The organism is Mesorhizobium sp. M1338 (assembly GCF_040318045.1).
In the GTDB taxonomy this organism is placed as follows: domain Bacteria; phylum Pseudomonadota; class Alphaproteobacteria; order Rhizobiales; family Rhizobiaceae; genus Mesorhizobium.
On the sequence record NZ_JAMYLL010000002.1, the window covers coordinates 225,947 to 283,617 of the forward strand.

Annotated in this window: 46 protein-coding genes and 1 pseudogene (2 of these 47 running past the window's edge); 29 read left to right on the forward strand and 18 right to left on the reverse strand. The window is 62.4% G+C overall.

Going from position 1 to position 57,671, the window contains the following annotated elements; all coding sequences use genetic code 11:
• On the forward strand, positions 1-416 hold the final stretch of the coding sequence (gene apnL, locus NKH19_RS03045) for a D-apionate lactonase (RefSeq protein WP_352981750.1). It extends 1,423 nt beyond the left edge of the window; only the last 416 of its 1,839 coding nucleotides appear in the window; its start codon lies beyond the left edge, outside the window; its stop codon occupies positions 414-416.
• Between the two features lie 2 nt (positions 417-418).
• Here apnL and NKH19_RS03050 read toward each other — a convergent pair whose 3' ends face one another.
• The gene (locus NKH19_RS03050; protein ID WP_352981751.1) at positions 419-1,132 is read right to left on the reverse strand and encodes a transcriptional regulator NanR; all 714 of its coding nucleotides are present in this window, start codon (positions 1,130-1,132) and stop codon (positions 419-421) included.
• A gap of 184 nt (positions 1,133-1,316) precedes the next feature.
• Between NKH19_RS03050 and oiaX the strand changes: the two genes are divergently transcribed.
• The 4 genes from oiaX (at position 1,317) to dhaL (ending at position 5,709) form a co-directional block, all read left to right on the forward strand.
• Positions 1,317-2,567, forward strand: coding sequence for a 3-oxo-isoapionate-4-phosphate decarboxylase OiaX (oiaX, locus tag NKH19_RS03055; protein WP_352981875.1), 1,251 nt, complete (start codon positions 1,317-1,319; stop codon positions 2,565-2,567).
• A 4-nt stretch (positions 2,568-2,571) separates the two neighbouring features.
• Positions 2,572-3,906, forward strand: a complete 1,335-nt coding sequence (locus NKH19_RS03060) for a four-carbon acid sugar kinase family protein (RefSeq protein WP_352981752.1) — start codon at positions 2,572-2,574, stop codon at positions 3,904-3,906.
• 121 nt (positions 3,907-4,027) lie between these two features.
• The gene (locus tag NKH19_RS03065; protein ID WP_352981753.1) at positions 4,028-5,041 is read left to right on the forward strand and encodes a dihydroxyacetone kinase subunit DhaK; all 1,014 of its coding nucleotides are present in this window, start codon (positions 4,028-4,030) and stop codon (positions 5,039-5,041) included.
• A 26-nt stretch (positions 5,042-5,067) separates the two neighbouring features.
• Positions 5,068-5,709: a dihydroxyacetone kinase subunit DhaL gene (gene dhaL, locus NKH19_RS03070; RefSeq protein WP_352981754.1), complete on the forward strand. Its 642-nt coding sequence runs from the start codon at positions 5,068-5,070 to the stop codon at positions 5,707-5,709.
• Positions 5,710-5,729: 20 nt separating this feature from the next.
• On the opposite strand, the gene derI is transcribed toward dhaL, so the two are convergent.
• The 13 genes from derI to NKH19_RS03135 form a co-directional block, all read right to left on the reverse strand.
• Positions 5,730-6,167 carry a D-erythrulose-4-phosphate isomerase gene (derI, locus tag NKH19_RS03075; protein WP_352981755.1) on the reverse strand — a complete coding sequence of 146 codons (438 nt, stop codon included), beginning with the start codon at positions 6,165-6,167 and terminating at the stop codon, positions 5,730-5,732.
• A 25-nt stretch (positions 6,168-6,192) separates the two neighbouring features.
• Positions 6,193-6,960, reverse strand: a complete 768-nt coding sequence (locus NKH19_RS03080; RefSeq protein WP_352981756.1) for a triose-phosphate isomerase — start codon at positions 6,958-6,960, stop codon at positions 6,193-6,195.
• Between the two features lie 63 nt (positions 6,961-7,023).
• Positions 7,024-7,962 carry a sugar phosphate isomerase/epimerase family protein gene (locus NKH19_RS03085; protein WP_352981757.1) on the reverse strand — a complete coding sequence of 313 codons (939 nt, stop codon included), beginning with the start codon at positions 7,960-7,962 and terminating at the stop codon, positions 7,024-7,026.
• Positions 7,962-9,479, reverse strand: a complete 1,518-nt coding sequence (locus NKH19_RS03090) for a glycerol-3-phosphate dehydrogenase (protein ID WP_352981758.1) — start codon at positions 9,477-9,479, stop codon at positions 7,962-7,964. The genes NKH19_RS03085 and NKH19_RS03090 overlap by 1 nt, the downstream gene beginning before the upstream one ends.
• Entirely contained in the window at positions 9,476-11,035 is a 1,560-nt protein-coding gene (locus tag NKH19_RS03095) for an FGGY-family carbohydrate kinase (RefSeq protein ID WP_352981759.1), read from the reverse strand. The genes NKH19_RS03090 and NKH19_RS03095 overlap by 4 nt, the downstream gene beginning before the upstream one ends.
• 93 nt (positions 11,036-11,128) lie before the next feature.
• Complete coding sequence (locus NKH19_RS03100; RefSeq protein WP_352981760.1) at positions 11,129-12,070, reverse strand: D-ribose ABC transporter substrate-binding protein; 942 nt, start codon at positions 12,068-12,070, stop codon at positions 11,129-11,131.
• Positions 12,071-12,108: 38 nt separating this feature from the next.
• Entirely contained in the window at positions 12,109-13,242 is a 1,134-nt protein-coding gene (locus tag NKH19_RS03105) for an ABC transporter permease (protein ID WP_352981761.1), read from the reverse strand.
• 26 nt (positions 13,243-13,268) lie between these two features.
• Positions 13,269-14,810, reverse strand: a complete 1,542-nt coding sequence (locus tag NKH19_RS03110; RefSeq protein WP_352981762.1) for a sugar ABC transporter ATP-binding protein — start codon at positions 14,808-14,810, stop codon at positions 13,269-13,271.
• Entirely contained in the window at positions 14,807-15,463 is a 657-nt protein-coding gene (locus NKH19_RS03115; protein WP_352981763.1) for a DUF2291 family protein, read from the reverse strand. The genes NKH19_RS03110 and NKH19_RS03115 overlap by 4 nt, the downstream gene beginning before the upstream one ends.
• A 33-nt stretch (positions 15,464-15,496) precedes the next feature.
• On the reverse strand, positions 15,497-16,507 hold the full coding sequence (locus NKH19_RS03120) for a sugar-binding transcriptional regulator (protein WP_352981764.1): 1,011 nt from the start codon (positions 16,505-16,507) through the stop codon (positions 15,497-15,499).
• Positions 16,508-16,936: 429 nt separating this feature from the next.
• Positions 16,937-18,649 carry a glycerol-3-phosphate dehydrogenase/oxidase gene (locus NKH19_RS03125; protein ID WP_502910871.1) on the reverse strand — a complete coding sequence of 571 codons (1,713 nt, stop codon included), beginning with the start codon at positions 18,647-18,649 and terminating at the stop codon, positions 16,937-16,939.
• A complete protein-coding gene (locus tag NKH19_RS03130) occupies positions 18,646-19,422 on the reverse strand; it encodes a DeoR/GlpR family DNA-binding transcription regulator (protein WP_352981765.1) in 777 nt (258 codons plus the stop codon). The genes NKH19_RS03125 and NKH19_RS03130 overlap by 4 nt, the downstream gene beginning before the upstream one ends.
• The gene (locus NKH19_RS03135; protein WP_352981766.1) at positions 19,419-20,954 is read right to left on the reverse strand and encodes an FGGY-family carbohydrate kinase; all 1,536 of its coding nucleotides are present in this window, start codon (positions 20,952-20,954) and stop codon (positions 19,419-19,421) included. Before NKH19_RS03135 ends, NKH19_RS03130 begins: the two co-directional genes overlap by 4 nt.
• Before the next feature lie 359 nt (positions 20,955-21,313).
• Here NKH19_RS03135 and NKH19_RS03140 point away from each other — a divergent pair.
• A pseudogene (locus NKH19_RS03140) lies at positions 21,314-21,508 on the forward strand (alpha-hydroxy-acid oxidizing protein); the annotation flags it as partial.
• Positions 21,509-21,569: 61 nt separating this feature from the next.
• Here NKH19_RS03140 and tssH read toward each other — a convergent pair.
• Positions 21,570-24,350, reverse strand: coding sequence for a type VI secretion system ATPase TssH (gene tssH / locus NKH19_RS03145; RefSeq protein WP_352981767.1), 2,781 nt, complete (start codon positions 24,348-24,350; stop codon positions 21,570-21,572).
• Between the two features lie 337 nt (positions 24,351-24,687).
• Here tssH and tssA point away from each other — a divergent pair, with 337 nt between their 5' ends.
• The 18 genes from tssA (at position 24,688) to NKH19_RS03235 (ending at position 45,432) form a co-directional block, all read left to right on the forward strand.
• Entirely contained in the window at positions 24,688-25,854 is a 1,167-nt protein-coding gene (gene tssA, locus NKH19_RS03150; RefSeq protein WP_352981768.1) for a type VI secretion system protein TssA, read from the forward strand.
• A 6-nt stretch (positions 25,855-25,860) separates the two neighbouring features.
• Entirely contained in the window at positions 25,861-26,400 is a 540-nt protein-coding gene (gene tssB / locus NKH19_RS03155; protein WP_352981769.1) for a type VI secretion system contractile sheath small subunit, read from the forward strand.
• Positions 26,401-26,403: 3 nt separating this feature from the next.
• Positions 26,404-27,909, forward strand: a complete 1,506-nt coding sequence (tssC, locus tag NKH19_RS03160) for a type VI secretion system contractile sheath large subunit (RefSeq protein ID WP_352981770.1) — start codon at positions 26,404-26,406, stop codon at positions 27,907-27,909.
• 45 nt (positions 27,910-27,954) lie between these two features.
• A complete protein-coding gene (locus NKH19_RS03165; protein ID WP_352866777.1) occupies positions 27,955-28,416 on the forward strand; it encodes an Hcp family type VI secretion system effector in 462 nt (153 codons plus the stop codon).
• Complete coding sequence (gene tssE, locus NKH19_RS03170) at positions 28,403-29,158, forward strand: type VI secretion system baseplate subunit TssE (RefSeq protein WP_352981877.1); 756 nt, start codon at positions 28,403-28,405, stop codon at positions 29,156-29,158. The genes NKH19_RS03165 and tssE overlap by 14 nt, the downstream gene beginning before the upstream one ends.
• Before the next feature lies 1 nt (position 29,159).
• Entirely contained in the window at positions 29,160-31,034 is a 1,875-nt protein-coding gene (gene tssF / locus NKH19_RS03175; RefSeq protein WP_352981771.1) for a type VI secretion system baseplate subunit TssF, read from the forward strand.
• Positions 30,998-32,065, forward strand: coding sequence for a type VI secretion system baseplate subunit TssG (tssG, locus tag NKH19_RS03180; RefSeq protein WP_352981772.1), 1,068 nt, complete (start codon positions 30,998-31,000; stop codon positions 32,063-32,065). Before tssF ends, tssG begins: the two co-directional genes overlap by 37 nt.
• Positions 32,062-33,534 (forward strand): type VI secretion system-associated FHA domain protein TagH, encoded by a 1,473-nt coding sequence (gene tagH, locus NKH19_RS03185; RefSeq protein WP_352981773.1) that lies wholly within the window; start codon positions 32,062-32,064, stop codon positions 33,532-33,534. The genes tssG and tagH (NKH19_RS03185) overlap by 4 nt, the downstream gene beginning before the upstream one ends.
• A gap of 3 nt (positions 33,535-33,537) precedes the next feature.
• Positions 33,538-33,990 carry a type VI secretion system lipoprotein TssJ gene (tssJ, locus tag NKH19_RS03190; RefSeq protein WP_352866768.1) on the forward strand — a complete coding sequence of 151 codons (453 nt, stop codon included), beginning with the start codon at positions 33,538-33,540 and terminating at the stop codon, positions 33,988-33,990.
• Positions 33,991-34,029: 39 nt separating this feature from the next.
• Positions 34,030-35,364 carry a type VI secretion system baseplate subunit TssK gene (gene tssK, locus NKH19_RS03195; RefSeq protein WP_352981774.1) on the forward strand — a complete coding sequence of 445 codons (1,335 nt, stop codon included), beginning with the start codon at positions 34,030-34,032 and terminating at the stop codon, positions 35,362-35,364.
• A 4-nt stretch (positions 35,365-35,368) separates the two neighbouring features.
• A complete protein-coding gene (gene icmH / locus NKH19_RS03200; protein ID WP_352866766.1) occupies positions 35,369-36,691 on the forward strand; it encodes a type IVB secretion system protein IcmH/DotU in 1,323 nt (440 codons plus the stop codon).
• A 1-nt stretch (position 36,692) separates the two neighbouring features.
• Positions 36,693-40,229: a type VI secretion system membrane subunit TssM gene (gene tssM, locus NKH19_RS03205; protein ID WP_352981775.1), complete on the forward strand. Its 3,537-nt coding sequence runs from the start codon at positions 36,693-36,695 to the stop codon at positions 40,227-40,229.
• Positions 40,211-40,753: a type VI secretion system-associated protein TagF gene (tagF, locus tag NKH19_RS03210; protein ID WP_352981776.1), complete on the forward strand. Its 543-nt coding sequence runs from the start codon at positions 40,211-40,213 to the stop codon at positions 40,751-40,753. Before tssM (NKH19_RS03205) ends, tagF begins: the two co-directional genes overlap by 19 nt.
• Positions 40,754-40,870: 117 nt before the next feature.
• On the forward strand, positions 40,871-41,929 hold the full coding sequence (locus NKH19_RS03215; RefSeq protein ID WP_352981777.1) for a DUF2169 family type VI secretion system accessory protein: 1,059 nt from the start codon (positions 40,871-40,873) through the stop codon (positions 41,927-41,929).
• On the forward strand, positions 41,926-42,981 hold the full coding sequence (locus tag NKH19_RS03220; RefSeq protein WP_352981778.1) for a beta-ketoacyl synthase N-terminal-like domain-containing protein: 1,056 nt from the start codon (positions 41,926-41,928) through the stop codon (positions 42,979-42,981). Before NKH19_RS03215 ends, NKH19_RS03220 begins: the two co-directional genes overlap by 4 nt.
• Positions 42,981-43,916 carry a DUF4150 domain-containing protein gene (locus NKH19_RS03225; RefSeq protein ID WP_352981779.1) on the forward strand — a complete coding sequence of 312 codons (936 nt, stop codon included), beginning with the start codon at positions 42,981-42,983 and terminating at the stop codon, positions 43,914-43,916. Before NKH19_RS03220 ends, NKH19_RS03225 begins: the two co-directional genes overlap by 1 nt.
• Positions 43,910-44,443: an SMI1/KNR4 family protein gene (locus NKH19_RS03230; RefSeq protein ID WP_224660830.1), complete on the forward strand. Its 534-nt coding sequence runs from the start codon at positions 43,910-43,912 to the stop codon at positions 44,441-44,443. The genes NKH19_RS03225 and NKH19_RS03230 overlap by 7 nt, the downstream gene beginning before the upstream one ends.
• A 2-nt stretch (positions 44,444-44,445) precedes the next feature.
• The gene (locus NKH19_RS03235; protein WP_352981780.1) at positions 44,446-45,432 is read left to right on the forward strand and encodes a type VI immunity family protein; all 987 of its coding nucleotides are present in this window, start codon (positions 44,446-44,448) and stop codon (positions 45,430-45,432) included.
• Here NKH19_RS03235 and NKH19_RS03240 read toward each other — a convergent pair.
• The 3 genes from NKH19_RS03240 to NKH19_RS03250 are packed head-to-tail and all read right to left on the reverse strand — an operon-like array spanning position 45,419 to position 49,251.
• Positions 45,419-46,486, reverse strand: a complete 1,068-nt coding sequence (locus NKH19_RS03240; RefSeq protein ID WP_352981781.1) for a HEAT repeat domain-containing protein — start codon at positions 46,484-46,486, stop codon at positions 45,419-45,421. The two genes, NKH19_RS03235 and NKH19_RS03240, sit on opposite strands and share 14 nt — an antisense overlap.
• Positions 46,486-46,914: a DUF6484 domain-containing protein gene (locus tag NKH19_RS03245; protein ID WP_352875723.1), complete on the reverse strand. Its 429-nt coding sequence runs from the start codon at positions 46,912-46,914 to the stop codon at positions 46,486-46,488. Before NKH19_RS03245 ends, NKH19_RS03240 begins: the two co-directional genes overlap by 1 nt.
• A gap of 9 nt (positions 46,915-46,923) precedes the next feature.
• Positions 46,924-49,251: a type VI secretion system Vgr family protein gene (locus NKH19_RS03250; RefSeq protein WP_352981782.1), complete on the reverse strand. Its 2,328-nt coding sequence runs from the start codon at positions 49,249-49,251 to the stop codon at positions 46,924-46,926.
• Between the two features lie 250 nt (positions 49,252-49,501).
• Here NKH19_RS03250 and tagH (NKH19_RS03255) point away from each other — a divergent pair, with 250 nt between their 5' ends.
• From tagH (NKH19_RS03255) to NKH19_RS03275, 5 genes are all read left to right on the forward strand, one after another.
• Positions 49,502-50,554: a type VI secretion system-associated FHA domain protein TagH gene (tagH, locus tag NKH19_RS03255; RefSeq protein ID WP_352981783.1), complete on the forward strand. Its 1,053-nt coding sequence runs from the start codon at positions 49,502-49,504 to the stop codon at positions 50,552-50,554.
• Positions 50,555-50,855: 301 nt separating this feature from the next.
• Entirely contained in the window at positions 50,856-52,364 is a 1,509-nt protein-coding gene (gene tssL / locus NKH19_RS03260) for a type VI secretion system protein TssL, long form (RefSeq protein WP_352981784.1), read from the forward strand.
• Positions 52,365-52,386: 22 nt separating this feature from the next.
• Positions 52,387-55,950, forward strand: a complete 3,564-nt coding sequence (tssM, locus tag NKH19_RS03265; RefSeq protein WP_352981785.1) for a type VI secretion system membrane subunit TssM — start codon at positions 52,387-52,389, stop codon at positions 55,948-55,950.
• A gap of 158 nt (positions 55,951-56,108) precedes the next feature.
• On the forward strand, positions 56,109-56,888 hold the full coding sequence (locus NKH19_RS03270) for a PP2C family protein-serine/threonine phosphatase (protein ID WP_352981786.1): 780 nt from the start codon (positions 56,109-56,111) through the stop codon (positions 56,886-56,888).
• Positions 56,888-57,671: the start of a serine/threonine-protein kinase gene (locus tag NKH19_RS03275; protein ID WP_352981787.1), read on the forward strand. It continues 1,691 nt past the right edge of the window; 784 of the gene's 2,475 nt are visible here — the first part of the coding sequence; the start codon lies at positions 56,888-56,890; the stop codon falls past the right edge of the window. The genes NKH19_RS03270 and NKH19_RS03275 overlap by 1 nt, the downstream gene beginning before the upstream one ends.

The following is a 57,671-nucleotide window of genomic DNA, read 5'->3' on the forward strand; positions in this document are numbered from 1 at the left end:
GGGGACAGCGTATCGCCATGGCCGACAGCGATCCTCGCCATGCCGGCCTTTTCGGAGCCGCGTGGACGATCGGCTATGCCGCGCGCGTCGCACCGGCCGGACTGGAGATGCTGACGCTTTCGAGCCTCACCGGGCCGTTCGGCGTGTTGGCGTCATCCGGAGAACCCATCGCGGAAGGCTCACCCCGTCCGATCTTCAGGGCTATCAAGGGCCTTTGCGAACTGGCTGGCCTTGCGCATGTGGCGGCAAGGACGACCGATGAGACCAGGGTGCTGGCGCTGGCCGGACGTTCTGCCTCTGGCGAGACCGTCGGGTGGCTGGCTAACCTGACGGCGGACGACGTGCCGGTCGACATTTCAGCTTTTGGCCGAGGCCATCTCGTGATGACGCCTTACGCGATCACCCGGCTCGGCTGAAGTTACTTTTCGGAGTTCATCACATAGAGCGCGCGCGAGCGCTCAAGGTGCTTGATCATCGCCTTCTCGGCGCCGTCGGCATCCTTCTTTTCGATGCGGCCGATGATCTCTTCGTGCTCGGTGAGCGTGAAGTTTTCCTTGCCGGTCCAGATCAGCATTTCGGTGTGGTATTCCTTCAACCAGCCGAGCATCGCCTCGCTGACGGCGACATAGATCGGGTTGCCGGACATCGCGGCGATCTGGGTATGGAATTTCATGTCGGCGGATATGAAGGCTTCGGAATCACCGCGAAAGCCGCGCTGTTCGGCAATGGTGGCCCGCAGCCGCTGCACATCCTCGGCGGTGGCCTTTTCGGCGGCTTCCCTGACCATGCCGCGCTCGAAGAAGATGCGTGCGGTCTTCAGGTGCTCCAGCGTGTCCTTCGATGACGACAGGATGATCTTGGCGGCGCCATCGACCTGCTTGATGATCGACTTGGCGGTCAGCTGCAGCACCTTGGCGCGCTCGCCATGCGAGATCGCGACAAGCCCCATATTGCTCAGCGCCTGCATCGCCTCGCGGATCGCCGGCCTGCCGACCTCGAAGCGCTCCATCAGCTCTCGCTCCGACGGCATGTCATCGCCCGGCATCAATTCGCCGCTGGTGATCAGGCGCTTCAGCCGCAAGAAGACCTCGTCGGAAAGCTTGCGCCGGACAATCGGTTCCGAACGGTTCATCGTCGCGAATCACTCCCTTGACCCGGCCCCATCTAACACTGCCGCCACAATTCCCGGAAATTGCCGTCTGTCGATCCGCCCAAGGCTTCCAGGCGGATATGTCTTGCAATACTTATGTACTCATTATACCAGATTTCGAATACCGGTGAACCTTTTTCGAACGCTCGGCCTGAGACAGCAGACCATGATCACCCTCACCTATCGCATCGAAACGCCTGGCAGCATCGAAGCGCTGGCCGCCAAGATCGCCAGCGACCAGTCGACCGGAACCTTCGTCGCGCTGCCTGGCGAGACCGAGGAGCTGAAGGCCCGGGTGGCGGCGCGCGTGCTGGCGATACGGCCTCTACCCGATGCCGAGCGGCCGTCGCTTCCCGATGACGGCAACGGGCCGTTCAAGCGTGCGGATATCGATATCGCCTTTCCGTTCGGTGCCATCGGCACCGACCTTTCGGCACTGATGACAATTGCCATCGGCGGCACCTATTCGATCAAGGGCCTCACCGGAATTCGCGTCGTCGACATGAAGCTGCCGGAGGATTTTCGGGGCGCGCATCCTGGCCCACAGTTCGGTGTCTCCGGCAGCCGCCGGCTGACCGGCGTCGCAGACCGCCCGATCATCGGTACCATCGTCAAGCCGGCGCTTGGCCTGCGGCCGCACGAGACGGCTGCAATGGTGGCGGACCTGATCGCCGCCGGCGTCGATTTCATCAAGGACGATGAGAAGCTGATGAGCCCGGCCTATTCGCCGCTGTCGGAACGGGTGAAGGCGATCATGCCGCTCATCCTCGACCATGAGCAGAAGGCCGGCAAGAAGGTGATGTATGCCTTCGGCATCTCGCATGCCGACCCGGACGAGATGATGCGCAACCACGATCTGGTGGCGAAGGCCGGCGGGAATTGCGCTGTTGTCAACATCAATTCAATCGGCTTCGGTGGCATGGCCTTCCTGAGAAAACGGTCCAGCCTGGTGCTGCACGCGCACCGCAACGGCTGGGACATCCTCACCCGCCACCCCGGCCTCGGCATGGACTTCAAAGTCTGGCAGCAATTCTGGCGGCTGCTCGGCGTCGACCAGTTCCAGATCAACGGCATCGCCTCGAAATACTGGGAACCGGACGACTCTTTCGTCGAGTCGTTCAAGGCGGTGACGACGCCGATCTTCTCGCCCGAGGACTGCGCATTGCCGGTGGCGGGCTCCGGTCAGTGGGGCGGCCAGGCGCCCGAGACGTACGAACGAACCGGACGGACGGTCGACCTCCTCTATCTCTGCGGCGGCGGTATCGTCAGCCATCCGGACGGGCCGGGCGGCGGCGTGCGCGCCGTGCAGCAAGCCTGGCAAGCGGCGGTCGACGGCATTCCGCTGGCGGACTTCGCCCTGAACCATCTCGAACTGGCCCGGTCGATCGAGAAATTCGGCGACGGCAAGGCGGCCTGAAGCCATGCAAGACCTGCTTCTCAGCTACTATGGCGATGACCTGACCGGCTCGACCGATGTCATGGAGGCGCTTGAGCTTGGTGGTGTGCCGACCGTGCTGTTCATGCGCCAGCCGGACGAGGCCTTGCTGTCGCGCTTCGCGCATTGCCGGGCGGTCGGGCTGGCCGGCACCAGCCGCAGCGAGACGCCGCATTGGATGGACACGCATCTGCGCGAAGCTTTCGCCTGGCTGAAGACGCTCAATGCCGCGATCTGCCACTACAAGGTCTGCTCGACTTTCGATTCCAGCCCGACGATCGGCAGCATCGGCCGGGCCATCGAGATCGGCCGCTCGGTGTTCGCGCAAGACAGCGTGCCGCTGCTGGTCGGCGCGCCGCAACTCCGGCGCTATACCGCCTTCGGCCATTTGTTCGCCGCCTATCGCGACCAATATTTTCGCATCGACCGCCACCCGGTGATGAGCCGTCACCCGACGACGCCGATGGATGAGTCCGATCTGCTGATCCATCTATCGCGGCAGACGGCGCTGAGCTCCGGGCTGGTCGACCTTGCGACGCTGCAGTCCGCGTCGCGGTCGGCGGCGTTCGATCGCCTGACCGGAAACGGCACCGCCATCGTGCTTGTCGATGTCGACAATCTGGAAACGCAAGCCCTGGCCGGCAACGAGCTGTGGCGCGTTCGCAAGCCCGGTGGTTCCTTTGTCGTAGGCTCGTCCGGGGTCGAGTACGCGTTGCTGGCCGAATGGGCGTCGAATGGCATCGTCACCGCTGGGCAAGGCTTCGCGCCCCCGGGCGCCGCCGACCGGATCGCCGTCGTGTCGGGCAGTTGCTCGCCGACCACCGAACGGCAGATCCGGCATGCCCTGACCGATGGTTTCGACGGCGTCGAAGTCGATCCGGTCGAACTGGTTTCGCTGGCTTCGGAGCAGGCGATCGCGCGCGCTACGGCAAGCGGCCGTGCCAGTCTGCAAGCCGGGCGCAGCGTCATTCTCTACACCGCGCTTGGCCCCGCCGCCGACAGGGGCGCCGAAATCGACCGGCAGGAAGGCGCCCGCCACGGACTTGGCCGCGGCCTCGGAGAAATCCTTCGCAATCTGACGATCGAACAGAGCCTGCGGCGCGTGGTCATTGCGGGCGGTGACACGTCGAGCCACGCTCTCGGCGAGATGGGCATTGATGCCCTGACAATTCGCATGCCGCTGCCCGCTTCGCCGGGTTCCCCGCTTTGCGTTGCCCATTCGCGCATCAAGGCGATCGACGAGCTGGAGGTTGCGCTCAAGGGCGGCCAGGTCGGAACCGATCGCTATTTCTCAGCCATCCGCGATGGCCTCGGCGATTGAAACAGCCAATACTGCGTCCAGGTGTGGCCGGCAGGAACACCTCTACGCGTGAAATACTCCTTGCCGGGTGGAAATCCCGGTAACACCCGGTATCATCTGCGAAAATACCGAAATCGGGAGGATGCCGGTGCAGACCAAGAAGATCATCAATGATGGCAACCGCGCCGTCGACGAGATGCTGGAAGGCATCCTGGCGGCGCATCCTCGCCATCTCAAAAGCGTGGACGGCAGTCCACGCTCGATCATCGCCCGCGACGGACCGCGCCAAGGCAAGGTGGGCCTCGTGATTGGCGGCGGCTCGGGCCACGAGCCGAGCTTTCTCGGCTTCGTCGGCAAGGGGCTGGCCGACGCGGCGGCGATCGGCAACGTCTTCGCCTCGCCGCCACCCGACCCGATCCTCGAATGCGCCAAGGCAGTCAGCGGCGGCGCCGGAGTGCTCTTCATGCACGGCAACTATGCCGGCGACGTGATGAATTTCGACATGGCCGCCGAGATGGCTGCCATGGACGACATCGAGGTGCGCACGGTGCTGAGCACCGACGACGTCGCCTCGGCACCGCGCGACCAGCGGCACAAGAGGCGCGGAGTCGCCGGCAATTTCTATATCTTCAAGGCGGCCGGCGCCGCCTGCGACCGGATGCTGTCCTTCGACGAATGCGAGCGTATCGCCGGGAAGGCCAACGACCACACCTTCACCATGGGCGTGGCGCTGTCGCCCTGCTCTCTGCCGCAGACCCGCCGGCCGAATTTCGAAATCGGGCCGGACGACATGGAAATCGGCATGGGCATCCATGGCGAGCCCGGCATCGCGCGCGAAAAATTGAAAACAGCCGACGAGATCACCGACGAGATGCTGGACAGGATCCTCGACGAGATGGCGCCGGCGCGCGGCGACAAGGTCGCGGTACTCGTCAACTCGCTCGGTTCGACACCGCTGATGGAACTCTACATCATGAACCGACGCGTGAAGCAGAGGCTCGATGATGTCGGTGTGTCCATCCACGCAAGCTGGGTCGGCAATTACTGCACCTCGCTTGAAATGGCGGGAGCCTCGATCACCTTGCATCGGCTGGACGGCGAGCTGCAGACGATGCTGGACCACCCGTGCGACTGCGCCATGTTTCGCGCCGGCTAAACCTGCTCTGCGGCAAGGACAAAGACATGACGACAATCGACACCGCCCGCCTTGCAGGCATGTTCGCAACGATCGCAACCGCCATGTCAGCGGACAAGGACAGGCTGTGCGCGCTTGACGGGGTTATCGGCGACGCCGACCACGGCATCGCGATGGAGCTTGGATTTTCCGCTGCACGCGATGCGGTAGCCATACTTGATATCGGGGCGACCGATCCGACCACCTTGCTCAACACAGCGGCAAAGTCGTTCCTGAACGCCGTCGGTGCCTCCTCCGGTCCGCTCTATGCCACCGCGTTCATGCGCGGCGCGGCAGCCGTCAAAGGCAAGACGACGCTTGACGACGCGGACGTGATCGCGCTGTTCCAGGCCATGGCCAAGGGCATTCAGGATCGCGGCAAGGCCGTATCAGGCGAAAAGACGATGATCGATGCATGGGAGCCGGCAGCGCAAGCGGCCGGCGAAGCGCTGGCTTCCGGCAAGGATCTGGCGGGCAGTCTCGAGGCTGCCGCGCAGGCGGCAAAGGCAGGCGCGGAAGCGACCAAGGCGATGATCGCCACCAAGGGCCGGGCCTCGCGCCTTGGCGAACGCTCGCTTGGCCATGTGGATCCAGGCGCCGCGTCGGCGGTGACCGTGATCGAGGCGATGCGGGTCGCCTTGACCAGTTAGTTCAGCAGCGGGTCCTCGCGTCAGCGCTTGGCGTCGAGCTTGTCGACGGCCTCCACGTTTGCGGCGGAGGGGCCGTTCGGATCGAACTCCGAGGCCAGCCATGCGTCGGCGATCGATTTCGCCAGTTCCGGACCGATGACGCGGGCACCCATGGTGATGATCTGGGCGTTATTGGACTTGGCGGCGCGCTCGGCGGAATAGGTGTCGTGGGTCAACGCGGCGCGAATGCCCGGCACCTTGTTGGCGGAGATGCTGACGCCAATGCCGGTGCCGCAAAACAGGATGGCCCGGTCGTAGTTGCCGTCGAGAATTTCGTGGCCGACCGCAGCGGCGATATCGGCATAGAATCCGGTCTGGCTGAGATCAACGACCTGCAGGTCGGGCTTGGTGGCGAGATGCTTGGCGATGACATCGAGCAGCGGCTTGCCGGCGCTGTCGGCTCCAAGTGCGATCTTCATGATAATGAACTCCTTTGCTTTGGTGTCAGCGCGCGATGGCGGCCGACGCCTTTTTCAGAATGTCGATATAGCCTTCCGCTTGCCACGCCGAGCGGCCGATGAACAGGCCGTCGATATGCGGCTGGCCGATTAGTTCGGCCGCGTTGCCGGGATTGACGCTGCCGCCGTAAAGCACAGGCGGAGCAATCGGCAACCGGTCGGCGGCAACCTTCTTGATCAGCGCCTGCTGCTTGTCGGCATAGTCGGCGCTAGCGGGAATGCCCTTCTCGCCAATCGCCCAGACGGGCTCGTAGGCAAAAAGGATTTCTGCCTTCAATTGATCGCCGCTCAGCTCCTGCAGCGCGCCGAGAACCTGTGCCGTCAACACCGCCTCGGCGCGGCCGGATTCACGCTCGGCCAGCGTCTCGCCGACGCAAATCAGCGGCACGAAACCGTGCCTGACCGCAGCCGCCGTTTTCAATCCCACGGTCGTATCCGTTTCGCCGAAATGCTCGCGGCGTTCGCTATGGCCGAGTTCGATTACATCCAGCCCGCAATCTTTCAACATCACTGGCGAGATCTCTCCCGTCCAGGCGCCGGCGTCGGCCCAATGCATGTTCTGGGCGCCGACCTTCACGCGGGTGTTGGCAAGCGCTGCCTTGACTTGCCGCGCGGCGGTGAACGGCGGAATAACAAAGGGCTGTATCGCCGGATCGAAACCCGGCACGAAGGCCGCCAGCGCATCGGCGAACCGCAACGCCTCCGACAGCGTCTTGTTCATCTTCCAGCTCGTGCCGACCCAATATGGGGTCATTCTTTTTCTCCTTCAACGCGTGTTTTCCTGGCCACCAGTGCCGGCGTCGAGCCGGCATTTCGCTCAAGCTTGAGGCTTGAGACTGTCGCGGCCACTATCGATGTAGGGCGCCCAGAAATCCACCGACTCGCGGATCATATCGATGACCTGATGATCGACTGGTTCCCTCTCCCTGAAGGAAAGTTCAAGGCAAATTTCATTGTCGGTTCCGCCGCCCTGCCGAACCGCATCCAGCAGCTTTTGCGGAACTATGCGGCCGTCCTTGTTGTAGGCAGCCGTGAACGGCCAGTGCCCGCCCTTGTTCATGGAAGACTGCTTGATATGGATGATCGGTGACCGCAATGGAAACGCCTTCGCCCAGGCGTAGGGATCGGTGTCGGCAGGATCGGGCGAGGTGACGTCGCCATGGTCGATATCCACCATCATCTGCATCGGGATGGACAGGCTCGCCGCATCGATGGCGCTTTGCAGCGTGGCGCAGCTTTCGATCGTGTGGCCGAACTCGCGGCCGACCGACATCGGCTCCCAGAACAGGTATGTCAGACCCGCCGCCTTGGCGTGTTCGGCCACCTCGCGCCAGCATTCGAGCGCGATGTCGAATAGCGCCGCCCGCCGTTGCGGATCGTCAAAATCCTTATAGGTGAAGATGGCGAACTGCGTGCCCATGCCTGATGCGCCGAGTTCGGCGGAAATGTCGGCGAACGTCTTGAACCAATCGACATAGTAGCGCCGGACATCCGCGTCCGGATGGCCGAAATGGTTGAGCCGGCCATAAGGCCCGGTCATGCCGGAGGTGATCCTGACACCGGTCCGCGCCAAGGCGCTGTTGAACATGCGCAGGAATTTGGCAATCGTTGCCGTCGGCCAGCCCGGATTGACGAATTCATGCGTCAGTTGCACGTCGCGGATGCCGATGCCGTATGCAATCGCGTCGATCAAATCGTCTGGATCGGCGAAGCGGTTGACCAAGGGATTGGTGTTGAGGGAAAGCGTGAAGGCCATCAGTCCGCCGTTGCCATAATGTTACCAAACCAGTCTTCGAACGCCTTCCGCTCGGCTGCATTGATATGCAGGCCGTGTTTGGTGCGGCGTTCCAGTATATCGGCTGAGGTGCCGGCCCATTCGGTCTCGACCAGGAATTTCGCCTCCCGTTCATAAAAATCGGGGCCGAAGCGGCGGCCGAGATCCGTCGCGCTTCGTGCGCCGGCGAGCAATTGCCTGGCACGGGTTCCATAGCTTCGAGCGTAGTGCTTCACCAGCGATGGACTGAGCCACAAAAACTCGGAATGCAAGTCGCTCAGGAACTGTTGGAAGTCCGCGTTCGGCATGTCGCCGCCCGGCAAAGGACTATTGGCCGTCCAGGCTTTCTTCATCGCCGGAAAGAACGGCTGGATCTTTTCCAGCGCATGTTCGGACAGCTTGCGGAAGGTGGTGATCTTGCCGCCGAATACCGAAAGCAGGGGCGCGTTACCATTGGAGGCGTCGAGTTCGAAAATATAGTCGCGAGTCACCGCGCTTGGGTTGTCGGCATTGTCGTCATAGAGCGGACGCACGCCGGAGAAACTATGGACCACGTCCTGAGGTGTGAGCTGCCGCTTGAAATAGCGATTGACCACCTTGATCAGGTAATCGACTTCGCTGGCCTCGGCCGCCACTGCCTCGGGCCTGCCTTCGTAGGGAATGTCGGTGGTGCCGATCAACGCCAGATCGTTCTCATAGGGGTTGACGAAGATCACCCGCTTGTCGCTGTTCTGGATGAGATAGGCCTGCCGTCCCTCCCAGAACTTGGGCACGACGATATGGCTGCCTTTCACCAGGCGAACATTGCGCGTGGAATTCTGGCCGGCGACGCGGCTGACAATGTCGTTGACCCATGGCCCCGCCGCGTTGATCAGTGCCCGCGCCCGGACTTTCGTGACCGCACCCGTACGGCCATCCTGCATGTCGATCGACCACAATCCGTCTTCACGGCGCGCCGCGATACAGGCTGTGCGCGTGAGCACCCTTGCGCCGCGCTGCCTGGCGTCCAGGGCGTTGAGCAGCACCAGGCGCGCATCGTCGACCCAGCAGTCTGAATATTCGAAGCCGCGCTTGAATTCGTCCTTGATCGGCGCGCCTTCCGGCGACGTTCTCAGATCAAGCGTCCTGGTTCCCGGCAGCCGCTTGCGGCCGCCGAGGTGGTCGTAAAGAAAAAGCCCGAGCCGGACCAGCCAGGCCGGCCTGTCTTGCGGGCTGTGCGGAAGAACGAAGCGCATGGGCCAGATGATGTGCGGCGCCGCCTCGAGCAGCACCTCGCGTTCGATCAACGCTTCGCGAACCAGCCTGAATTCATAATACTCCAGATAGCGCAGGCCGCCATGCACCAGCTTGCCGGAGCGCGAGCTGGTGCCTTGAGCGAGATCGTCCTTTTCGCACAGGATGACGGACAGCCCGCGACCTGCCGCGTCACGCGCTATGCCGGCCCCATTGACGCCGCCGCCGATCACGAAGAGATCGACGACATCTGTTGTATTGCTCAAGATCTTGCTCCTGTGCGGTGCGCCATGCCCTTCCACACCGGCCGAAGCGCCTGACGCGCTGCAACGAAGGAAGGGAAGAGCGCATCGTAAGTTTGCGAAAGCGCCTCGTCGTAGGCATCGCAGCCGCCGAGAAGCGGCGTCACCCACTCGGCGGCGCAGTCTTCCATCGAGCCGTAGACGCCGAGGCCGACCGCGGCCATCATCGCGGCGCCCGCCGCGCCGGCTTCCTGGCGGCTGCTGGTGCGTACCTGCGCCCTTGTCGCCGCCGCGATGATGCGGCGTAGGGACGGGCTGCGCGCGGCGCCGCCCGACAGCCGTATCTCGCTCGGCACGGTGCCCATCGCCTGGTAGCAATCGCGTGCGGCGAAGGCCAACCCTTCGAGCACGGCGCGCGCCAGGTCGCCGAAGCCGTGCTTGACCGAAAGGCCGATGAAGCCGGCGCGGGCGTCGGGGTCGACGAACGGCCCTCTTTCGCCGGCCAACGAGATGTAAGGCTGGTAAATCAGCGATCCCGCCTCCGATGCTTCCACCCACACATCGAGTGCCTTCAGCAACTCGTCATGAGAAGGCTTCCCGCCAGCCGTGGCGAGCACGTCGCGCGCAAGACCAAGCAGCCAGTCGATGTTGAGCGTCGCCGCCATGTTGGACTGCAGTTGCGCATAGCCGCCCGGGACAGGCATGGCGATCGTGTAGCCGGACCCATCGTGGTTCAGAATGACATCGTCGGGAGTGGCCGCGAAGCGCGTGTGTATGCCGGTCGAGCCGATGACCGTGCAGCCGACATTGCCGCTCGGATCATAGAGGCCGGCTCCGAGAGCCGTCATGACCATATCCACGTACCCCAGAACAACCGGCGTGCCCTCGAGCAGGCCGGTCTCGGCTGCCGCCGGTCGAGACAGCGGATGATGGTCCGTGGTGCCTTCGAGCATGGGAGGCAACAGGCGGCGATGCGTCGTCAGATCCAGGATGTCGAGGGCTTCGTCGGAATAGGTGCGCGACCGAAAATCGCCGAAGGTGAAGGTTCCTTCGGACGGGTCGGTGGCGCGTTCGCCCGTCATCTTGAAGTAGAGCCAATCCTTGCAATGCAGTGCGGTCGCCGCCTGCTCCAGCATGTCCGGACTGTTCTTTTTCATGAAGGCCAACTGGGCACCCTGCTGGCAGGAATTAAGCCCCGTGCCGGTGAGCTCGAACCGTCTGCGATCCCGGGGATCGGCGCGCATCTCGTCCACCAGATGTCCGGCGCGAGCGTCGAGCCACAGCCACGCGCGCGAGACAGGCAAGCCGTCGCCATCGATCAGCCAGGTTCCGTCGCCCTGCCCGGTGATGGCAACCGCCGCGGTTCGTTGCGCGAGGTCGGGGAATTTGGTCGCCAGATCGCGAACGGTCCGCGCCATGTCGCGCCAGGTCTGATCGAGATTCTGCTCGGCGCCGCCGCCTTCCAGCGTGACGAAGCTGTTGGGCACCGACGTCATGGCGAGCTGCCGCCCGGACAGATCGAAAGCGACCGATTTGATCACCGACGTTCCCGCGTCGATGCCGATCAGCAGGTCTTTCATGACGCAAATTCCGGTTGGTGATGAAGGCAGTTCACGAGGGCAATCTCGTAGAAGAGGCAGGGAGTGTCCGCAAGGACACCCCCTGTCCAGGTTTTACTCAGACAGCACGAAGGGTGCCGTGTACTTGTCGACATTGTCCTTGGTGATGAGAAGGCAATCGAACAGCTGCTTCTCGGTCGCCGCACCGGTGGCGCCCGTCTTGATGAACGAGTCCGCCTGCTGCACGGCCTTGGCCGAGAAGATGGCGACCGGCTGAAGCACGGTGTACTGCAGTTCACCGGACTTGATCGCCGCAACCGCATCCGGGGAGCCGTCGAAGCCGCCGACCTTGATGCCAGCCAGCTTGCCGGCCTCCTTCAGCGCCGCAACCGCACCGAGCGCCATTTCGTCATTGCCGCTGATCACGGCGATTATGTCGGGATTGGCCTGCAGCATGCTCTGCATCTTGTCGTGGCCCTGGGTACGGTCCCAGTTGGCGACCTGCGAGGCAGCCTTTTCGAGATCCGGATACTGGCTCAGCACAGTCGCGTACCCGTTCGAGCGCGTGGCGGCGTTGTTGTCCGACGGGGCGCCGAGCAGTTCGACATATTTGCCCTTTTCACCGACGGCCTGCACCCATTGCTGGGCACCCAGAGCGGCGCCCTGCGCGTTGTTGGAAACGAGCTGCCCCTTGGCGAGGCCTTCCTGGTTGATCTCGGCATTGACGAGGAAAACCGGGATGTTGGCGGCAATCGCCTTCTTCACCGCGCCGACAGAGCCATCGGCATTGGCCGGATCGAGGATGATGGCCACCGACTTGTTGGTGATGGCGGTGTCGATCAAGTTGCTTTCCGTGTTGGTGTCGCCCTTGTGGGCGCCGACATTGGCCGTATAGCCGAGCTTCTCGGCTTCGGCCTTGGCGACGTTGCCCTCGGTCAGCCAGTAGGGGTTGGCCGGATCGTTGACGATGATGGAGATCAGGCCCGCGGCCGACGCGGCCGCCGCAAACCCGACGACCATCGCGGCGGCGAGCAAGCTCTTAAGCATGGTTTTCATGTACATTCCTCCAATGACTACGCGGTGTTGCTGCCAGTTCATCTGGCAGTCTTCCCTTGGGCAGGATTGGCCGCTTCGGCCTTCCCCCGTTTCTGAGAAGTCGGTTGGCCACCTGTCGAAGCTGGGAGCTTGCTACGGCGGCGATACTGAACGGCATTGAGCAGCACGGCGAGTACGATGACGGCGCCCGTGAACACTGTCTGCCAGTAGGATGAGATGCCGATGATCACCAGACCATCGGACAGGAAGCCGATGACGAAGGCCCCGAGCAGCGTTCCGCGGATATTGCCGCGCCCGCCGGTCAGTGCCGCGCCGCCGATGACGACGGCCGCGATGGCCGTCAGTTCGTAGGTGGTGCCCGCGGTCGGTCCCGCCGACGTCAGCTGCGAGGACAGGATCAGGCCGGCAATGGCGGCGCAGATGCCTGACAGTACATAGACGGAAATCTGCACGGTCTTGACCGGAACGCCTGACAGTTCGGCCGCGCGCTCATTGCCGCCAGAGGCGTAAAGCCAGCGCCCGAAGGCGGTGCGGTTCAGGACGATGCTGCCGATGAGCGCGATAACCACGAGAACCACCACGCCGGTCGGCACGCCAAACAGGCGGTTGAAGCCAAGCGCATCGAAGCCGGTGTTTCCCAGCTCCGGCTTGCCGCCGAGATTGTTGTAGGTCAGGCCGCTGGTCATCAGCAGCGCCAGGCCTCGCGCCATGTACATGACGCCGAGCGTCGCGACGAAGGCCGGAACCTTGAAGCGCGCGATGAGCACGCCGTTGATCAGCCCGACAACGGCGCCCAGCATGCAGGCAAGCACCGCGACCACCCAGACCGGCGGATAGAGAACGATGCCCAGCCAGGTCAGCGTCACGCCCTGCATCAGGAATCCGGCAACGACGCCGGCAAGCCCGAGCGTCGATCCCACCGACAGGTCGATGCCGCCGTTGAGGATGACGAGCAGCATGCCGACGGCGAGGATTCCGAAGATGGCGACATGCGAAGCCATGGTCAGGAAATTCGCCACCGAGAGGTAGTAGGGCGACAGGAACGAGAAGACGACGATGATGAGGATCAGGGCAAAGAAAGCGCGGCCCTCGAGCAGCAGCTTGGCGAGATCGAAGCCTTCGCCGCCCGCGCTCGGACTGGACTGTTTTCTGGCCTGGCTGACGTCGGTCATGATCTGGGCTCCGAAATTCCTAGTGATCAGGCGATCACGGCTTCGCCGGAGGCGGCCATGATCTGCTCTTTGGTGGCGTTGGCGCCGAACTCGGCTGAAATCCTGCCCCGGCGCATAACGACGATCCGGTGCGCGATGCTGAGGCACTCGTTGACCTCCGAGGTCGAGAAGATCACCGCAAGGCCCTGCGCGGCGCGTTCGCTCAGCAAGCGGAAGACCTCGGCCTTGGCGCCGACATCGATGCCGCGGCTCGGCTCGTCGAGGAGGATGACCTTGGGGTTGGTCGTCAGCATCTTGCCGATGACCACCTTCTGCTGATTGCCGCCCGAAAGCGATCCGATCATGGCGTTGCCGCCCGCGGTCTTGATGGTCACCTTGCGGATCGAATCCTCGACCAGCCCGCGCTCCCTGGAGCGGGATAGAAACAGCCCCTTGGCGAACGCTTCGATGCTGGCAAGCGAGAGATTGCGGCCGACGGTCATGGTCTGCACCAGCCCGTCGCGCTGGCGATCCTCGGGGACCAACACAAGACCCTTGGCGATGCGCTGGGCAATGCTCAGTCCCGAGACGTCCTCGCCCTCCAGAAGCGCGCGGCCGCCCGCCATCGGTACCCGTCCGGCGACGGCTTCCAGCAATTCCGTGCGCCCGGCGCCCATCAACCCATAGATGCAGACGATCTCGCCCGCTCTGACGTCCAGCGACAGATGATCGACGACGGAATAACCGGAGCCCGAAGTGTCGATGACGCTGACATCCTCGATCGACAGGGCGACCTCGCCGAACTCATGACCGGTCGGTGGCGAGCCGAGATCGAAATTCTCGCCGACCATGTTGCGCACGATCCACTCAAGATCGATATCCTTGGCTTCGGCTGTCGCCGTGATCGCGCCGTCGCGCAGGACAACGGCGTAATCGGTGATCTGCAGCGCCTCTTCGAGGTGATGCGAAATGTAGACGATGGAGACGCCGCGGCTGGTCAAATCGCGGATCACCTTGAACAGCACCTCCACCTCTGTGGCACTGAGCGCCGAGGTCGGCTCGTCCATGATCAGGATGCGGGAATCGACCGACAGCGCCCGTGCGATCTCGACGATCTGCTGCTGTCCGAGGCGCAGATCCTCGACCAAGGTCATCGGATCGATGTCCTCCTCGAGATCGGCCATCAGCGCGCGCGCCTGGCGCGACTCCTCGGCGAAGTCGAGGCCAGTCCTGGTGCGCAGTTCGCGGCCCATGAAGATATTGTCGCGAACGCTGAGGTTCGGCGCCAGGCTGAGTTCCTGGTGGATGATCGAGATGCCGCGATCGCGCGCGTCCGAGGACGAGGAAAAACTGACGAGATTGCCGTCGAGCACGATGTCGCCGGATGTCGGCGTGACCACTCCAGACAGGATCTTCATCAGCGTCGACTTGCCGGCGCCATTTTCCCCAAACAGCGTCGTGACCTTGCCGCGATGGATGTCGAAATTGACGCCCTTGAGCGCATGGACGCCGCCATACGACATGACAATGTTGCGCGCCGAAAGCACGGCGTCGCCATTCGCGGATCCGGTGCCGGCAGCCAAGTTCATTTGACCTCCAGCCTCACGGGAGTGACCAGCCAGCTCTTCGGATTGACCAGCTTGAAGGCGCCAACCACCGATATGGTCTTGCCGGTCAAGGTGCTGGTGTCGATTTTTGCCAGGACTTCCTTCTTCATCTCGTTGTTCAGCGCCGAGCCGGCGTCCTGGTATTCGATCTGGTTGGTGAATTGGCCGAATGTGATCTTGCCGGTGGCATCGCGCAGCTCGGTGCCGTTGATCGCCGGTCCCGTCTGCACGCGGACCATCAACGTGTCGGGCAAACCGTCGACTGCGACCTTGTAGATGCCCGATTTTCCTTCGCCGACGACGCCGCTGAACTTGACCGAGATGACCGGCCCGACACCCGCGGGCACGCCGTATTCCTTTTCGGCCGTTGCCCTGTCCTTGGCGATCGCCGTCGCCACCGTCACCGCGTCGGCGGCACGAGCCTCGACATCGGCCTGCACCTTGGGAAATTCCGACTTGCCGTAGTCGATCGCGGAAAAGACGACGCTGCGAACGTCGCCCGCGGACCCGATCCTGACCACCTTGGTGTCGAGCGCCATGGCGCCGAGCAGGACGAGAACCGCGGCGCCGGCAAGTGCCCGACGCAGGCCGGGCGCGGTCTGCCGGGTCGATGCGGTGGCAGCCTTCGCGCTCATGACGCAACCGCCAGCAAAGCAGATCCGCGCTTGTCACGCATTTGACGATCCTCCGTTCACATGGCGCTTGGCACCATTGGATTGGTTCTGTTCGAAAAGGGCACGGGCGGTGGATTCGTCGGTGATCAAGCCGCTCAGATAACGGCTTTCGAGCACCGCCTTGATCGCCCGCACCTTCACCTTGCCGCCGGCGACGGCGACGATCCTGCGGCCTTTCAACTGGTCACGCGGCAGCGCCAGGATTCTTTCCGACAGCGCCGTTTCCACCGGGCGCCCCTTCTCGTCGAAGAAATGGGCGAGCAACTCGCCGACGCCGCCATCGCGTTTGACCTCATCGATTTCGGAATGTTCGATCATACCGGTAGCGACCAGCGAGGCTTCCCGCTCGGCGGTCCCTATTCCGACGAACATCAGGTCGGACCGGCTTGCGAGAGCGAAGACATCGCTGATGCCGCGCTGGCCAAGCAGCACCTCACGGTCCTCGGCGGTGTTGGCGACGAAAGGCACCGGCATCACATAGGCCTGCGCGCCGGTTCGCTCGGCCAGCCGATGCATGACGTCGTGCGGGTTGGCCGCGAATTTGCGCGTCACGCCGCCAAGCAGCGAGACGAAGCGGATATGGGCGGCGGCGGTGCGTGTCAGATACTCGACGCTTGCCGCAAGGGTGCGGCCATGGCCGACGCCGATCAGCATGCCTTCGCCACGATCGATCTCGCGCTTGAGAAACTGGGCGCCGGCGATGCCCAGCCCCTTCAGCGGCAGGTCTTCCTGGTCGAGATCCGGAACCACCTCGCAATAGTCGAGCCCGTATGCGGCGGTCAGGCGCTGCTCCAACTCCACACACTCGGCGACGTCGCCATCGATAAAGACCCTGACCAGACCTTCCTGGTTGGCCTTGGTGATGAGCCGGTGCGCCTTGAGGCTGGTCAGGCCAAGCCGCTTGGCCACCTGGGCCTGTGTGAGACCCCCGGCATAGTGAAGCCAGGCCGCGCGCGTGGCGAGGCTGGATTCATGGTCGCGGTTAGCGGTTCCGCCGGATTTCAAGCCATCTCCTCCCTGAGATGATATTATTATCTTTATCTGCAAAAATTTTCACATCCTTGCATTGCTGTCAATCCCTCACCCGATTTGGCGCATATCCTCGGTGGGAATTCACAGGCCTTGCCCCTCGCCGATACGCCGGCTCGCCGGGGTATCGGCGGTCAGCGTCGGCTTATTAGGAGGTCGGCATGTTAGGCGATCATACTGTTGTGTTAATTTAACGTCAACTGACGTTATCTAACGCTACAAACAACGGGGTTGCAGAGGTCATTGCTGCCGAAATTTCAGTTAATCATTTGTTTTTAATCACGTATATCCGATTGGAAAAAAATCCCAATCAGGATGTGAGTTGCGGCGTTTGCACATGCGAAGCCATGGGCAAACCGATAGGATTGCCTCAAGAAAGAGTATCGGCATTGTCCAATGACGCGGTCAGTCCAACCGCATCAGGTTCCGGCCCTCGAGTTCCACAACCGCGGCCTCGATTTCCTGCGCAATGCGCTCAGCACTCCAGTCAAGCGCCCGCGCGGCGATCGACGCGATCTCCCGCAAGTCCCGGCCTGTCAGGGAACCGGCAATCGCCAAGGTGCTGCGGCGCATGACGATATCAGCCAGATGTTCGACGAATTCGTTGCGGACGATGTAGTCAATTTCCGACCGGCTGTAGCTTTCTGAATCCGGCAGTCGACCCTCATCATCCGACCCGTGCTTGGCGATCTGCGTGGCTCTGGTGCCGTATCGCGACAGCAGTTGATCGAGGCGCCGTTCCTCGATGCCCGTTTCCGATCGCGCCCGGGCCAGCCAGTCCATACGTGCCAAAGCATCAGGCGGAAAATCCCTGCCACCGCCAATCGGCATGGCTTGCGTCGTCACCTTGCGGCTCCGCTGCAGACGATCGAGCACGGTGTCGGCGACTTCCTCGGCGAAGCCACGGAATGTCGTCCATTTGCCGCCGACCAGCGAGATGACCGCGAAAGGTCTGTTTCGATCCGGCTCGGCGACCGGCGCCGAGTGATCGCGGCTGATCAGCCCGGGCAACGATGCATCCGAGGCCGGCAGCGGCCTGATGCCGCTATAGGCATAGACGATCTGGTCGCGCTCGAACGCCATTCCCGGGAGCAGCGTCCGCACGCTGTCGAGCAGGTACTCGACTTCGTCAGGCTCGCAGCGGACCGCGTCGGGATTGTCGGCCTTGATGTCGGTGGAGCCGACCAGCGCCAGGCCGAGATAGTCATAGACAAGGCAGATGCGGCCGTCGTCGGCCTCGAAATAGAGCATGCGCCCGGCCAGGCTTTTGACCAGTTCGTCATGCCTCAGCAGGATGTGCGAGCCCTTGGTGCCGCCGATCATCTTCGACGGCGCGCCAAGCAAATCGTTGACGTCATCGATCCAGGGACCGGCGGCATTGACCACCAGCTTGGGCCGCACCGAAAATGCCGCGCCGTTTTCCGGCTGGAAGGTGAGCACGCCATCGGCCGAAGCCACCAGCGCCGTGTAGTTCGCGCTGGCCGAGGCGGCATTTGCCCGCAGCCCATCGAGGATCAGTTCGAGCACCAGCCTTTCAGGGTGGCTTATCTTGGCGTCGTAGTAGGTGCCGGTGGCGACGATCGAAGGATTGAGCGCCGGCATCCCGCTGAGCGCCTGGCGCCGCCCGACCATGCGGTGGCGCGGCATGACCTGGTTTCGCGAGCCATAGAAATCATAGATCATCAGGCCGATCTTGATCAGGATGGCGCCGCGGCTGCGCGGCGCGCTGGTCGAGCCGAACAGCGTTCGCAGCGCCGCCAGCATGCCCTTGTTCCAGGAAAAGATCGGGATGACGGTCGGCAGCGGGCTGACATAGTGCGGCGCGTTTTTCAAAAGCAAATTGCGTTCGAGCGTCGACTGCGCCACGAGACCGAACTCGCCGGTCTCGAGATATTTCAGGCCGCCATGGATGAGCCGCGACGGCGCGGCACTGGTGCCCGAACCGAAGTCCGCCTTGTCGACGATCAGGCAGCCGACGCCCTGCGCGCACAGGTCGCGAAACAGGCCCGCCCCGTTGATGCCGGCGCCGAGAATGACGACGTCAACCTCGCCGATCCCAGCCATGGCGACCAGACGCCCGGCAGGTTTTTCCGTACGTGTTCCTTCAGCTGGGCTCATGGTGCTTTCGTCTTGACGACGCGCAGCTTGACGCCGGCCCGTTCGAGGGCTTGCGCCCGCGCATCGCCCAGGCCTTCGGTTACCAGCACGACGTCGAAGCTGGTCAGATCGTCGAAGACATGCAGCGCGATCCTGTCGAACTTGGCATGGTCGATCAAAAGGATACGCTTGACCGATGCGGCCATCATCGCCTGCTTGACCCGCACGACATTGGGGTCCTGGATGAAGGCGGTGGTTCCGGTGATGGCCGAAGCCGAACAGATCAGCACATTGGCGCGCAGCTGCGCCACGGCGTTCTCGCAGACGATGCCGATATAGGCATTGTAGGTGGCGTGGTACTGGCCGCCGAGGCAGATGAAATCGATATCGTCGACATTGGTCAGCAGCGACGCCGTCGCCACGGAATTGGTGATGACGGTCAGCGGCTTGACGTCGAGCAGCAGCGTGGCGACGGCGTTTGCCGTCGAGGAATCGTCCAGCATAACCACCTGGCCGGCTTCGACATAATCCAGTGCTGCCCACGCCAGCGCATCCTTCTCGGCCCGGTTGACCGTCACCCGGTAGCGGAAGGCGCTTTCGTAGAGGCCGGACGGCTGAACCGTTACCGCACCATGTAGCTTGCGCAGCACGCCCTGCTGCGCCAGCCGGTCGATGTGCCGGTGGATGGTCATGCGCGATACGCCGAAATGCTCGACCAGATCGTCGATGCGCACCTGGCCGAGCTTGATCACATAGTCGGCGATCTCTTCGCGTCGTTCGTCGGCCTTGATCATGTGGTTCCCCCGGTGTCTTGCCGCGCCAGCTTCTCGATCTCCGGCCAGTGCGGTTCGAGCGCACCTGCTATGCGGCCATAGAGGGAAAAGCGCTCGTTGAACACAGCACTGGAGGCAGGCACTGGCTCGTATTGGCGCGCCGTCATGCCGACCTGCCTGGCACCTTGTTGCGGCGTCGCGAAGATGCCGACCGCGGCACCCGCGCAAAGGGCAGCGCCAAAGGCGGCGGCCTCGTCGGTCGAGGTGATGGTGACCGGGGCATTCAGCACATCGGCGAACATCTGGACGAAGGCTGGATTGCGCGAACCGCCGCCGGTCAGGCGGATTTCGCGAACGACAAAACCTTCGCGCAGAGCTTCGACATGGGTGCGATGATTGAAGACAATGCCTTCCAGAACCGCCTTCAGCATATCGCCGCGATTGTGCCAGCCGTGAAGGCCGACAAAGCTGCCGCTGGCGACATCGCCAAAGGGGGAGCCGAACAGATAGGGGTGAAACAGGATGGACGACCGGTTCTTCAGCGCCGCGGCGATCTCTGCTGCCAGCAACTCATGGATCGAGCCACCCTCTAGCGATGCCTTTTCCTGCTCCGAGCGGCAGAACGTGTCGAGAAACCAGTCGTAGTTTGCGGTCGAGGCCGGTGAGATCGCCATGTTGTTCCAACGGCCCGCGTCGATGGCGTTGCGACAGAACCAGCGCGGGTCGACACGCGGTTCCGATGAGACGACTTCGTTGATCGAATAGGTCCCGGCGACGATGGCAAGCACGCCCTCCTCATGGCCGCCCATGCCGAGCGCCGAGGCAGTCACGTCATGCAGTCCGCAAGCGACGGGTGTTCCCTTGGCAAGGCCGGTCATTTGGGCGGCATTGGCGGTGACGTGGCCGACGATGTCGGCCGAATGCGCCATCGGCGGCAGCGCATTGAAAAGATCGTCCAGTCCGAAAATACGCAATGCTTCAGGCGCGAAGGCTTGCGTTCGGAAATCCGTGAATGAGGTGCTGGCCTCCGTGCGGTCGGTACCGATCGTGCCCGACAAGCAAAAGCGCAGCCAGTCCTTGCAGGCCAGTATATGCCCGATGCGCCCATAGCGGTCGGGTTCGTTCTTCCTGATCCAGGCCAGCAGCGCCGATGGCGCCGAGACGTGCGGCGCCTGGCCGGTGCGCGCCAACGCGTCTTCGAAGACCCGATCCGCCGACCATCTTTCGACAATCTCGCCGGCGCGGCTGTCGAGCGACAGGATCCCGGGCCTCAGCGGCCGACGATCCTTGTCGAGCAAATAGAGGCCGTCGCCATGCGCGGTCGCCGCCACCACCTTGATGTCGTCTGCCGGCCGGCCGCACAATGCGATCGCCTCCTTGATTGCGTCGGCGGTCGCTTGCCAGAGGCCGACCATGTCGCGCTCCATCCAGCGTGCATGGGGCATCGATTGCGGAATCCGCCGACGCGCCACCGACAATTGCGTGCCATCGGCATCGAAGATCACCGCCTTGGTAACCGTGAGACCGTTATCGATTCCGAGCAGACTGGGCATGGTCACCGCCTCTTTCAGCGACTGGCGATGCGCACTGCAAGGCAATCCTGCAGGCTGGGGCAAGGGCAACAGACATAGCGACGATCAACGCGCACGGTGATACAAGCGATGACACCCAATGGATCAAACGAACCATACCGTGATGTTAATTTAACGTCAACGTCTGGGATAATTCTGCGTCAGCCCCATAGAATCCCAGCATTAAGAACGATGCAAGATTGAAAACATCGCTGATTTTGTTGTATTTTTTTGATATGAAAATATCCCAACCGGACCGTTGATGAGCCCGTGAGCATCATAGAGCCGAAAGGCACCGCGATGTTTGGCGTCAGGCAGCCCTTCGGGCCCGTGGTGGAAGCCATTATCCGAAATATATCGGCCTTGGCGCCAACACGCTCATGATCGGGCTTCGGGCTCTTTGGGGCCTCGCCGTGAATGGCGAAGCCGGTGCAAATGCCCTTTTGGCCGTGCTTCGTGAGGAGATCGACCTCACCTCCACCATGCTTGGTTTGCGCCAACCCGTTGATGCAGGGCGGGCAATATTGCCGCGATGATTGCTTCTACCACACCCCGGCCACCCTCGGTTCCCGATGCGTCGTCAACATTCGCCCGAAGCTACTCGAAGGAATAGGTGAAGCCCTCCTTGGAGGCACCGACGGTCACCTTTGTCATCTTTTCGCCCTCGAGCGAGCGGTTCAGCACGCCGCGGCTCAATTCAGGCAGGAGCGTATTGGTCAAAATGGCGTCGATCATCCGCCCACCGGATTCGATCTCGGTGCAGCGAGCCTTGACCAGGTCCATGACGCCGTCGCCGATCACCAATTCCGCGTCGTTGGTCGCACGCAGTCGACGAGCGATTTTGGCGAACTGGTGGCGGGTGATCGCTTCGATCATCGAATCCGAGAGCGGATAGTAAGGAATGGTCACCACCCGGCCGAGAAAGGCCGCGGGGAAGACCTTCAGCAACGGGCTGCGCAGCGCGGTGTCCAGATCGTCGAGCCCTGCCCGCAGCGTGCCATTCCTGGTCCGATCCATGATGACTTCGGAGCCGACATTCGAGGTGAGCAGGATCAGCGTGTTCTTGAAATCGATGCGCCGGCCCTCGCTGTCGTCCATCATCCCCTTGTCGAAGACCTGGAAGAATATCTCGTGCACGTCAGGATGCGCCTTCTCGACCTCGTCGAGCAGGATCACCGAATAAGGCTTGCGGCGGACCGCCTCGGTCAGGATGCCGCCCTTCCCGTAGCCGACATAACCGGGCGGCGCCCCCTTCAAGGTGGAAACCGTATGCGCCTCCTGGAACTCGGACATGTTGATCGAGATGAGGTTCTGCTCGCCGCCATAAAGCGTTTCGGCCAGCGCCAAGGCGGTTTCAGTCTTGCCGACGCCCGAGGGGCCGCAGAGCAGGAACACACCCACCGGCTTTTCCGGCGCGCCGAGCCCGGCGCGGCTGGTCTGTACGCGCTTGGCGATCATCTCCATGGCGTGGTCCTGGCCGACGACGCGTTCGGACAGGGTCACGGCGAGCCGCAGCGCCTTCTCGGTCTGGCTCGACAACATCCGCCCCGTCGGGATTCCCGTCCAGTCCTGGACCACCGCCGCCACGGCGTTGCGGTCGACCGACGGCAGGATCAACGGCGTCTCGCCTTGCGCCTCGGCCAGTTCGGCCATCAGTTCGCGCAACCGGGCGAGATCGGCGGCCGGATCGGGTGGAGGGGCATCGGCGGCCGCCGGTGTCTTTACGTCGGTTTTGGCCGTTTGGGTTTTGAGCGTTTTGGTTTTGGTTGGCTGAGTCTCAACCGCGTCCGCGTCTGCTGTTTCGCTATTGGCTTCCGGCGTCTCCACCGCATCGAGCGGCACACCTTCGCCGCGCAGCCTGGCGCGCAATTCGAGTATCTCGGCAACAAGTGCCTTTTCCCGATCCCAACGTTGCTGCGCGGCCGCCAGCGTGACCTCGCTTTCGGCAAGCCCGGTGTCGACCCGAGCCTGCCGCTCAGTCACCTCGATGCCGATCGCAGCCTCGCGGCCGATAATACCGCGCTCGACCTCCAGCGCCTGGCGTCGGCGCATGATATCCTCGACCTCCGCCGGCGTGGCATGCTGCGATATGGCGACACGGGCGCAAGCGGTGTCGAGAAGGCTCACCGCTTTATCCGGCAATTGCCGCGCCGGGATGTAGCGATGCGACAGGCCGACCGCCGCCTCGATCGCCTCATCGAGTATCTGTACCTTGTGGTGCTGCTCCAGAACGCCGGCCACACCGCGTAACATGAGAACGGCCACCACCTCCGAAGGCTCGTCGATTTTTACCACCTGGAAACGGCGGGTCAGGGCCGGGTCTTTCTCGATGTGCTGCTTGTATTCCGCCCAGGTCGTTGCCGCGATGGTGCGCAATTCGCCCCGCGCCAGCGCCGGCTTCAGGAGATTGGCCGCGTCGCCGGTTCCAGCCGCGCCTCCGGCGCCGATCAAGGTGTGGGCCTCATCGATGAACAGGATGACCGGCGTTTCGGACGATTGAACCTCATCGATGACGGCCTTGAGCCGTTTTTCGAACTCACCCTTTACGCTTGCTCCCGCCTGCATCAGTCCGACATCGAGCATGCGCACACTGACGTTCCGCAGGCTGGGCGGCACGTCGCCCTCGGCGATACGCAATGCAAAGCCCTCGACGACCGCGGTCTTGCCGACCCCGGCCTCGCCGGTCAGGATCGGATTGTTTTGCCGGCGTCGCATCAGGATATCGACGATCTGCCTGATCTCCGGATCGCGGCCGACGACCGGATCGATCTTGCCGTCGCGGGCACGCTGGGTCAGGTCGGTGGCGTATTTCGCCAGCGCCGAATCGGCGCCCGGAGGCCGCTTCGGCGTTTCGGCCGCGGGAACCGCTATGCCTGCGCCGGCTTCGAGCGAGCCCTCCATTACGTCGGCGAACCGTGCGATCACCGCGGCGGCCTCGATCTTGTCAAACTCGCCGCTGATCTTCGACAGCAGGCCTTCCAGCACTGGCGTCTTCAGGCAGGCAAGCAGAATATGGGCGCTGCGGACTTCCTCGACGCCGAACTCAAGCGTTGCCAGGTTCCAGGCTTCCTGGATGGCATGGAAGATATGGTCGGAAAATTCCTCGATCGACGTTGCGCCGTAAGGCAGCTTGTCAACGGCGCGGGTCATATCGGCCGTGAGCCGGCTCGCATCCACTCCCGCATCGGCAATTATCATTTGCACATCCGAGCGGTCGGAAAGCACCAGTTGCTCGATGAAGTGGACGAGTTCGACGTAAGGATTGCCGCGCAGCTTGGCGGTGTCGGCAGCAGCCTTGAAGGCGCGGACACCCACAGGATTGAGCTTACCGACCAGTTCCTTGCGTTTGAAGGTCTGCGATGACCGGCGCTGTTCCATCGAACGTGCTCCTGCAATCTGCCAGCCGATAAACTGCCACATAAGCCGTCACTTGACAAAGCGCGTGATGGAGGGGGCTCGATGCCCGGCTCAGCCGGCTTCTTCCGCTTGTGGAAAAGCCCGCGCCACCGGCTGCAAGCAACCACGGAGTTGGGCGCCCACTATGCGATGCATTTCACAGCGGGGTTTTGCAATCACGCCACGGATTTCGTCCTCAAGAGCGCCCGCTGCATTTAGCTTCTGTTAATTTTTGAGCAGTCGTTCAATTGTGGTAAAGTGCGACGGTGTGATAACGTCAGGTCACATACGGTTTGAGGGCCGGGCGCTGGGGGTTGGTGTGATTGATGTCGCACTCTGGCTTGCTTCACTCGACGGTGAAAATCCGTCAGGGGAGGATTTGCGCAACGACCCGGCTTTTCATGAGCTGGAGCGCCTGACGGAACCCCAGGTCAAGGTCGTCCACGATGGCCACAACAAGCCCAACTCGCAAAGCACCATTCCGGTCGACTGGCCTGCAGTGCTCGCAAAGGCAGAGGAACTGCGACCGCATGGCCGGGACCTGCGCCTGCTCGTCATCGTCACGCGCGCGCTGGCCAATGAAGAAGGACTGGCCGGGCTCGCGCAGGGTCTGATCCTCATTGCGCGGACCTTCGACCAACATTGGGCGACCATGCATCCGGCACTGCGGCCCAACGCTTCGCCACGCGATGCCGCCTTGCGCCGTATCAACGCGCTGCTCGACCTCCAGAATGGTCAGGACGGGTTGTTGGCGAACCTGCGGCAGATGACGTTCTTTGCGCCACGCTCGATCGGGCCGATCAGGGGACGCGATCTGGAACAAGGCGCGCTCGACGACCGTGTCATGCTCCAGGAAGCCGCCTCGGGATTGAATGCGGCGGAAAAAGCCACACTGGTCAGTGCGCACGGACAACTCTTGAACAGGGTGCGTGCCGGATGTGTGGCACAGATGGATCAAGCCAACGCGGAGATGGTCTCACTCGTCGCCGACGCCCGGGCAGCGATCGCGGCTCTTGATGCGGTCGAAACCGCCCTCAACGCTCGCCTCGACGGCGGCGGCGCTCCTGTTCCGGAATTAAAGCGGTTTCTGCAGCGTTTGCTGACGACCCTCGAACGGAATTCGGCAGCCGTGGCGAATGGCACGGCCAAGCCGCCCACGCCGGCGGAACCGGCAGCGACTGCTCGAAACGGTCATGGAGCCGATACTATGGCAAGTGTGGCAAGCTACGCGGACTCGAGCATGGGGCTTCCCGACCGCATCTCCTCGCGCGACGACGTGGTGAAATGCCTCGACCTCGTCGTCGCCTTCTATGACCGCACCGAACCGTCGAGCCCTATACCGCATCTGGCGCGGCGTGTGCGCCGGATGGTGCACATGGATTTCGTTGAACTGATGGAAGATCTCGCGCCGTCGGGGCTGAAGGAATTCCGGCTCCTTGCCGGCGTTCCCGATGCCAAGAAGACGGCTCAGAAGGATGAAAGGTAAGAGCACATGCCAGCCGAAAGCAAAGCGAAGGTTATCGAACGAAATCGCGCGCCGCGGGTGCAGATCGCCTACGACGTGGAAACCTACGGTAGCCCGACGACGATCGAACTGCCGTTCGTCATGGGTGTGATGGCCGACCTTTCCGGTGCTTCGCAAACCAAGGAAGCGTCAAAGTCGGTGCTGGACCGCTCCTTTGTCGAGACCGACGCGAACCGCTTCCCCAAGTTCATGGAGGCGCTCGGGCCTCGCGTCAAAGCCCGGGTGAAGAACACGCTGCCGCAGGCCGAAGGCCAGCAGCGCGACGAGGAGCTGGCGCTCGATCTTACATTTTCCAAAATGGGCGATTTCGCTCCGGACAAGATCGCCGAGCAGGTGCCGCAACTGGCCGAAATCCTCAAGATGCGTCGTCAGCTAGAAGAGTTGCTCGGCTTCATGGATGGCCGCGTCGACGCCGAAAAACGCATTGCGCAGCTTCTGAACAACGAGCCGCTGCTTGGCAAGATCGCCAGCCAGGCACTCGCCGACGACGACAAGACACGGGAGTAAATCATGGCCGAACAGCAAAAGACCGCCGCAGTCGCCGCCGAGGCCGAAGCAATCGACCTCGGAGAATTCAGCGGGCTCCTCGAGAAGGATTTCAAGGTCAAGAAGGACGACAGCGAGAAGCTGCAGCAACTCGTCCGCAATCTCGCGCTCGCGGCACAGTCCCGTTCCGATACCACGACCATCTCGTCCAATGCGATCAAGTCGATCAAGTCGCTGATCGCGGGCATCGACAAGATGCTGACGACACAGGTCAACGAAATCCTGCATGTGCCGGAAGTGCGCGAAATGGAAGGCACATGGCGGGGTCTCTGGTATCTCATCAACAACACCGAGACGGATCAGAAGCTGAAAATCCGGGTGATGAATATCTCCAAGGAGAAACTGGCCGACACGCTCGAAGACTATGAAGGCCAGATGTGGGACCAGAGCCCGATCTTCAAGAAAGTCTATACGGACGAGTATTCCATGCTTGGCGGCGAGCCGATCGGCTGCGTCATCGGCGCCTACGAATTCTCGAACCATCCGCGCGACGTCGGCCTGCTGCGCAATATCTCCGGCATCTGTGCTTCGGCGCACACGCCGTTTATCGCAGCCGCCTCGCCGCGCCTGTTCCGCATGGACAGCTGGCAGGAATTGCCGAACCCGCAAGACCTGCAGCAGATCGTCTCCAACCCGGCCTATGCCTCGTGGCAGTCGCTGCGCGAGAGTGAGGACGCTCGCTACATCGGCCTGACCATGCCCCGTGTTCTGGCCCGGCTGCCATATGGCACGGATACCGTTCCGGTGAAGGGCTTCACCTTCGAGGAAGAGGTGCAAGGCGATCACAACAAGTATGTCTGGATGAACGCCGCCTTCCCGATGGGCGTGAACATAAATCGCAGCCACAAGCTCTATGGCTGGGGCACGCAGATCCGCGGCGTCGAGAATGGCGGCACGGTCCTCAATCTGCCGGTGCACAGCTTCCCGACCGACGACGGGTCGATCGCGATGAAATGTCCGACGGAAGTCGCCATCGACGACCGCCGTGAGGCGGAACTGGCCAAGCTCGGCCTGATGCCGATCCTGCATCGAAAGAATACCGATCTCGCGGCCTTCATTGGGGCACACTCACTGCAGGACGACGAGACACGGGCGGGACGGCTGGTCGATCCCGACGCGCAGTCCAATGAGCGGCTGAGCGCCAACCTGCCCTACCTCTTTCCGGTCTCGCGCTTTGCGCACTACCTCAAGGCCATTGCGCGCGACAAGGTCGGCTCGTTCAAGGAGCGCTCCGACATGCAGATCTGGTTGACCGAGTGGATCAACCGCTACGTGCTGGCCAACCCCGCCTTTGCCGACGACAAGGCGCGCGCCAAGCGCCCGCTTGCCGCGGCCGAGGTCCAGGTGGACAGCGTGGAGGGGCGGCCGGGCTATTACAACGCCCGCTTCTATCTGCGCCCGCATTACCAGCTGGAGGGCATCAATGCCTCGCTCCGACTGGTGTCGGAACTACCGTCCGTGAAGACTTGATCTGCAGCAACAACATCTTGGTTTTGAAAGCGGTGGAGAAAGACAATGCCCACAGGTACCAAAATTGATGGCTTTCTGAAAGTTCCGGATATCAAAGGCCCAAGCATTCGAGACGGACATGAGGACGAAATCGAAATCCATGGGGTCGACTATAAAATAGTCGCGCCTTACGATCCGAATTCGCTCTCGCGCCGCGGCCGCGTCTCCTTGGGAATGATCAAGTTCACCAAGCATTATGACAAGTCTTCACCCTATCTGAAAAAAGCACTGTTCGAGAACAAGGCGCTGGACGAGGTGGTGTTTTCGGCGCGCCGCACCATCGATGGCGAGACCAAGGATTACCTGGTCGTTACGCTCACCGACGCCTCGATCATGGAATACGACATGTCGCAGGCCGAGGATGAGGAAGACCTGATCGAGGAAGAGGTCAGCTTCGCCTACAAGAAGATCAAGTTCGTCTATGACGACAATGACGAAATCGAAATGGATGTCTATGTCGGCAAGTGAGGGCCGGCGGCCCGACGCGGACAAACTGCAGGTGGGCGGTAGTTCGCGAGCAAAACGCGAAGCGGTCCAGCCCTCACTCTGGGACCGCCTCGTAAACGACCTGCCGGGCATGACCTCCGAGATAGACGGGCTGCGCCGGGCGTTGCAGGAAGAACTCGGCCTCGACCGGCTGGAGACACTGGTTGCGGGCAGCGCGCGGCTCATCGATGCCGATGCGGAGCTGACGGCCGATCAGAAGCGGCGTCTGCACCGCCTGGCCTTTCAGACCCAGCACCGCGTAGAGATGGAAAATCGCGGGGTGGTCGTGTCGGCCCGCGTGCTCAGGGAGGCCGTGCGGCGCGATATCGAGGCTCTGTTCAACACCGAGCGCTTCGAGGCTGTCCCGCTTCTTTCCGATCTCGAAAGCGAGCAGGCAGGGGACAACCCGCCGTCGCTGGCCGATTTTCCGGAGGTGCGACGAAGCGTGCTGAACTATGGCGTGCCTTCCTTCTCCGGCCGTTCCTCCCGCGACTTTGATCGCGAAGCCCTGGCGCGTGAGATCCGCTCGGTGCTTGCAACGTTCGAGCCACGCCTCAAGGAAAGCTCGACGAAGGTCACGGTGACGCTTGGCGACAAGAGCGTGGGTTTGAAGATCGAGATTGACGCGGTGCTGATCATGACGCCGACGCCGGAGCGCATGCGCCTGCGCACCACGATCAATCTCGATAACGGCTTGGCGCGGACCGAATTTAGGGAGGCCTGAGATGGATCGGGTCTTCGTGGAATACTACGAGGAGGAACTGACCCATATCCGTGCGCTGGCTGCGGAATTCGCCGACATGCATCCGGCGGTGGCGCGCAACCTGTCGCTCGACACGGTCCCGTGTCCGGATCCGTATGTCGAGCGGCTGCTTGACGGCGTCGCTTTCCTCGCCGCGCGCACCCGGCTGAAGGTCGATGCGGAACGCTCGCGGTTTTCACGCAGCGTGCTGGACGTCCTCTATCCCGATCTGGTCACGCCGGCGCCGGCAACGGCGATGGTGGTGCTGAAACCCGGCCAGCAGGTCCAGACGATGGTTGCCGGCCATGTCGTCAAGCGCAATACCCGGCTGGTTTCCGGCCTGCAGCCCGGCCTGTCGACGCGCTGCACCTTCACCACCGCCCAGGACATCACGCTGTGGCCGATAGCGGTCACTTCGGTAAGCTATTTTCAAGATCGCAGCGCGCTGGCGGCGGCCGGCATAGCGCCGATCGGCGGTGTTGGTGGCGAGGCGGCACTCCGCATCGTGCTGGCTCGGACCGGAAAAGGCAGGCTCGACGAACTGTCGCTCGACCGGCTTGATCTCTACTTTGCCGGACGCGCCAAGGCGCCACTGCTCTTCGACGCGATTTTCGGCGCCTGCTCGGCCGTTGGCGCACGCGCGGAAGGCAAGACCAATCCCCTATCGCCCTTGCCGGAACCCGAAATGATCGGCATCAGCGACGACGAGTCCCTGATGCCTCGTACCCGTCCGACATTCGAGGGGTACCGTCTGCTGCGCGAATATTTCATGATGCCCGAGCGCTTTCACTATGCGCGAATTTCCGGGCTGCGGCCCGTCGTGCGCCGATGCGCGGCAGGGCTGGAGATCATCTTCATGTTCAGGCGCCCAGTACCTGAACTTGCCGATCTGACGCCGGCTGATTTCGAACTTTTCGCGACGCCGATCATCAATCTCTTCGAACGTGAGTGCAACGTCATCGAGCTCGATCCGCGCAAGACGCGCCAGGTGCTGCATGCCGACCGAACGCGGGCGCGCGACTTCGAAATCTACCGGGTCATCCGGGTCGAGGACGCCGACACCGGGGGCGGCGATGCCGAAATTCCAGAGCTCTTCAGCCTGGGTCAGAATCGCGGCAGCGGCTGGGTCTATTCCACAGAGCGGCGCCCGCGCCGCGCGACGGAAGAGGAGCGGCGCGACGGTCTGACCCGCACTTCTTACACAGGGGACGATGTTTTCCTGGCGATTTCCCGCCCGGTGGAAAGTCAGGCGAACCGGCCGCTGAAGCGTGTCGACATCGTGGCACTTTGTACCAACCGCGATCTGCCTATCCTCGATGACAATCCTACCTTGACGCTGGAGGCCGGCGATCCGGTCGAGACGGTGCGGCTTCTCGGAGCGCTGCGTCCGCCTCGCCCGGCCATTCCCGCGGCGTTGCCTTCGGGCGCGGCGGGCGAATCCCGCGCCGACAATCTCGCCTGGCGGCTCGTGGCGCAGCTGGCGCTCAACTTTCTCAGCCTCGCCAAGGAAGGTCGCGGCGTCGATCCGCTGCATGCGCTGCTTGATCTTTATGCCGACCGGGGAGATCCGAGCCTTGCCCGCAACGTGCATTCGATCGTTCGCATAGACTCGCGGTCCGTGATCGAACGGCTGCAGATCGGCGGGCCAATGTGCTTTGGACGCGGCACGGAAGTGACATTGCACGTGGACCAGTCGGTTCTGGCAGGGCAAAGCACATTGCTGCTTTCGGCCTTGCTGGCGCGGCTGTTTGCCCGTCATGCCGGAATAAACGGCTTTGTGCGAACCCGCACGCGGCTGCTGCAGAAGCAGGAGGATGTGCCATGGCCGATGACGCCCGGCAATCGCTACCTGATCTAGACACGGTCGACCCGATCCAGGCCGAGGGACTGTCCGACGCGTTCGACTTCTTCGAGCTGTTGCGCCGGCTCGAACGGCGGGGCGGGGCGTTCGGCTATTCCGGCCCGCCGGCACGCGAGCCGGCAAGGCTCGGACAGCACGTGCGTCTGAGTTTTTCGGCCAGGGACGTGGTTGAATTCCGCGAAGCGAACGACAAGGCTCCAGCCAGGGTCACGGTCGCAAATCTCGGCCTGATGGGACCTGAAGGCCCCATGCCGCTGCATTTGACGCGCTGGGTGCTCGATCGCCTGTCGCAGCGCTGGTTTACTGGCGCTGACGCGCGGCAGACCAGTGACACGACATTCGTGGACTTCGTCAACATTCTGCAGCACCGCATGATCGCCCTGTATTATCGGGCGTGGGCGGATGCGCATCCGGCGGTACAGGTCGAGCGCGCGATCGGTGGACGCGTTCGCGCCATGCTTGAAGCCATGGCCGGAATCGGACTTCCCGGCACCCAGAATACCGATCTCGATACGGTGAAGCTTCGCCAGGCGGCTTCGCTCGCCAGCCAGGTCGATGGCCCGGAACGGCTGACGCTGTTCCTGGCGGAAGCGTTCAAGGTGCCGGTTCAGATCAAGGAGTTCATCGCCGCCTGGATAACCATACCAACCGGGCTCCAGACCCGCCTTGCCAAAGCCTATGCAGGGCTCGGCCGGGGGGCGACGATCGGCCCACGTGTTTTCAACCGCCAAAGCAGGATCGAACTGCGTGTGGGCCCGTTGGGGTACGAGGAGTTCAAGGCGTTCCTGCCTGGCGGCCAGCGGCTCAAACTGTTCGAGCAAGCCGTTCGCGACATGGTTGGGGAATCGCTCGACGTCGATCTGCGCATCGTGCTTGCGGGTGAAGCGGTGCCGCCGCCGCGTATCGGAACGGTACAGCTCGGCCGGACCGCCTGGCTTGCGCGGCCCGCTGAAAGGGGCGATGCTGACGACATGCGGCTGCGGACAATCGTCGGATGGCGGCCGGAAATGGCGGAGGTCGCGGCATGAGTCTGCTGCTGACGCTGGAGCAAGGGCCACGCACCCAGGCGGTACGGCAAACCCGGCTGGATGAGGGTGAGCTGGTGATCGGCCGCAGCACGGATGCAGGCTGGCAGATCGACGATCCCGACATGTTCGTTTCGCGAGCGCATTGCAAGATCTCGGGCGGACGAGATGGATATTTCATCACCGACACGTCGAGCAGCGGATTGTTCATAAACGACTCTGACAGCCCTCTGGGGGCCGGCAAGTCGACGCGCCTTCTAAGCGGCATGCGGCTGAGACTGGGCGACTACGTCGTACATGTCGACCTGCAGACGCCTGCCGCCCAGGCACCCACAGCCGGCCACCCGATCCCGGAACGCCCACTGCCGGCATCCCAGGCGCCGGCGAGCATCAGCAGCGATGACTTCTTTTCCGCCAAGGTCGAAGAAGAGCCCCGACGGCCACGTCCGGCCGATCTGCCGAACCCGTTCGAGCAGCCGGTTGCGGGCGCGTTCGAGCGTGCTGCCTCCAGCCAGCGTAGTTCGCCTGCTTTCGATGACCCGTTCAGCCTCGATCCGGTTTCAACGCCTGTGTCGAAAGACACCGGCCCTCATCTCGAACCGGGCGTCGCGGCGAGCCAGACGGACCCATTCAGCCTCGACCCAATGCCGTCCCTTAGCCGCGGAGCCCAACTCGCTCAGGGAAAGCCGTCCGATTTCAACGATGATTTTGGTTTCGGACCAGCCGCGGCGACCGGTTCGGCAAATGGCATCGGCTCGGCCGGACAGCGCGAGCGCATCGCCCAACGACCACAATCCGCCAATCCCTGGGACTTGCCAGTACAAGCGGCTGATGTCCCGTCTCCAGCGCGGGCAGGCGCCGCTCCCAAATCCGCCCGCCTGCCTGCGGCGGCGCAGCCGGGAGACATGGCGCTTCGCTCCGCGTTCCTGCACGGCATGGGCGTCGAGGAAGCCGATTTCCCTGGGCGCGACAGCATCGCGGAGATGGAGAAGTTTGGTCGCGAATACCGGCTGATGATGGAAGGCCTGATGCAGCTTCTGCGCAAGCGGGCCGAGGAGAAGGGAAACGCGCGCGTCGCCCAAACCATGGTCGGCGCTTCCGAGGTCAATCCGCTCAAGTTTCTGCCGACGGTCGACGACGCCATCGTCACGCTTATCGCCGAGCGCAGTCCCGGATTTCTCGCCGGCGAAGCGGCAATCGCCGACGCGATTCGCGATCTCGCTCAACATCACGTGCGCGCCTGGCGAGGCGTACAGGGCGCCTTGCGGCGGATGATCGACCGTTTTGACCCGACAGCGATCGAGGAAGAGCTGAAATCGAATTCCGCGATCGGCACCCTGCTTTCGGGGGGACGCGGCGCCAAGCTGTGGGAGCTTTATCGGAAACGCCATCGTGAAATCGCCGAGAGCGCGGAAAAAAGCTTCCTGGGTGAAATCGGCGCTGATTTTCGGGATGCATATGAGGAGGAGTAAGACATGATCGATCGACGCGAATTTGTCGTTGCCCTGGGCGCGACCGGACTGCTTACGGCTTGCCAGAGTGGACCGCCGAAACCATCCGTGATCACCGTCAAACTGACCGGCGGGGCCGGCATGAACCCTGGACCAGGTGGCGGCGACCGGCCGGTGACGGTCCTCGTGATGCGGCTGCGCAGTACCGGGAAATTCAATTCCGCCGATTATTTCGCGCTGCAGGGGGATGCCGGCTCGGCACTCGCAGGCGACCTCATCGGATCGGACCAGATCGCCGTGGGACCGGGAAAGACCGCGTCCAAGACCATCACGGTCGAGCCGGACGCGACGGCGCTGGGCTTCGTTGCGCTGATCCGCGAGCCGGGCGGCCGGAACTGGCGGACAGCCAAGTCGGTGTCGCCGGGATCACAATTCACGGTCAACGTCACGCTTGGCAGCGGCGGCATTTCCGCCTAGCGGCCAGGGCAAGGGGAGCTCAATGCAGAGAGTAGCGGCATGAGCGATGCAAACAGGGTGCTGTGGTCGGAAGGTCTTTTCCTGCGGACCCAGCATTTCCAGCAGCAGGATCGCTTTTTCGAGGCGACGGTGCGCGGCGCGTTGCAGGCCGGGCAACTGCATACGTTCGGCTTTCAGCTGCTGACGCTGGATCAGGCATTGCTGGAGGCCGGCCAGATCTCGATCCTGTCGGCGCGGGGCATCTTTCCGGACGGGACACCCTTCTCCATTCCAGACATGATGGACGCGCCGCGGCCGCTGCCGGTCACCCCAGACACGGGCGCCGGACCGGTGCTGGTCGCCTTGCCGCTGGAGCCTCCCGGCGGTGTCGGCTTCGATCCGGCACATGCCGCCGCTTCAGGAGCACGATATCATGGGCGGATCGTTTCGGTGCGTGACGCCGTCCAGGGCGGAGCAGATCCTGAAGAAATCGAAATTGCCCGTCCGCAAGCGCTGCTGTTGGCGCCCGGCAAGTCGGTCGGCGGCTACACAGCCTTGCCGATAGCCGACCTCAAGGGGGTTCGAGCCGACGGCGGTGTCTCTCTGGACGAAACCTTCCTGCCGCCGACACTGGTTACCGGCGCGGTGGCCTGGTATCGGCAATTGCTTCTGGAAGTTGTCACCGGCCTCGACCAGATCGCCGAGGCGCATGGCAAAATGGTCATGGGTGGGCCTGGGCGCAGCGTCGAAGATCTGCTGATGCTCAATCTCGCCAATGCGGCGCGTCCGCGGCTGGCCCACATGCTGGCGCAAGATGTTTTCCATCCGGCCGAGCTTTACCTGGAGCTTGCAGGGCTCGCCGGTTCGATGGCGACATACGGATCGAGCGCTCGGCGGCTGGGCGAATTGCCCGCTTACGATCATATGGCGCCCGGCCCCGCCTATTCGGCGCTGGCGGATGCGTTGCGCTCGCTCATCCTCAGCCTGCGTTACATCGAACCGAAATCGCGTGCGCTGCCTGTCATGCGGCATTCGACCAATGTCTGGAAAATCCGCATCGACAACCCGAAGCTGCTGGTGGCCAGCCGGATCGTCATCCGGGTCGGTTCGGAGCTGTCGGAGGACGCACTGCGCAAGATATTCGTCAACCAGGCGACGGTCGGCTCGGCCGACCAGTTCGAGGGCCTGTGGAAATCGCGTTTGCCCGGTATTCCGCTGAAACCGCTTCATTCCCAACCGCGCGAGATCCCCTACGATGGCGATCGGCTATGCCTTGAGCTGGACCAGAAAAGCGAGCATTGGGCGTCGCTGCTTGATGCTCCCGGCTTCGTTATCGGGGTTTCGGGCGTCTTGCCAAGCGAGCCGCAGGTGGACTGCTATTCGGTGAACAGGTGAGATCATGAGCCGCGATGATCCTTTCGGACTGTCGGAGGATCGCGAACGCACTCGCATACGATTGACCGGCGCGCCGATGCCGCGGCCGATGGCGCCGCTCTTGCCGGGCGCGGCGGTAAAGCGGTCTCGCACCCACCCGAACGCGCTTGTCAACGCATTCGCGCCCCTGCTCGAATTCGCTCCCGAGCTTGAAAGCGCGCTGCCGCCGGAGAATCCGGAAGCGCTGCGCACCCGGCTGCTCGAAGAACTGGTTCGGGCACGCGACACGGCAATGTCGACGGGGTCCTCGATGGAGCGGGCCGACCAGGCAGCCTGGGTCGTGGCGGCGTTGCTCGACGATCTGGCCCTGAACACGCCATGGGGCGGAGCCAGCGCCTGGCCGCGGCAGCCGCTTGTGGTCATGCTGCGCGGCGACGTCGATGCCGGCACGCAGTTCTTCACGCGCCTCGACGAACTGGAGCGCCATCCCAACCGCGATCGCGAATTGCTTGAACTGCAGTATGATTGCATGGCGCTCGGTTTTCGCGGCAAATATCGCGTGCCTGGGCGGTCAGGCGACCGCTCGCTCAATGCCGTACGCGTGGCGGCGGCCCGCTTCCTGCGCGATGCCGACGCCGAAGGCGCGCCGCTCTCGCCAAACTGGAAGGGCGTGATCGCCTCCGACGAGCCGCGGCGCTTCACCGTTCCGATCTGGGTCATGGCGCTCGGTGCGGCGGTTGTTGCCACGGCAATCCATATCGGGCTGTCGATGGGACTGAGCAGCCAGGCGGTCGAGCTTTCCGCACTTGTTCGCGCGTTGCCGCCGCCTACGCGAGGCGACATCAGCCGTACGTCGCCCAAGGTCGATGCCCCGCCGCCGGAGAAAGTCGATTTTGCGCTGCTGCCGGAATTTCAGGCCGGGGCCCCGGCCGGCCTCAAATCCGCCCTCAGCGGCACCGAGAGCGTCTCGCTGGCCAAGCTGATCATCCAGGCCTCCGACCCAGAACTGTTCCAGTCGTCGCGGCCACAACTAACCGAAGGCTTCGAACCCCTGATCGGTTCGATCGCCAAGGTGATCCTCGCCAATCAGGAGCTGATCGGGAACATCACGGTGGTTGGTCACACGGACAGCGTTCCTCTGCAGAAGACCAATCCGCTGTCGACCAACCAGCGGCTGTCCGAGGCTCGCGCCCAGACGATTGCAGACATGCTGGTCCAAAACGGAGTGCCACGGGACCGCGTTCATTCCGAGGGGCGAGCGGCCACCGATCCAGTGGCCAACGACAGCACGCGCCAGGGGCGAGCCTTGAACCGCCGCGTCGAGGTACTTGTCGAAAAGAGGCTGTGAGATGTTCATCCTGCGCTTCTTCTGGGCGGTTCTGACATCGCGCTGGCTGTGGACGCTGATCGGCATCACACTGCTTTCCCTGGTCATCTGGGTGTTCGGTCCGATCGTCAGGGTCGGTCCCTACGAACCGTTCGCCTCCGAGAACGTGCGCATCGTCATCATCGCGCTGCTGGTCATCTTCTGGCTGATCTGGCTGATCGTCGCTCAGCGCCGGGCGATCCGCGCCAACCGCATGTTCGTCGCGGAGATTGCCGCGCCGGCGGTGGAAAAGCCGCTCAGCCCCGGCGAAGAGAACGTCGCCGTCGTGGGTGCCAAGTTCGCCGAGGTGATGGCCGAACTGAAGCGCCGGAAGCTCGGCGGGCGCAAGTTTCTGCGCGAGATGCCCTGGTACGTGATCGTCGGGCCGCCGGCCACCGGCAAGACCACGGCCTTGCGGCAGTCCGGACTGAATTTTCCGATCGACCTCACCGACGACCTGCAAGGGGTTGGTGGCACGCGCAACTGCGACTGGTTCTTTTCCGAGAACGCGGTTCTGATCGATACCGCCGGCCGCTATGTCCAGCAGGAGAGCCAACCCGATGTCGACGCGGCGGAATGGCTGGGCTTCCTCGACCTTTTGAAGAAGCATCGCGGCCGCCGCGCGCTCAACGGCGTGATCGTCGCGCTTTCGATCGACGTGCTTTCGGAGGGCGACGAAGCCATCAAGGCACACGGCCGCAAGATCCGCCGCCGGTTGGCCGAGCTCAACGACCGGCTCGAAATCCGCCTTCCGGTCTATCTGATGCTGACCAAGGCCGATCTGATCAAGGGTTTCGAGGCTTTCCTCGGCGGCTTGTCGACGGCTTCGCGCGAGCAGGTATGGGGAACGACCTTCGCGCTGGATGCGCGTGTGGACGCCAAGACCATCGAACGTGAAATTTCGACGCTGGCGACGGAACTCGAGCGCCGGCTGGTGCCGCGCCTGGAGGATGAGGACAAGCTCGCCGCCCGCGCCGAGATTTTCAGATTTCCCGCCCAGTTGTCCAGCCTGTCCGAACCGATCCAGGTGCTGGTCGAGGCAATGTTCGGCGAAAGCCGGTATGAAGAGGCCGCATGGCTGCGCGGTCTCTATCTGACATCGGCGACCCAGGAAGGGGCACCTATCGACCGGCTGACCGCGGCGCTTTCGTCGTCCTTCGGCCTCCCACCACGGCGGGCCCTGCCCGTGCAACGGGTGGAGAAACGCAGCTTCTTCCTGAAGAACCTGCTCACGGAAGTCATCTTCAAGGAAGCAGGCCTCGGCACCTTCGACCCGCTGGCGCAACGCCGCCGCGCCTGGATCTGGCGGGGTGCGGCGGCGGCATGCGCGGCGGCGGCCTTGCTGGCCGGCGGGCTGTTCACCTGGTCCTATTTTGACAACCGCAACGCAATTACGGCCCAGGCGAGCCAGTTCGAGGCCCTGCAAACGCCGCTGACCTCTGCTGCCGCAAAACCGGCATCGGTGGAGCAACCCGCCATGGACGGGGCGCTCGAGGCGATGGACGCGGTCGCAAATGCCCGGACACCACCGCCGGGCGCTCCCCAGGATCTGCTGGGTCCATCGGCCTCGGCGGAACTGGTGCGGGCACAGGCGGACACGTACGATCATGCTCTGCGCAATGTTCTCGAGCCACGGATGGTCGCACTGCTCGAGGCGACCATGTGGCGGCAGATCCGCGACCCGGATTTCATGCTCGGCGCTCTGAAGACCTATCGCATGATGACGGGTCTTTCGCAGATGGATCCAGATTTCGCCCAGAACTGGTGGGTGAACAGCCTGCCCGAATTCGCTACCGCGGCACCATTTCCAACCGCCGACGCCGAAGAGCATCAGCTTGCCGCCATCCGCCGGATGGCGGTCGACGAAAGCTATATCGCGCCTGACCAAGCCCTGGTTGCCGAAGCGCTGAAAACAGTGTGCACGATTTCGCTGCCGGCGCGCGCCTACAAGCAGTTGCTGGCCGATCCGGCGGTGGCTGGGCTCAAGGAATGGATCCCAGCGAATTTCGCCGGCCCCAACGGCGCCAAGGTTTTCGCGCGTCGCTCCGACAAGACGCTTCGCGTCGGCATTTCGGGGGCGTTTACCTATGCAGGCTTCCATGACGCCGTTCTAGACCGTATCGAGGACGTGGCGGCACAAGCGGCGCTGGATCGGGCGGTCTTCGCCGGCGGCTGCGCCGAGAACTCCGAAACCTCCGTATCGGCACTGTCGGAGGATATCCTGAAGCTCTATTACGACGACTATGTCGCGCAGTGGGACAGCTTCCTGCGCGATATGAGGCTGGCGCCGTTGACCGATCTCAATGTCGCCAGTGAGAATCTGAAGGATCTCTCCAGCGCCGATTCAGCGCTGAAACGCCTGCTCACCGCGGTCGTTCAGGAGACCGACCTTACCCGGTCCGATGAAGCGCCGGCCGACGACAAGGCTGCGGCCAAGGGCGGCTCGAAACTGCTCGGCAAACTCGGCAAGCTTGGCAAAATCGTGAAAACGGGAGCAAAGCTGCTTCCACGCGCGGGCTCAGCCGACGAGGTGGATCTTACCGGCAATCTGGTGGCCGAGCACTTCAAGCCACTCAAGGGTGCAATCGCCGAGGTCGACGGCCAGCCACCGGCGCTCGACGCCGCGGTGGTGGCTCTGACGGCGCTGTCCAACGTGCTGCAGACGGTCACGGCCAATCCCGACCCCCAGGACGCCATCAAGAAGCAGGGCGGCCTCGCCGAGCTGACGGGGGCGGTCGCCAGGCAAGCGCAGATCCTGCCCGATCCGATCGACGACTGGCTCGGCGGTGTCGCCGGCGACACCAGCGGGTTGACGCAAAAGGCGGTCACCTCGGAGCTCAATGCCATCTGGCGCGCCGACATCCTGCCGTTCTGCCAGGCGGCGCTCAACGACCGTTATCCGTTCAGTCCCGAAAGCGCGGTGGACGTCAATGTCCGCGATTTCGCCCGCCTGTTCGGCCCGGCGGGTCTGATCGATGCCTTCATCAACGACCATTTGATCAGCTATGTAGACACGGCCAGCCAGCCATGGAAATGGCGTGCCGACTTTGGCCTCGACCCTTCGGCGCTTGCCGCGTTCGAGCAGGCCAGGCGGATCCGCGACGATCTCTTTCCCGGTGGCACGGGCCCGGTGATGAGCTTCACGCTCGAACCGAAAGACCTGTCTCCGAACGTCACGCGCGTGACGCTCAATCTCGATGGCCAGACCCTCGTCTACTTCAACAACGCGACGCGGCCGCAACCAATGACCTGGCCTGGCAAGGACGGCACCGGGGTCATCTCGCTCGCCTTCCAGCCTATCGACGGCTCACCCGAAATCATGCTCAACGAAACCGGCAGCTGGGCGTGGCTGAGGATGCTGCGCAGCGGCCGTTTCACCGGAACCTCGCTGTCCGATGTCTACAGCCTGCGCCTGGGGACGAAAGGCATGTACGCCGATTTCGAGCTCAAGGCCGCCAGCGTCGAAAACCCCTACAATCTGCAAATGTTCAAGAAATTCTCATGTCCACCGCAGATATGACTGCGCCCGGCTTTTACGGCAAGATTCCGGCGGCCGGCGATTTCGTGACGCGGCGGCTGACGGGCGACTTTGTTCGCGGCTGGGACCGCTGGCTGGCGCAGCACATCGTTCCGCTGGTCGGCTCGGAATTTTGGCCAAGCACAACCGCGCTGCGCTTTCTGGCTGGCCCGGCTTCCTTCGGCGCATCGGCAGGCATCATTTTGCAGAGTGCCGACAGAGTTGGCAGACAATTCCCTTTGAGCGTGGTTGCGCAGCTTGTCGAAGCTCCCAATCAACTCGCTGACGCCGAGGCGTGGTTTGCCGGGATCGAAGAAGCGGCCATCGCCGCCCAGCACGGCGAGTTGACGCCGGACGAACTGGATACAGTATTGAGCGGACTGCCGGTGCCGCCTGTCGAGGTGGACGACGAGGTCATCAGCCGCATGGTGATGTGGACCGCCCGTTCGGACATTTTCGACATCGATCCGCTTTCGCCGCAAACGACGCTGGAGCAAATCCTTGCCGCCAATTGGGAGACCAGCTGATGGGAGCGAATTCGACGATGTGTAAAACCCGGCACGGTCGCAGACCCGATCGATAGTTATTTCCAGGGCAGTCAAGGCCCGCTGTTTCATCATCGCGTAAAGGATGCGTGGTTTCGAATGTGGATATTGTCCAACGAGACGCCATTCGCCGCCCAGGAAAGCTGGACGCGTGACGAGCGCGGGCACGAGATCTGGCTGATTGCGATCAAGGCGTCTTTCGAGATCGATGCCGACGGCAAGCAGCGGCTCTTGAAGGACCAGACACCGGTCAATCTGGCGCCCGTATATGGCGCGGACCCGAATGAGCTTCTCGACGAGACGGACCTCAACCTGGAAAAGAAACATACCGACATTCTGGTCGACGGACATGTCTATGCGCCCGGCGGGCGTCCGCGCATCGAGAGCGCCGCGCGCATGAAAGTCGGCGACGTGGACAAGACCGTCAATGTCGTGGGCGATCGTGTGTTCATGCCGGGCGCGGTGTCGGTGCGGATGAGTCGGGCGGAAGCATTCACGAAAATGCCTATCAGCTGGCGCCGGACCTACGGCGGCACGGATATGGAAGCATCGACGCCGAACTGGGATCAGCGCAATCCGGTCGGTACCGGCTTTGCTGTCGATCCACAGCGGCTGATCAGCAAGACCGGTCCCAACTTCGAATATCCCGACGCTCCCTATCGCGACCACAGAAGCGGCAAACCGGCAGGTTTTGGGCCAGTGGCACGACACTGGCAGCCGCGTATGAAGTATGCCGGTACTTATGGTGATGACTGGGAGAAAACGCGCGATCCGCTTTTGCCCCGCGATTTCAGCCGCATGTATTACCAATGTGCGCCAGAGGACCAACAAACCAAGACGCCGCTCATCGGCTATGAGGATGTGCGGCTAGGTAACTTCACCGAGAATGGTTTTTGGCAGTTCCTTCTGCCGCGGATCACCTTCGAAATTACAACGCAGTTCTACAATCGTCCGGATCGCGAAAACGGTGAACCCACTATCCATACGCTGCGCATCAAACCTGACCTCAGGCAGTTCTCGATCACGTGGATGTCGACCCTGGCAGTGCCTTACGACGAGGAGCGCCTGAAGATGACTACCCTCAGGGTGCGTGAGCGTACCGGCATTTCGCCAACAATCGCGGCGACCGGGATCTGGCTAGCGGACGAAGACGAATGATGGTCAAGGGAGACACGATTGTCGTCGTGGGCGTGGGGGCGCGTACACCACTGGGTTTCGACGCGACCTCAAGTGCTGCGGCAGTCCGCGCCGGAATTTCCGCCATTCAGGACCATCCCTATATGATCGACCGGTTCGGCGAGCGGATGAAAGTAACTCGCGATACTGGCGTAGACGTCGATCTGCGCGGACCTGACCGGGCTGTTGAGATTGCAGTATCGCCGGCCATTCAAGCGCTAGGGCCGCTTCTGGGATCGGGCCGTGCCGAGGTTACGCTCATCCTGTCGACAGGTGAGTCCCGGCCTGGTCAGCCGGATGGTTTCGCCGCGCAAGTCGATACGCGGCTCCGTAAGCGGTTGGCGCAGCATGTCGCTCTGACAGGTGGGGGCTCGACCGCGGGCGGCCATGCCGGAGGCTTGCTCGCGATCTATCACGCTTGCAAGTCGTTGCGCGAAGGCAGGGCTAAATTCTGCCTCGCTGGTGGCGTCGATACATATCTCGAACCCGAAACATTGGAGTGGCTTGACGAAAACGAGCAGCTTCATTCGGAGGGCAATATCTATGGCTTCTGTCCAGGCGAGGCGGCGGGGTTTACCCTGCTGACGACGCTGGCCACGGCGCGTGCCTCTGGGCTTCACCCGCTGCTCGAAATCGTCGGCTCCTCGATTGCGAGTGAGGAAAACAGGATCAAGACCGAGACGGTGGTATTGGGCGAAGGCCTTGGCGCGGCCTTCCGTTTTCTGTTCCAAGATGGGCCGATCGATCCGGTCGATCGCATCATCTGCGACATGAACGGTGAACGCTATCGCGGCAACGAGTATGGTTTCGCGGTTATCCGCAACCCCGGGCGCTTCAAGGATGCAGCGGATTTCGAGACGCCAGCCGACTGTTGGGGCGATGTCGGCGCTGCGTCCGGTCCGCTGTTCGTGAGCTTGATAACCGAGGCCGAAGCGCGCAACTACCAGAATGGGCCGCTGTCGCTGATCTGGGCTAGTTCCGAAAAAGGCTCCCGCGCCGCCGTGCTGCTGGGTGGACCAAGGAGAGCCGCCTGATGCCCAGTCATATCGTCGTCAACAGCCTCGGCCTGACCTACAAGGGTACAATCGGCATTTCGATCGCGACGATTCCCGATGTCTGTAAGACGCCGACCCCCGGTGGCCCGGTGCCGTTACCTTACCCCAACTTCGCGAACCAGGGAACGCTGAAGGATGGAACGACGACCGTCTTTGCCAAGGGCGGCAAGATGATCGCCATCAAGGGCTCGCAATACGGAATGAGCACCGGCGACGAACCGGGCACGGTTGGTGGCGTGAAGTCCAACGTGTTCAAGAAGGCGACGGATTGGATCACTTATTCCTTCGACGTGAAGATGGATGGCAAGAACGCCTGCCGCCACACTGATAAGAAGTTTCATAACGACAAGAACACGGTCGATCTGGGCGGCAATCTGGACCCATCGACCTGGACTGACGACGACGGCAATTTATGCCTCGATTGCGCGAACGCAAGCTATGATGGCGAGGAACTCAGCAAGTGCCAGAAGGAAGAAATCTGCGGAAAGATCGCGAACTACGACGACGCAGTGAAAGGCAAGGGCAGCAGGACAGTCAAAAAGGCTGGAAAAGCATATAAGGCCAACCGCACAGCGGGTAACAATGCGTGCAAATCGATCAACCGCTACGCACGTGACGATCGGGGCGCCGGCGGCGTGGGGAAGCCGGAAGACATGGGTTTCCATCCCATGTCGAAGAAGTGTGCCGAGGAGACGCTTGCAGACGCGAAGGCAAACGACTTCAAGGGCTACAGCCCTGATCACATGATCGAGATCCAGCATAACGGGCTTCCGACCAGCACTAGCAATTTGGTTTGGATGTCGCAGGGAGCCAACGAATGGTCGGGTACCTGCATGAGGCAGTTAAAAACCAGCGGACCGAACAAGCACACTGGGGTCAAGGGAACCTGCTGTAAAGGAGATCAGAAATGCTGACGCTGCCCGAACTCATTGAACAGTTCCAACAACGAAGCAAGGAATACGATCTTCTGGCCCTCGACGAGAACCTGAGCGACCCGCCCAATCCGCCGGCTACGGAGCAGGACATTCGGCGTTTCGAGAAGGAGATCGGCTATGTCCTGCCCGAGGACTATCGCGCCTTCCTGCTTCTGCATGATGGGTGGCCCGGGTTTGAGGGCGATGCGCCACTGCTCGGCATAGGCAATCGCAATAATCCGGAGACGGTCAAGATACTGCGCGGACGTTCGGGCCTTTTCGATCAGTTCAGTGACGAGAATCCGATCAAGTCCGGCGCGCTGCCGATCCTGATCGCGCCGGGCGTCGACGACATGCTGTTCTATTTCCCAAAGGGGCCCGACGCCGGAAAGTTCGTGTCGTACGACAACGTCGATCGGGAAGACGTGTTCGACACATTCGCGGATTTCCTGCGTGATCGCATAGACACGCTCGACTACCTGATCCGGCAGGAAAAGGAGGGCGTCGATCCGGGCGAGGAAGATTAGCGATGTCGGAGACCCTGCTCGACCTTCAGCGCAAGATTGCGGACAATCTAGTCAGGATCGCGTTCGAGGTGACGGTGTATCCGTGGCGTGTGACCGTCCCGAACTTCGAGCGGATCGTCAGGATATTTCTCGCCTTCTGTCCGCCGGAACAGCTCAAGTTCTTCAGGATCTCGGAGCTTCCTGTCTGGTCTCGGCTTTCTGAGCCGGCCCTTACCCGTTCCGGACGTGAGGCGCAGGCGGACGGCACGCCGATGCCATTCTTCGAGCCGGTGCGAAAGCGGATCCGGGAAGACCGTGCCTTTGTCGCCCGGTTGTGGGACGGCCGTGAGATCGACAACCCACTTGGATCGTGGAGTCTGACAATCGTCCGTGAGAAGTATGCCGGTGAAGGCCTTTTTTCCTATGCTCGGGTCTTGGTGCCACTGGAATCCGACCCCAATGTGCTCGTCGCCCTGGCGAGGCAGTTCGCCGAAGAAATCGAATTGCTGAGCGGGCACGGCGGGCCGGTCTTTGGTTTCAATCCGGTGTTGCCCTATGCCGCCTTTACCAAGATTTATACCCACTCGCGCAGATATCTGGGCATCGACATCGACATGCTGGACATGTGTCCGAGGCACATGAAGCATCGGCTGAAGTCGCCGTGCTGGATAAATCTCATTGGTCACGCGTTCACCTCAACCAACGATCTGCCTTTGTCTCGTGGCGCCAGTTTCCAGGAATCCGGGATTCGTTCGACCCGGCAACGATTCGCGGACGTTCATGTGATCGGCAACAGGCCCGTGCCGCTCAATGTCAATAGGCAGGCGGAGGGCGCTTCCGGCTATCGCGCCTATGGGGAGGCCATTTCAGACTTCGTGCTATCCGAGGCCGATACGGGTCCGCTCGACGGCGAGGGGTTTTTCAACAACCCGGGCACAACGGACGACTGGCTGCATCGCTTTGGCAGGGCTTCGGCCTGGGTGCCGGACGGCATATTCAAGACAGGATAGAACCCCACCCCTTCACCTTCTCCGCCACTGGCACCTTCACGCCAAAATCCCCAAAGTGCTCCTCGAAGGCCGGGCCAAGCTCAGCCGGGTCGAGCGTGAACAGCCCGTCCACACTGCGCGCTTCCGGGAAGGTTTCCAGGAGCGCACCACCCGCCGCCACGGCAAGTGCAGGCGTGCGCATCTGATGCATCAGCCAGTGCAGGATCGTGCGGTCGCCCAGCATGCCCGCTCCGCGCACGGCGAGCGGCGCGGTCTCGGGTGATTTGAGCAAGCCGCCCATGAAGGCGCGTACCTCCGCTTCGGGCCCGGCCTTGACCAGTGCTCTGAGTGCCGCAAGCGCATCTGGTCCATTCGCCAGCACCTGTCTCTTCAGTTCCGGTTGCGCCAGATCGCCCGAGCCAAGCTCGTTGAGCGACCAGGCGCTCCATATCCGCACCCGTTCATGGTCCGCCTCAAGTGCTTCGGACATCTCTTGCACGAGGTCTGCCCGCTTCAATGTTCCGGCAAGGCGCAGGCTTGTGGCGCGCACGCGGACGTCGGGATCGCGAACAAGGCGGCCGAGCATCTGCTTTGGATCGACTCGATGTTCCAGGCAGGCGGACACGCCGAGAAATCGCTTGAAGGCATCCGGGGAGCCGATCCAATCGCGCACCAGCGGGGCGATCGTCTTTGCCTTGTGCCATGCCAGCGCGCCGATCAGGCCGTAGGCGTCGTCTTCGGATGTGCGGGCCATCTCTACCGCCTCGGCAATTTGGGAGCTGTCACCCTGCTCGATCGCCATCCATCCATAGAGGAACAATTCGCCCTTTTCTGGGAAGTCCTCATACGCCGCCACTACAAACGGCCAAGCGGCCGGTCCAGCGATACGCAGACCATCCAGGTTGGCTTCCAAGCGCCAGTCGATGCCGGCGACCACATGAAGATCCGGCGGATCATCCTCCATCAGCGTGTCGCGCTGCGCCCAGAAGAACGCGGCCTGCTCGGCGTGCTGTCTGACGACATCCGGTACTATTTGCCGCTGCTCCGGTGCCTCTTCTGGTTTCTGCGCCGCCATCAATTGAGATCGATCGAGCCGCCGCGGATGCGATTGGCGGCGCTCGCCTGGCTGGTGACATAGGTGCCGCGAATGGTGATGCGGCCATCTTTTTCCATGAGGATCGTCGCCTTGCCGCAGCGCAATTCGATGCGCTCTTCGCCGATGATGCGAACGCGCTCGCCGTCGCGCACGATTTGCGGCGCGGCGGTCTTGCGCGCCGGCTCGACAATGCGGCCGACGATCAGCGGCTTCATGGCGTCGCCCTCCTGGAACAGCAAAGCCACCTCGGAGCCGATCATATCGGCCGTCAGTTCGGCCAAGCTGCGCGCCGGCAAGGCTGTCTCTTCCGGATTGCCGGGAAACACCACCAGCGGCGACGCGGCATCGTCGAAACCGAGAAAGATGCCGATCACCACACCGTCAATGCGTTCGCGAACGTCGCTCATCGCTACACCTCAATTCTCGCTGATCTTCGAGCCCTTCATCGTGATGTCGCTGGAAGCCTTGATGCTGATCTTGCCCGACGCCTTAACGGAAATATCCTTGCCCTCGATGCCGATTGTGCCGTCTTTCTTCATCATGATCTTGGCCGAGCCGCATTGGATCAGGATTTCGTCGCCTGCGTCTATCACCAGCTTCTTGCCTACTTTGATCGAGCTATCCTGGCTAATGCTGATCCCACTATCCTTTGCGACGCTGAGCGAATGAGCACCGCCGACACTTGTGGCATCGTCGTCCGCGATGCTGGCGCTGCGCCCGGCGCCGACGCTGAAAGTCTGGCTGCTGCCGGTGGTGACGCTCTGATCGGCGGCGATGTTGACGGTTTGACCCGCACCGATTGTCCAGCTGTCGGCCGCGCCGATGCTGTGAGACTGCGCGGCGCCTACAGTAACGGAGCGCGAGGCGCCAATGGTGTTTGTCTGTACCGCACCCACGCTTCGGGTTTCGGATGCCCCGACGCTGTCGACCCGGGCCGCGCCAACGCTTACTGTCTGGACGATCGCGACAGTCTGTGTGTGATTGGCGCCAATCGTTTCGGTGGAGTTCGAACCGATACTGATCGTCTCGTTCGATCCGACCGTCAGCGAACGATCGACCCCCACCGTCTCGGTGTCGTTGTTGCCGATATTCGTGGTCTGGTCGACGCCAACCTTGACCGTCTTGTTGTTGCCGACGTCCTCGTCGAGGTTGTGGCCGACGGAATGCTTGGCATCGTGGTCGATGCGGTCGGACTGGTCGTGCTGCACCAGCTTGGTGCGGTCGTGCTTGATCAGAAGGTTGTGGTCCTTCTGCGCCTGGAAGTTGACCAGTTCGGAGCCGGCCTTGTCTTCGAACATCAGCTCGTTGTAGCCGCCACCACCGAGCGAGGAGTTCGACTTCCAGCCAGACTGGGTGGCGCTGCCCGGCAGGCCGTAGGGTGGCATCTGCGAGGCATTGTAGACCCGGCCGGTGATGATCGGCAAGTCCGGGTCGCCTTCGATGAAGTCGACGATAACCTCCTGGCCAATGCGCGGTATCTGGATGAAGCCCCAGCCGCTGCCGGCCCAGGTCTGTGAGACCCGCACGAAACAGGAACTGTTCTCGTCCTTCTTGCCCAGACGGTCCCAGTGGAACTGCACCTTCACCCGTGCGTATTTGTCGGTGAATATTTCCTGGCCTGACGGGCCGACCACCGTTGCCGTCTGCGGCCCGCGCATGATCGGCCGTGGCGTGATGCGCGGCGGACGATAGGGCAAGGCGGTCGGCGCCACCCCGAGGATCACCTTGAAGTTCTCGCTGTCGACATCCGTATGGCTTCTGTATCCCGGATCGAACAGCCTGTATTCGGCGCTGACCACCAGATACTCCTGGTTCTGATCCTCGCGCGGAAAGCCATCCAGCTTGAAGGTGCAGCCGGAAAACAGGCCGCGCACGGTTCCGACCGCGGCAATGCGCTGGTGGACGGCCTGGATTTCCTCGCGGCGGATCGCAGCCAGGCTGTCGCCCCGTCCCACTTCGAGATGCGCGCCGGGCTGGCGATAATTCTCGCCGGCGGCCAGCTTGTGACTGAACGGCTGCGCCGACTTGGCCATCAGGTCGGCGCCCGGCTTCTTGAAATCGTAATCGGTGTGGGCATAGGCGCCTGGGCGCACAGAACTGCCCGGTATCCATTCGGTGATGTATTCGACATCGCGCCGGGAGCCCTGCCCCTCAAAGTGATAGGGCACTTTCTCGTAGCCCGGCGCCGGCTTCAGCTTGCTCATCGCATCGGCCAGGACAAGCGTATGTTTGCCCTCGTCATGCTCGAAGAAATACAGGATGCCTTCGTGCTCCAGCAGTCTCTGTACAAAATCCAGATCGGTCTCGTCGTATTGCACGCAGTATTCGCGCTGGGGATAGGATCCCTGCAGACGCAGATCGAATTCCGCCGTGCTGTATTTCTTGAAGACGTCCTTGACGATGTCGATGACGCTCTTGTTCTGGAAAATACGGCAATCGGTGGTATTGCCGAGAAACCAGAGCCACGGCCTGATGACCGCCTCGTAGTAGGCCAGCCGGTCTTCGATGCGGGTCAGGCGAAACTCTGAGACGAAGCCGCTGAACCACCGTTTCGGATCGGATTCACCTTCTACCGAAATCACACCCCCCAGCATCTTCAGGGGATCGATATCGGGGCTGGGGCTGACGAATCCGACCGTATAGGCCAAACAACGGCTGATCTCATCGCGCCCGACAAGATGCGTGAAGGTCAACAGCTCGGCGCCAACCGGTGTCTGAACAACCGTGGCACGTTCGTTCGGCATGGGTCGTGCCCCTCCTGGACGCGGCCGCCGGTACGGTGGATTTGAAGTTCCCGCCATCCGCTCAGGAACTTTTTGGACCCGCCGCACCAGGCTATGTCGAGCCTACCACATGTTGTCCTGCTGACCAAAGCGGTCGCACAGTGGCTGAACCTTGCCCTGTCGATGCGCCGGCTCGAAACGCTGCTGTCCTGTTGTGCCCGCAAACTGCTAGAATGGTGGAGTATCGATCAGCGCGCGACGGCGATCCTAGATGTACATCAGTCTCCAAATCAACAATATCGACGCCTTGCCCGCTGATTACCCGACCGGCTACGCGGCGCGTGATCGCGGCTTCGAAATCGGACGCGATGCTTGTGACTGGACCTTGCCGGACCCCGACAAGTTCATCTCGGGCCGGCACTGCGAAGTTCGATACGAGGCAGGCGCGTTCTGGCTGCACGATGTTTCGCGCAACGGAACCTACATCAACGGATCGAGCCAGCGCATGACCGGCCCGCATCGGCTGAGCCATGGCGACCGGGTGCTGATCGGCCGTTATGTCATCTTCGTAGCGATCGACGACGAGCGCGCCACGACCGGTCATCCTCAAGTCCGCCACGGTTCGACACAACGAGAAATGCCGGCCGCGACAGGCCGGCCGCTTGAATTCGCCGCCGAGCCGTTCTTCACTCCGGCGGAGCAACGGTCCGGGCAGCGGGTTCCGGCGTTCTCATCGCAATCGCCTCTCCCCTCGACAAGAGACGAAGTGCTGCGGGAAATCGCGATCGCGGCCGGCATCTCGCCGGAATTGCTTCAATCGCGCGACCCACATGAAGTTGCCGCCGAAATCGGCGCGGTCCTACGGACGGTGGTCGAGGAACTGACCTTGCTGCTGAAAGCACGCGCGGCCGCGAAAATGCTGGCCAAGAGCACACAGCGAACGATGATCAGCGCTGCCGACAACAATCCCCTGAAGTTCGTCCCGGGAACCGACGACATCCTCGAAATCATGTTCGCACGGCGCAGAGCCGGCTACCTCGATGCCAGGCACAGTATCGAAGATGCTTTCCGCGATCTCAAGACGCACGAATTCGCGACCTATGCCGCCATGCAAGCCGCGCTGTCGCGATTGCTTGACGACCTGTCTCCCGAAGCGATCGGCAAAAAGCTCCCACCGACGTCGTTCTCGTCGAAGAAAAGCCAGGCCTGGGACGCTTTTGTCGCGACCTGGCGCACCATGGAGGAAGCACACGAGAACGGCATGCTGGACATATTCCTGGCCTATTTCAGCGAGGCCTATGCCAAAGCCGACAAGCAAAAATAGACCGTTTCAAGGGAGCCGTGGCGCCGTAGCCGGCGAAGAAAATCTCTTACGCGCTCGGCATAGGTTCCAATCGACGGGTTCTGAGATTACGATCGCATACGACAATTCGCTAAGCGGGTAAGGCTGATCGACCTGGGGGTCTGCGGCAAATGTCATCTTACGGCGGGATAGTAAGTTGTAGCCGACCTTCCTCCGGACACTGCCCTGGCCCGCAGGGCTTGCATTTGCTTTACCTGTCCGCGAACCGCTTTGCGCCCGTTTTGCGCAGACGCGGGCGCCGCGCGTGGACGGACGATCTGCAATGAGTTCGAAGGACGATCCTTTCGGCCCGGCGGGCAAGACCGTCATTCGCGCCCCTCCACGGCGTGAGCGAAAACCGGCGCCTATCCCTCAGGAGCCCGTCGCGGATGGCGGGCAGGCCTCGCAGATCAAGGATTCGACCGTGTTCGATCCCGGCGTCGGCCGGCATACACCGCCGGGCTGGACGTCCGGGACCGTGATTTATCAAGGAGCTCCTTCCGTTGCGGCAGGAGGCGCTTCGGCAGCGGCGGCGACTTCAGCCCTGCGGCAGGAAACCCTGCTCAATGTCACGGACAGGGTCAGATATTCCGCGGCGAACCCGATTCTTGCGGCAGCCGCACCGTTGCTGATGCTGTTCGGCCAACTCAGGCTTATTCCCGTCGAGAGACAAGCGGAGCCGTTGGCGGAACATGTCACCGAGGCGATTGATAGATTCGACAGGACACTGGAGAAATCAGGTGTCGCCGAAGAGGATGCGCGGATTGCAAAATTTGTCCTCTGCGAAACCGCGGACGATCTGATCGGCAACTTGCCTTGGCCAAAAAAAGACGCTTGGGCGCAGCACAGCATGCTGTCGCGGTTCTTTCACGTCGAACCCAGCGGCACCGGCTTTTTCGAAGCGCTGAACAAGATACTGGCCAACCCGGAGGCGCACCATGATCTGCTCGAACTGATGCATGCCTGCCTGTCGCTGGGGTTCGAGGGCCAGTACCGGGGCATGAGGCGCGAAGACAACAATCTCGAGCGCGTTCGACGCGACGTCTACGAGACGCTTCGCTACTTCAGGGCGCGTGCCGGCAAAGACATCTCGCCGCACTGGCAGGGCTTGGCGACGACCATGACGCAGTCGTCGACCCGCCTGCCGCTGTGGGTCGTGGGGGCAGCGGCGTCGGCGCTGCTGACTGCCGCATTCTTCGCACTGCGCGTCTTCATCACCAATGAAGGCGACGCCGCCGCCGGTGAACTACTGGCGCTCAACCCATCGACACCGATCTCCATCGAGCGCGCCAGCGTGGCGCCATTGGCGGAGCCGGCGAAAGTCATCCCACCCGCCGCCACAACCACGCAGATCGATCGCATCCGTTCGGCACTGGCCAAGGAGGTCGAAGGCGGCGGTCTGACCATCGGCACGAAGGGCGACTTCATCGTGGTGGAAATCAACAATCTCCTGCTGTTCCAGTCCGGCAAGGCCGAGGCGAAGCCAGAGTTCCAGCCCATTGCTGCTGATATCGCCGCGGCCCTGGAACCCGAGCCCGGACCGATCAGGATCATCGGCCATACGGATAATGTGAAGCCGCGAAAATCGAGCCCGTTCAAATCCAACTTCGACCTCTCCGTCGCCAGGGCGAAGGCTGTCGAAACAATGATGGCGCCGAAGTTCAGCGATCCTTCGCGACTGACGGTCGACGGCAAGGGCGAGGACGAGCCAATCGCCGACAATGCCACGCCGGAAGGCCGCGCCAAGAACCGCCGTGTCGATGTGATGATCGCCAAGGAGGAAACATTGTGAACACGGCCAGTTGGAAGCGGCCATGACGCGTTGGCTGCCGCGGATCTTCAGCATGATCGCGCTGGCCGGCCTCGCGGCGGCGGTGTGGTTTGCCGGACCCTTGATCCGCTTCGCCGATGCCCGTCCTCTCGGACCTGCCTGGCTGCGTGCGACTATCGTTGGTGTGATCGTGGCAGCGCTCGCGCTTTTCCACGGCCTGCGTTTCTGGAAAGCGAGAAAAGCGCAAAAAGAGCTCGAAACCGTGGTCGCACACAACGACGACCGCAATGACGACTCGCGGGTGCTCGAAGCCCGCATGAACGAAGCGATCGCTGCGCTCAAACGGTCGAGCGGCAAGCGCAACTTCCTCTATGAGATCCCCTGGTACATCGTCATCGGCCCGCCCGGCGCGGGCAAGACTACGGCACTGGTCAATTCGGGTCTGAATTTTCCGCTGGCCGGTTCGGGTAATGCCCAGCCAGTTGCTGGCGTTGGCGGAACACGCGCCTGCGACTGGTGGTTTACCGACCAGGCCGTGCTGATCGATACCGCGGGACGCTACACGACCCAGGATTCCAATGCCGAGAGCGACAAGAAGAGCTGGCTCGCCTTCTTGTCGCTGCTCAAGAGATACCGCACACGGCAACCGATAAACGGCGTTATCCTGGCCATCAGCCTTGCCGATCTCATCAGCTCCGACGATCAGCAGCTTGACGCTCACGTCGTCGAGATACGCAGTCGCCTGCGGGAAATCCACGAGACGCTGAAAATCCAGTTTCCGGTGTATCTGCTGTTCACCAAGGCCGACCTGGTTTCCGGGTTCATGGATTACTTCGGCGGCTTCGACGAGCCCCGCCGGCGCAAGGTATGGGGCGCGACGTTCCAGACCACGGATCGCAACAAGAACATGGCCGCCGAGGCGCCGGCCGAATTCGAGGCACTGGCAAGACGCCTGGTAGAGGAGATGCCTGACCGTCTTCAGGAAGAGGCTGATCCGGTCGCGCGCATATCCGTCTTTGGCTTTCCGGCACAATTTGGTGCGCTGAAAGGCCGAGTTTCGAATTTTATCGCCAGCCTGTTCGATCCGACCCGCAGCCAGGTGAATGTCAGCCTGCGTGGACTCTATTTTTCTTCAGGCACGCAAGAGGGAACGCCAATCGATCAGGTGTTGGGCGCGATCGGCCGCAGCTTCGGCGGCAATGCCCGCGCCCACCTTTCCGGAACCGGCAAAAGCTTCTTTTTGCATGATCTGCTGACGGGCGTCATTTTTGCCGAATCCGGATGGGTTTCGTACGATAAATCGGCAGTAAGACGTGCGGCGATCGCCAGATTCGGGGCGCTTTGCGCCATCGCGTTGATCGCGGCGGCGGCCCTCGGCACCCTGGCCCTGAGCTTCACAGCCAACAGGTCGTTGATCGCCTCCACCACGCAGGCCACGAGCCAGTATCGCACGACGGCGGACGCGCTGCTCAAAAGTACCGAGGTGACCGATGTCGACCTCGAAAACGCCATCGGCCCGCTCGACCAGTTGCGCAATCTGCCGGCTGGATTCGAAACTGGTGACCTGCCGACACCGATCGAGGAGACGTTCGGCCTCAGCCAGCGGGACAGACTTCTTTCGGCATCCAAGACGGCTTACCGGCAAGCGCTGGAACGAATGCTCCGATCACGCCTGCTGATCCAGGCCGAGCGGACTATCCAGGCCAAGATGGCTGATCCCGCCGCGCTCTACGAGCCGTTGAAAATCTATTTGATGCTTGGCGGCAAGGCGCCGAAGGTCGACGACGCGTTGGTCGTTTCCTGGATGAAGCAGGATTGGGAGCAGAACCGGTATCCAGGTGAAAACAACCGCGAAGGACGCGAGCAGCTCGAAAAGCACCTGCGCGCCATGCTTGCGTTGGACGATGCCTACGATCCGGTTTTCGAACTCAACCGGCCGCTCGTCGAAGCCGCTCAACGGTCGCTCGGGCGCATGAGCCTTGCCGACCGTGCCTCCGCTTTGGTCAAATCAGCGGTATACGCGGCAGCGTTGGATGATTTTTCTGTTTCCCTGAAAAGCGGCCCGGAAGCGCAGTTGCTGTTCGAGCGAGTCGATGGCGGCGATCTGTCGGGCCTTCGTGTTCCCGGCATCTATACCTACGCCGGCTTCAATAATTTCTATCTCGTGCAACTCTCCCGCATTGCCCAGACGCTCGTCGACGACCAGTGGGTCCTCGGTGGTGGGGGCGAGCAAGGCGGCATCGATCAGGAGTTGCCCAAGCTCGGCCCCGAACTTCTCGATCGCTATGGGAAGGAGTTCGCAACGGCGTGGAACGGTGTTCTCGACGGGTTGAAGTTCAAAGCGATGCTGAAGGACAAGCCGCACTATATCGCGCTTTCCGCCGTCGCCTCGCCAACCTCGCCGATCGAACAGCTGTTTACCGCGATCGCCGACGAAACGGCCCTGACGCGGGACGCTGCTTCCAGCAAGGATTCAGGCACCGGGCTTGAAGACGGCGCGGTTCAAAGCCAGTCACAGGACGCCGCGAACATGGCCAGAGGCCTGGCTCGCATCGGCATTCAAATCGCCACCGGAAAATCGCAAAGCCGTGCCAGCACAGGATCCGCAGCAGCGCAAAACCAGAACCCGGGAGCCAACATCGAAGCGCAGTTCAGATCGTTCCAGGTCTTGGTGGGCGGACCTGCCGGGCACCGCCCGATCGATGCATTGACCCAGAATTTCCGCGATATCTACCAGAGCCTGCAACTGGCGACCGACGTTCCCTCCCAGACTGAACGCGTCAACGCAAATCTGCAGCTTCAGATCGCCACCCTTCGCGCCAATGTCTCGCGTTTGCCCAAACAACTCGGCCGGATGGTCAACGCGACGGCGGACGAGTTTGAAGGCAACGTCGCTGAGACCTCGGTGGCGAATTTGAACCAGATGCTCGACCAGACGGTCACACAGCCCTGCGAGGCGGCGGTCAACGGCCGTTATCCTTTCGCCGGCAATGGTAGCGAGGACATCGCGATGGCGGATTTCGCGAAATTGTTCGCCCCTGGCGGGCTGATGGACCGGTTCTTCGCGCAAAATCTCGCATCGCTGATCGACATGACCGGTCAGGACTGGAACTGGAAACAGGATGCGCGCTTCGGGCGCGACCTGTCGAAATCGACGCTGAAAAACTTCCAGCTGGCGGCCGAAATCCGCGGAGCCTTTTTTCCCCAGGGCGGTTCGGTGCCCTCGGTGAGCGTGACCTTCACGCCGTTCTCACTGCATGGCGATGCCGATGCGGCGGTGCTCGATGTCGACGGCCAGACCGTCCAGAGCAATCAGGCGGGCAACGCGCCAAGCACGGTGGCCTGGCCGAGCGGCACGGCCTCCGGGTCCGCCAGCCTCAATCTGACGCCGGAAATGCCAGGCCGCGAATCCACCATCAAGTTCGAAGGGCCGTGGGCGCTGAAGCGGCTGCTGGACAAGGCGACCATCACTGGCAACGACAATAATGTTGAAGCGCGGTTCGTGATCGGCGGGCGCGACGTCACCTATACGATCCAGACCGGTTCCGGCCCCAACCCCTTCTTCCTTCCCGCACTTTCCGGATTCAGCTGTCCGAAGGCGTTTTGAGATGGGCTTCGAGCCTTTCAGAGCGGTGAGACCCTGCATGTGCCTCGAGCGCTAGACCTTAATTTCGGTACTCTAATGTTCGAGCCTGTGGCAAAGTGGCTTGAGCGGGCGCCTGGCGGTGTGCCGTAGAGGGCGCTTGAGAAGCGCTTGGTGGCAAATTGAACGATGTCGCCCTTCCCGTTGAAAGCTTCGGCGTGAGCCACAAAGGCTGTGTCCGCGAGCACAATGAGGACAGCTATCTGCTCGAGCCACGAACCGGCCTCTGGGTGGTGGCCGACGGAATGGGCGGGCATGAGGCCGGAGAGGTCGCCTCGGCCAGCATTGTCGACCATCTGGCGACGATCGGCATCGCAAGCTCCGCGCCGGATTTGCGGGCGCGTTTCGAGGACAGGCTGAGCCGGGCCAATGCCGAGATCCGCGGCATATCGGAATCTCGCGGCATAACCATCGGTTCCACCGTAGCCGCCCTGTTGGCGATGGACGGACGGTTTGCCTGCCTGTGGGCGGGCGATAGCCGCGTTTATCTGATCCGCAACGCCTCGATCTCGCAGATTTCGAAAGACCACACCGAAGTCCAGGAACTCCTCGATCGAGGCATGATCACCGCAGCCGAGGCGCTCACCTGGCCACGCCGCAATGTCATCACGCATGCGGTCGGCGTCAGCGACGAATTCGTCATCGATTTCCAGCAAGGCGAACTGATGCCGGGGGATATTTTTGTGTTGAGCACCGACGGGCTGACAGCGCACGTCACCGACGCGGAGATCGAGGCCGCTGTAGTATCGGCGACACCTCAGGCGGCGTGCGAAAATCTGCTGGAAACGGTGCTGACGCGGGGCGGAACGGACAATGTCACCATTGTGCTGGTGAAGATCGGCAACGAGCGCAACGGACAATCGCTCCACCCTGATCTGTCCAGAGCGGAGGGCCAAGGCTAATGAGCGCCGACGACAAGACGCGAATATCGCCGCAGGTGGCCAACACCGCCGTAGGCACGCAGCTCAGCGGCATCTATGAACTTGACGAGCGGATCGCATTCGGCGGCATGGGCGAGGTCTACCGTGGCCACAACATCCAGACCGGAGACCACGTCGCGATCAAGATCGTTCTGCCCGAGTTTGCCCGTGACCAGACGATCCTGTCCTTGTTCCGCAAGGAGGCCTCGATCCTCAACCACCTGTCGCATGATGCGGTCGTGCGATACCACGTCTTCACGATCGATCCGGGGATCGGCCGTCCCTACCTTGCCATGGAATTCGTCGACGGCGAGTCGCTGTTCGACATCATGCGGCGTGGGCCGATGCCGACGGAAGAGGTGTGCAAGCTCTGCCATCGCCTCGCATCCGGCCTGAGCGCCGTACATCAGGCGGGAGCAATCCATCGCGATCTCTCGCCGGACAACATCATCCTGCCAGGGGGCCGGGTCGACCGCGCAAAGATCATCGATTTCGGCATTGCGCGATCAGCGACCGTAGGCGGGGAGACGCTGATCGGCGGAAAGTTCGCAGGAAAGTACAACTACGTTTCGCCCGAACAGCTCGGCCTGTACAGCGGCGACGTCAGTGAACAGTCCGACATCTACAGCCTTGGGCTGGTGCTGGCCGCCGCTCTGCGCGGCAAACCGATCGACATGAGCGGATCGCAGTTCGAGATCATCGAAAAGCGCCGGGTCGTGCCTGATCTCTCCGACATCGACGACGATTTTCGTGGCATTGTTGAAT

Coding starts and splice junctions, on each gene's coding strand:
- NKH19_RS03130 (WP_352981765.1), bottom strand. CDS start 19,422: ATGATCAAGGCCGACGAACGACGCGAAGAGATCGCCGACTATGTGATC.
- NKH19_RS03215 (WP_352981777.1), top strand. CDS start 40,871: ATGTGGATATTGTCCAACGAGACGCCATTCGCCGCCCAGGAAAGCTGG.
- NKH19_RS03165 (WP_352866777.1), top strand. CDS start 27,955: ATGCCCACAGGTACCAAAATTGATGGCTTTCTGAAAGTTCCGGATATC.
- NKH19_RS03100 (WP_352981760.1), bottom strand. CDS start 12,070: ATGAAAACCATGCTTAAGAGCTTGCTCGCCGCCGCGATGGTCGTCGGG.
- tssM (WP_352981785.1), top strand. CDS start 52,387: ATGACGCGTTGGCTGCCGCGGATCTTCAGCATGATCGCGCTGGCCGGC.
- tagF (WP_352981776.1), top strand. CDS start 40,211: ATGTCCACCGCAGATATGACTGCGCCCGGCTTTTACGGCAAGATTCCG.
- NKH19_RS03230 (WP_224660830.1), top strand. CDS start 43,910: ATGCTGACGCTGCCCGAACTCATTGAACAGTTCCAACAACGAAGCAAG.
- NKH19_RS03125 (WP_502910871.1), bottom strand. CDS start 18,649: ATGAGCCCAGCTGAAGGAACACGTACGGAAAAACCTGCCGGGCGTCTG.
- NKH19_RS03105 (WP_352981761.1), bottom strand. CDS start 13,242: ATGACCGACGTCAGCCAGGCCAGAAAACAGTCCAGTCCGAGCGCGGGC.
- NKH19_RS03085 (WP_352981757.1), bottom strand. CDS start 7,962: ATGGCCTTCACGCTTTCCCTCAACACCAATCCCTTGGTCAACCGCTTC.
- NKH19_RS03050 (WP_352981751.1), bottom strand. CDS start 1,132: ATGAACCGTTCGGAACCGATTGTCCGGCGCAAGCTTTCCGACGAGGTC.
- tssJ (WP_352866768.1), top strand. CDS start 33,538: ATGATCGATCGACGCGAATTTGTCGTTGCCCTGGGCGCGACCGGACTG.
- NKH19_RS03225 (WP_352981779.1), top strand. CDS start 42,981: ATGCCCAGTCATATCGTCGTCAACAGCCTCGGCCTGACCTACAAGGGT.
- NKH19_RS03080 (WP_352981756.1), bottom strand. CDS start 6,960: ATGACCCCATATTGGGTCGGCACGAGCTGGAAGATGAACAAGACGCTG.
- NKH19_RS03065 (WP_352981753.1), top strand. CDS start 4,028: ATGCCGGTGCAGACCAAGAAGATCATCAATGATGGCAACCGCGCCGTC.
- oiaX (WP_352981875.1), top strand. CDS start 1,317: ATGATCACCCTCACCTATCGCATCGAAACGCCTGGCAGCATCGAAGCG.
- NKH19_RS03245 (WP_352875723.1), bottom strand. CDS start 46,914: ATGAGCGACGTTCGCGAACGCATTGACGGTGTGGTGATCGGCATCTTT.
- NKH19_RS03220 (WP_352981778.1), top strand. CDS start 41,926: ATGATGGTCAAGGGAGACACGATTGTCGTCGTGGGCGTGGGGGCGCGT.
- tssL (WP_352981784.1), top strand. CDS start 50,856: ATGAGTTCGAAGGACGATCCTTTCGGCCCGGCGGGCAAGACCGTCATT.
- tssC (WP_352981770.1), top strand. CDS start 26,404: ATGGCCGAACAGCAAAAGACCGCCGCAGTCGCCGCCGAGGCCGAAGCA.
- tssK (WP_352981774.1), top strand. CDS start 34,030: ATGAGCGATGCAAACAGGGTGCTGTGGTCGGAAGGTCTTTTCCTGCGG.
- icmH (WP_352866766.1), top strand. CDS start 35,369: ATGAGCCGCGATGATCCTTTCGGACTGTCGGAGGATCGCGAACGCACT.
- dhaL (WP_352981754.1), top strand. CDS start 5,068: ATGACGACAATCGACACCGCCCGCCTTGCAGGCATGTTCGCAACGATC.
- NKH19_RS03060 (WP_352981752.1), top strand. CDS start 2,572: ATGCAAGACCTGCTTCTCAGCTACTATGGCGATGACCTGACCGGCTCG.
- tagH (WP_352981773.1), top strand. CDS start 32,062: ATGAGTCTGCTGCTGACGCTGGAGCAAGGGCCACGCACCCAGGCGGTA.
- NKH19_RS03110 (WP_352981762.1), bottom strand. CDS start 14,810: ATGAACTTGGCTGCCGGCACCGGATCCGCGAATGGCGACGCCGTGCTT.
- NKH19_RS03115 (WP_352981763.1), bottom strand. CDS start 15,463: ATGAGCGCGAAGGCTGCCACCGCATCGACCCGGCAGACCGCGCCCGGC.
- tssF (WP_352981771.1), top strand. CDS start 29,160: ATGGATCGGGTCTTCGTGGAATACTACGAGGAGGAACTGACCCATATC.
- derI (WP_352981755.1), bottom strand. CDS start 6,167: ATGAAGATCGCACTTGGAGCCGACAGCGCCGGCAAGCCGCTGCTCGAT.
- NKH19_RS03235 (WP_352981780.1), top strand. CDS start 44,446: ATGTCGGAGACCCTGCTCGACCTTCAGCGCAAGATTGCGGACAATCTA.
- tssB (WP_352981769.1), top strand. CDS start 25,861: ATGCCAGCCGAAAGCAAAGCGAAGGTTATCGAACGAAATCGCGCGCCG.
- tssM (WP_352981775.1), top strand. CDS start 36,693: ATGTTCATCCTGCGCTTCTTCTGGGCGGTTCTGACATCGCGCTGGCTG.
- NKH19_RS03095 (WP_352981759.1), bottom strand. CDS start 11,035: ATGAAAGACCTGCTGATCGGCATCGACGCGGGAACGTCGGTGATCAAA.
- NKH19_RS03240 (WP_352981781.1), bottom strand. CDS start 46,486: ATGGCGGCGCAGAAACCAGAAGAGGCACCGGAGCAGCGGCAAATAGTA.
- tssH (WP_352981767.1), bottom strand. CDS start 24,350: ATGGAACAGCGCCGGTCATCGCAGACCTTCAAACGCAAGGAACTGGTC.
- tssE (WP_352981877.1), top strand. CDS start 28,403: ATGTCGGCAAGTGAGGGCCGGCGGCCCGACGCGGACAAACTGCAGGTG.
- NKH19_RS03250 (WP_352981782.1), bottom strand. CDS start 49,251: ATGCCGAACGAACGTGCCACGGTTGTTCAGACACCGGTTGGCGCCGAG.
- tssG (WP_352981772.1), top strand. CDS start 30,998: ATGGCCGATGACGCCCGGCAATCGCTACCTGATCTAGACACGGTCGAC.
- tagH (WP_352981783.1), top strand. CDS start 49,502: ATGTACATCAGTCTCCAAATCAACAATATCGACGCCTTGCCCGCTGAT.
- NKH19_RS03135 (WP_352981766.1), bottom strand. CDS start 20,954: ATGCCCAGTCTGCTCGGAATCGATAACGGTCTCACGGTTACCAAGGCG.